The organism is Streptomyces sichuanensis (assembly GCF_020328095.1).
GTDB lineage: Bacteria > Actinomycetota > Actinomycetes > Streptomycetales > Streptomycetaceae > Streptomyces > Streptomyces cinnamoneus.
Map to the genome: position 1 here is coordinate 1 of NZ_JAIXMK010000062.1, position 57,671 is coordinate 57,671.

Here is a 57,671-nt window from a genome sequence, read left to right on the forward strand (position 1 = left end):
CGCCGCCTGCCGCGCGGCCGGCCGCCGCCGCGGGCGCCGCGGATCCGCCGGACGGGCGCGGAACGGCCGGCAGCGCGACGGCCAGGGCCAGGGCCACGAGCAGGGCGAGCACGGGGACGATCCACGATCTGGGACGCGGGCGCATGGCTTCCCCTCGGTCGGTGGGGTGGGTCCGCTACGACCTTGGACACCGTGCCGGCCGCTGTCCACACGGCATTCACGCCACACCGGGCGCACCACCGGCACCGGGGACGTCCCCGTGCGGCTGCGCTCACCGTGCCTCACAGCGCAGTCAGCCACCGGGCGTCCAGGACCCCTTCGGCCGTCACGCCCGCCGGCCCGGTGAGGAGCGCCGGCCCGTTCGGGCCGATCGTGACCGACAGCGGGCCGGAGCCGCTCTCCACGACCGCGGTGCCCCGGCGGCGCCCGGCCGCGTGCTGGACGACGGCGGCGGCCGCGCACACGGCGGTGCCGCACGAGGGCGGCTCACCCACCCGCGGCCGGTGGACGCGCACGCGCAGCCTGCCGCTGGGCAGGACGTTGACGAACGAGAGGGCCACGTCCGGGACCATGTCCCCGGGGCCGGCGGGGAACGCGGCCGCGTCCAGCTGCGGATCACACGTCAGGTCGAGGGCGCGGACGGGCAGTTCAACGGGGCAGACCAGGTGGAGGGTGCCCAGCGACACGGCCGTCCCGGCGAAGGCGTGCCCGTCCAGGGTTGCCCCGGCCGGGCCGAGGACGCGCGGGGCCGGCAGTTCCACGGTCGTCCGGCCGTCGTCGGCGACCGTGACGCAGGCGTCGCCGCCACGGGTGCCGAGCCACACCGCCCCCGGCCGGGCCAGGCCCGCCCCGGTGAGGTAGCGCGCGACGAACCCGAGGCCGGGGCCGCACCGGAGGGCGTGGGAGCCGTCGGGGTTGCGGAAGTCGGCGAACCAGTCGCCGCGCGGCCGGCCGGGCAGACGGCCGCGCGGGGTGCGCACCACGCGCAGCAGGGCGTCCCCGCCCAGCCCGGTGTGCGGGTCGCACAGGGCGCGCACGGCGTCCTCGGAGAGGTGGATACGGTCGTCGGGGTCGAGCAGGAGCAGGAAGCCGTCCCCGCAGCAGTGGCCCTTGGCGTACCGCGGACCGGGGTCGACGCAGGGGCGGGGCAGGCGGACGTCGGCTCCGGGCGATCGCTGCGCGCTGACGGCCATCTGCCACCCTTCCGGTGCGCGGTGCGGACGACGGCACCGCGGGTCCCGGGCCGGCTGGGCGGCATCCTGGGCCCGGCGGACGGCGCGGCGCAACGCGTTCCGTACCACTCTCGGGCAGACCGCCGGGCGGCTTCCGGTGGGCCGGACGGAACCGCCGGAAAACCACCGGCCGGCTGCCGCTCGCGTTTCGGGGCGGACTGCACCGATGGCCAGCAATCGCCGTGAAGTACGGCAGAAGCACAACAAGGGTGCACCAAAGGCATCTTGACGGCAGGAACAGCGGTCCTAACCTGGGGGAAACCGTCTACCCAGGGGGGAAGCAGGGTGGTTGACGGCGACCCGGTGCTGCCGTTCGGACTGCTGCTGCGCCGCAGCCGGCTCGCGGCCGGGCTGACCCAGGCGGAGCTGGCCGAGGCGTCGGGGCTGAGTGTGCGCGCCATCAGCGACATGGAGCGCGGGCGGACGGGGCGGCCGCAGCGCAGGTCCGTGGAGCTGCTGGCGGGGGCGCTCGCGGGGGGCGGGGGCGCCGCCGCCCGGGGGCTCGTGGAAGCGGCCAGGACCGCGGGGCTCACGCCGGAGCCCGTGGGGCCGGGCGATGCCGCGCCCGCCTGCGAGCTGCCCCCGGACGTCCCCGACTTCACCGCGCGCGAGCAGGCCGTGCGGCGGCTGGCCGCAGCGCTGGCCGCGGTCGGCCGGCGCGCCGCGGGAACGGCGCCGTCCGGACACGGCCTGACCCTGATCGGGGGTCACCCCGGCGCGGGCAAGACGGCCCTGGCCGTGCACGCCGCGCACCTGTCGCGCTCGCGCTTCCCGGACGGTCAGTTCTTCGTCGAACTGGCACCGGCCGGCCGCCCGGTGCACCGGCCCGACGACGTCGTCCGCAGGCTCCTGCAGTCGCTCGGGGCGGCGCCGGACGCCGGCACCGGTTCCCTGGAGGAGGCCAGCGCCCGGCTGCGCACCCTGCTGGCGCGCAAACGGGTGCTCATCGTCCTCGACGACGCCGTCTCGGAGGGGCAGATCCGCTGTGCGCGTCCGGCGGTCGGCGAGTCCGCGGTGATCGCGACCTGCCGCCGCCGGCTCTCCGCGCTGGCGGGCGCCGAGTGCATCGAGGTCCCCGTCTTCAGCCCGGAGGAGTCACTGGCCTTCCTGGCCAGGATGCTCGGGGAGGAACGGATCCGCGCGGAGCGGGCCGACGCGGCCCGGGTCGCCCGGTGGTGCGGCCATCTGCCGCTGGCCCTGCGGATCGTCGGCTGCCGGCTGCTGGCCCGTCCGCACTGGACGATGCGCACACTCGTCCACGAGGTGCTGCACGATCCGCGCACCCGGCTGCGGGAGCTCCGTTCGGGCGATCTGACGGTGGGCGCGGCCATGGCGGCGGCGTTCGGCGTGCTGGACGACCGGACGCGCTCGGCGCTGCGGCGGCTCGCGGCGGAACGGGCGCCGGGCTTCAGCCCGCGCAGCGCCGCCGTGACGCTCGGCTGCAGCGTGGCCCGGGCGCACCGGATCGTCGGCGACCTCATCGACGGGCATCTCGTGGAGGTGCTGGAGGGCCCCCGGCCCGGGGATCCGTACTGTGTCATCCCGCCCGTGGTGCGGCTCTTCGCCACCGGGAGCGCGGGGCCCGCCGGCGCCGGGCCCGTTCAGCAGGTGGTGTAGCGGCCGTCAGCGGGTGGTGTAGCCGCCGTTGACGAAGAGTGTCTGTCCGTTGAGCCACCATCCGTCGGTGAGCAGGAACTTCACGTACGGCACGATGTCCTCGATCTTGGTGAGCTCGCCGTTCATCGCCGAGGACTTGTGGTAAGCGATGGAGTCGTCGGTCTCCGCCGGATAGAAGAAGCCGGTGTCCATGGGCCCCGGTGCGATGTTGTTGACCGAGATGTTGCGGCCGAACAGCTCCTTGGACAGGGCGCGGGTGAAGTGCTCGACGGGGGCCTTGCTGCCCGCGTAGACGGAATACAGGCCGGTGTAGGCGGCGAGCAGCGAGGTCACGATGGTGATGATCTTGCCGCCGTCCTGCACGCGCCGGGCCGCCTGCTGCATCATGAAGTACGCCGCCTTGGAGTTGACGGCGAACATGCGGTCGTACTCCTCCTCGGTGACCTCGGTCATGGGCTTCTTGATCACCATGCCGGCCGTGTTCACCACGCAGTCGACCTTGTCGAAGGCGCCCTCGGCGACCTCGAAGAGCCCCTCGACCTCGGCGACCTTCGTCAGGTCCGCTTCGTGGATCACCGCTTCGCCGCCCGCGGCCCGGACGGCGTCGGCGGTCTGCTCGGCGCCCTCCTTCGAGGAGGGGCTGTTGTAGTGGACGACGACCTTGGCGCCGTCCGCCGCGACCTCGCGCGCGATGAGACCGCCGAGATTCCTCGACGCGCCACCGATGACCACGACCTTGTCCTTGAGCGTTCGGGCGGGCATGCGTCTCTCCTCGGCGGACGACTCCTGAACCACGCTCACTTTATTTGCGTATGTCCGCATTCGCACGCCGATGCCCTGAAGAGCCCGGCGACCTTCAGGCCGTCATGCTTCGTTAGGCTAGCCTTACCTTATGACTTTGTCGCACGTGGACACCGCGGCGGAAACCGTCGACGACCAGGCCGTTCCGAGACCCTCGCAGGGACGCCGGGCGCTGCTCACGGCCTCGGCCTCCCTGCTGGCCGCCGTCCTCGTGCTCGCCGCCCTCTCCCTGTCCGTCGGCGCGGGCGAAGTCGGTCCCGGCGACGTCCTGGACTACCTCCTCGGCCGCAACGGAGCACGCGACGACTCCCGTCTGTCCCTGGTCGTCGGGGACCTGCGCATCCCGCGCACCCTCACCGCGCTGCTGGTCGGCGCCGCCCTCGGCACCTCCGGCAGCCTGCTGCAGGCCGTCACCCGCAACCCCCTCGCCGAAACGGGCCTGCTCGGCGTCAACGCCGGCGCCTCGCTCGGCGTCGTCACCGGCATCGCCTTCCTCGGAGTGAGCAGCGGCTTCGGCCACCTGCTGGGGGCCTTCGGCGGCGCCGTGGTCGCCAGCGCGCTCGTCCTGCTCATCGCCGGTCGCCGGGGCGGGGGTTCGCCGATGCGGCTGGTCCTGGCCGGCTCCGCGCTGGGCGCCACCTTCGGCGGCATCACCAGCGTCATCGTCGTCAACTCGGCCGAGACCTACGACCGCTTCCGCTCCTGGGTCCTGGGCTCGCTCGCCGGCGTCGAGGGCTACGACAAGCTCACCGGCCTGCTGCCCGTGCTCGCCACCGGCTTCGTCGTGGCCCTGCTCGTGGCCCGCCCGCTCTCCGCGCTGGCGCTCGGCGACGACCTCGCCCGGGGCCTCGGCCACCGCCCCGCCACCATCCGCACCGTCGTCGCGGTGGCCGTCACCCTGCTCACCGCCTCCTCCGTCGCCCTGGTCGGCCCCGTCTCCTTCCTGGGCCTGCTCGCGGGCTTCCTGGCCCGGGCCGTCGCCGGCCCCCGGCTCACCGCACAGATCGCCCTCGCCGGACTCATCGGCGCGGGCGTCCTCACCGGCGCCGACGTGCTGGCCCGCGTCGTCTCCCGGCCCTTCGAGGCGCCGGTCTCCGTCATCATCGCCCTGATCGGCGCCCCCGTCCTCATCGGCATCGTCCGCTCCAGGCGACTGGGGGCGATGGGCATGACGGACCCGGCCACGGAGGAGAACACCGGGGCGGGCCGCGGGTTCGGTGCCCGGCTGCCGGCGGCGTGGCGGGGGCGGGCCGGCGCGAACGGGCGGACGGGCGGGACCGGGCCGGCCGACGGAAGGCCGGCCGTCGCGGCCGGGCCGGCCGGGCGCCCGGAGCGTGGCGAGAGCCTGGTCCTGCGGCACCGCACCCTGTCGGTGCTGCTGCCGCGCCGGGCCACGCTCGCCGCGCTCGCGCTGGCCGCGCTGCTCGTGGCCGCCGTCGTGCTCTCCGCGTACGCCGGGCAGAGCGAGATGAGCCTGAACCGCACCTTCCATGCCGTCCTCGGCTCCGGCGACCGCTTCGACGTCCTGCTCGTGCAGAAGTTCCGGCTCGGCCGGATCGTCGCCGGCCTCACCGCCGGCGCCGCCCTCGGCCTCGCCGGCTGCCTGACCCAGACCCTCGCCCGCAACCGCCTGGCCACGCCCGAACTGCTGGGCGTCAACGACGGCGCGACGGCTGCCGTGCTCATCTCGACGACGCTCACCGGCACCTTCGGCGCCTGGTGGGCGGGCCCGGTCGGCGCGCTCGCGGCCGTACTCGTCGTCACCACCGTCTCCGGCGGCCTCGGGCAGCGGGGCTACCGGGTGCTCGTCGTCGGGCTCGCCATGTCGGCGCTCGCCTCGGCCGTCACCCAGGTCGTGCTCTCCCGCCGCTCCCTCAACTCGGCCAGCTCCCTGTACGTGTGGACCTCCGGCAGCCTCAACGGGCGCGGCTACTCCGTGGCCGTCCCCGTCCTCCTCGGCCTGGCGGTCCTCGTGCCACTCGCCCTCGTCGTCGCCCGGCAGCTCAACGTGCTGCGGTTCGACGACTCCACGGCGTCGTCGCTGGGCGTCGCACCCGGGCGGGTGCGGCTGGTGTGCCTGCTGCTCGCGGTGGGGCTCGCCGGACTGGCGGTGGGCATCTGCGGGCCGGTGGGCTTCGTGGCGCTGGCCTCGCCGGTCATCGCGGGCCGGCTGGCGGGACCTCTGCGGGTGCCGGTGGTGGGGTCGATGCTGACGGGGGCCGTTCTGATCGTCCTTGCCGACACGGTGGGGCGGATCGTCTTCGACGGGGTCGAGGTGCCGGTGGGGATCGTGACGACCGTGCTGGGCGGACCGTTCCTGCTGCGGGTCCTGCTGGGGCGGTCGGCGGCGGCGCGGGTGTGACGCCTCCGGCGGGTTCTTCCCCACCCCGCCCCTTCCCGAACCGGGGCTCCGCCCCGGAAAAACCCAGCCCGTCCGGCGCTTGAGGACACCGCGCGCAGCGCGGTCCGGGGTCTGGGGCGCAGCCCCAGGAAACGGCGAAAGGGTGGGACCGGGGCCTTCTCCCCCGTCCCCCGGACACCTGCCACCGAAAGGAAGCCATGGAGCTGCACAGCCCGACGCTTCGCATGCTCGCCGAGGCCGTCGCCACCGAAGGAGCCGGCGCCGTCGACGACTTCTGGGCGCGCGCCCAGCGCGTCGGCACCCCCCTCGTCGAGCCCGACGCCGACCCGGCGTACCGCCTCGTCACCTTCCTCTGGCGCGACGACCCCGCCACCCCGGCGGAGGCCGTACTGGCCCTCCTCCACACCGTCACCGACAAGGACCGGCACGCCCACGACCTCACCCCCCACCTCATGCACAAGGTGCCCGGCACCGACGTGTGGGCGATCAGCCACCGGCTGCGCGCCGACCACCGCGCGTCGTATCAGTTCTCGGTGCACCACGGCTCCCGCGAAGACGCCCTCCGCACGGACCGCCGCAGCTGGCTGCGCGTCCTGGACAGCGCCCTGCCCGATCCGCTCGCCGCGGGCCCGTTGCTGCCCTCCCGCGACGGGCGCAACCCCTCCTCCGTCATGGAGCTGCCCGACGCACCGGCCCAGGACTTCGCCGCGCCACGGCACTCCGTGCCGCGCGGTGCACGCCTCGCGGCGGAGGTCGACGGCCGGCGCGTGGCCGTCCACCTGCCCGCCGGCCACCGCGCCGACGCCGGCTCCGGCACCGGCCCGTACGCCGTCGCCGTGCTGCTGGACGGCGAGATGTGGGGCCCGGTGCTGGACTTCGGCGCCACGCTCGACAATCTCCACGCCGACGGCCGCATACCGCCGACCGTGACCCTGTTCGTCGAGACCATGGGCCGCGACCGCCGCATGGCCGACCTCAGCTGCAGCGAGGAGTTCGTCGACTGGCTGGCCGACGTTCTGCTGCCGTGGGCCGCACAGGAGTACGGAGCGACGGACGACCCGGCGCGCACGGTCGTGGCCGGACAGAGCGCGGGCGGCCTGACGGCGGCCTTCGCCGCCTTCCGCAGGCCGGAGCGGTTCGGGAACGCGCTGTCCCAGTCGGGCTCCTTCTGGTGGCCGGACGGGACGGAGTTCGACGGCGGCAGCGAGTGGCTGACCCGGCAGTACGCGACGCACGAGAAGCTGCCGGTCCGCTTCCATCTGGAGGTGGGCCTGCAGGAGTGGATGCTGCTCCCGCAGAACAGGCACCTGCGCAACGTGCTCGAAGCACGCGGGTACGAGGTGGCCTACGACGAGTTCAACGGCGGCCACGACTACGCCTGCTGGCGCGGCGGGCTCGCCGTCGGACTCGTCGGACTGCTCTCGGGCGCCGGCTCAGGCCGCGGCTGACCCCTCCCGGGCCCCCGGGGCCTCAGGAGTCTCCGGGGCCTCCGGCTCCTCGTCGAGGGGCGGCGGGGCGGGGGCCTCCCGCGGCAGCCGGAGCGCCCAGAGCGTGCCGAGGGCCACGAGGCCGGCCGTGGTGAGGATGGCCGCCCGGTACGGGCCCGGGGCGGCGGAGCCGTGCGGGCCGGACTCCCCCGCCGCCGCGATGACCGCGGCGACCGCGGCGATGCCGAGCGCGCCGCCCAGGGTGCGCACGATGGTGAACAGGCCCATGGCCTGGCCCATGGCGGGCGGCGGCACGTCCGCGAAGCCGGCGATCTGGACGGTGAGCACGGCGGTGCCGAGCACGAGGCCGATGCAGAACATCAGCGCCCGTACGGCCCAGGCGTTCTCGGCCACCCCGGGCACGGCGAGCGTCGCGAAGACCGCCGTGGCCAAGGCCAGGGCGGGCGCGGCGAGCAGGCGCGGGCCCAGCTTCGGCAGGAGCCGGTCGACGACCTGTGAGGCGAGCATCAGTCCGACCGCCTCCGGGAAGACGCTGAGGCCCGCGTCCAGGGCGGAGGCCCCAAGGACCGCCTGGAAGAGCAGGGGGAACGCGAAGAGGACGCCCATCAGGCCGGCGGCGGTGAGCAGGGCGAGGACGGTCGCCGAGGCGAAGGGCCGGTCGCGGAGCAGTTCCAGCCGCAGCAACGGCGATCCCGCCCGCAGCAGATGGAGCACGGCCGCGCCGAGCAGGGCGAGGCCGAGCAGGCCGCTCACCGCGACGGCCGGTGACGTCCAGCCGTGCGCGGGGCCGAAGCCCAGCGCGTAGGTGAGCAGCCCGAGCGCCGGGGTGGCGAGCACGAAGCCCGGGGCGTCGAAGGGGCCGTCGGTGCCCTCGACCTGTTCGCGGACGCCGAAGAGGCCGAGCAGGACGGCCGCCGTGCCGATCGGCACGTTGACGAAGAACAGCCAGTGCCAGGAGAGGTGCTCGGTCAGGAAGCCGCCGAGCGGTGGCCCCAGGGCGGGCATCAGCGCCGTCGGCACGATGAGCACCTTGGACAGCTTCACCCGCTCGTGCGGGGCGAACGTGCGGAACAGCAGGGCCATGCCGACGGGCGTGAGCAGTCCCCCCGCGATGCCCTGCACGACGCGTGCGAGGACCAGCGCCGGCAGGTCCTGGGCGAGCCCGCAGGCGGCGGAGGCGGCGGTGAAGACGGCCAGTGCGCCGAGGAAGACCTTTTTCGTGCCGAAGCGGTCGCCGAGCCAGCCCGCGACGGGCAGGGCGACGGCGAGCGCGACGAGGAAAGCGACCTCGACGGTGTTGGCGGCCGACACCGGTTCGCCGAAGTCCCGGGCGATGGTGAGCAGCGCCGGGTTCACGACGGTGGAGTCGAGCCCGTTCATGCACATCGCCGCCGTGTAGACGATCACGACGGCGACGCGCGTGGGAATGCCTCTCACCGGGCGGAGGCCGGGGTGAGGTCGGTCCACTGCTCGCTGATCCGGTCGAGGGCGTCCTGACGGGCGCACGGGCCGTGCACGGTGCTCCAGCCCTCGGGAACGGCGGCGAAGCCCGGCCAGAGGCTGTGCTGCCCCTCGGAGTTGACGAGGACGAGGAAGTCCCCGTCGCCGTCGAAGGGGTTGGCGGGTGCGTCGCTCATGGGTCAGTTCTCCAGGTTCTGCAGACGGTCGGCGATCACGCTCGCGATGTGCGCGATCGGTTCGGGCAGGGTCATGTCCTTGTGCGAGCAGGCGACGTCGGTGTTGTCGATGCGCCCGGTCACGTAGGGGGTCCAGGTGTCGGGGGTGAGAGTGTCGTCGATGGTGTCGACGGTGGCGCGGAAGAAGAGCACGTCGCCCTTGTGGACGCGGTGGTCGAACTCGCGCACGAGGAAGTTGGTGTTGAGGTACGTGCGGTTGAGGGCCTCGATGGTGGCGTCGTCGAGGCTGGCCAGCGGGGAGCCCTCGCGGCGCAGCACCTCGGTGACGTGAGCGAGCTCGAAGGGCTTGCCCTCCAGGCTCTCCGGTCCGTGGCCGCCCATGGCGAGCAGGGCTTCAAGAGCCTCGGCCTGGTCGGGTACGGGCAGCTCGCGGAAGCCCTCGGCCGGGTAGGCGTCGAGGATGGCGAGCAGTCCGACCTCGGCACCGAGGTCCTGCAGGCGGGTGGCCATGGCCTGGGCGATGATGCCGCCGGTGGACCAGCCCATCAGGCAGTACGGGCCGTCCGGCTGGACCTCGCGCAGCCGGCCCACGTAGTGCGCGGCCAGTTCCTCCAGGGTGCGCGGCAGGGGCTCGGCGGCGGTCGCCGGGCCGACGCCCTGGGCCTGGAGGCCGTAGATCGGCACGTCGGCGGGCAGGTGGCGGATGAGCCCGGCGTAGCACCAGCTGAGGCCGCCGGCGGGGTGGACGCAGTACAGCGGGGCCCTGTCCCCGTCCTTGGCCGGGCGCAGCGGCAGCAGGACGTCCAGGGCGTCGGTGTGCTCCGTCGCGTCGAGGGCGTCGTGGAGGGCGGCCACGGTCGGCGCCTGGAAGACGGTGCCGATGCCGACGTCGGCGCCCAGCGCCTCCTTGACGCGCCCGGCGAGGCGCACGGCGAGCAGGGAGTGGCCGCCGAGGTCGAAGAAGTTGTCGTCGACGCCGACCCGGGGCAGTCCCAGGACGTCGGCGAAGATCGCGCAGAGCTGTTCCTCGCGGGGGCCGCGCGGGGCGCGTCCGCCGGTGACGGCGGCGGCGAGGTCGGGGGCGGGCAGGGCCTTGCGGTCGAGCTTGCCGTTGGCGGTCAGCGGCAGCCGGTCCAGGAGGACGACGGCCGACGGGACCATGTGGGCGGGCAGTTCGGTGCCGGTGTGCTCGCGCAGCAGGGCCGGGGTGGTCTCGTGCGCCGGGACGGCGTAGGCGACGAGGCGCTTGTCGCCGGGGGTGTCCTCGCGGACGACGACGGCCGCGTCGGCGACGTCGGGGTGGCCGGCGAGGACGGCCTCGATCTCGCCGGGTTCGATGCGGAAGCCGCGGATCTTCACCTGGTGGTCGGCGCGCCCGACGTATGCGAGCGTGCCGTCCGGGCGGCGGCGGGCGAGGTCGCCGGAGCGGTACATGCGGCTGCCGCGCTCGCCGAAGAGGTGCGCGAAGGGGTCGGCGACGAACCGCTCGGCGGTCAGGGCGTGCCGGCCGAGGTAGCCGCGGGCCAGGCCCTCGCCCGCGACGTACATCTCGCCGGTGACGCCGGGCGGTACGGGCTGGAGGTGCTCGTCGAGGACGTAGACGCGCAGGTCGGGGATGTTGACGCCGATGGTGCTGGAGGTGCCGGCGGCGGCGCTCGTGCGGTCGAGGGCGATGTACGAGACGTGGACGGTGGTCTCGGTGATGCCGTACATGTTGACGAGCGTGGGGGCGTCGGCCCCCTTTTCACCTACGGCGGTCCGCTCGTACCAGTCGTCGAGACGGCCTGGCTCCAGGGCCTCGCCGCCGAAGACGACGTAGCGCAGGGACAGTTCGGTGCCGGGGTTCTCCCGGTCGGCGGCGCTGAGCTGGTAGAAGGCGGACGGCGTCTGGTTGAGGACGGTCACGCGCTCGTCGGCGAGCAGCCGGAGGAAGGCCGCCGGGTCGCGGCTGACGAGGTGCGGCACGACCACGAGCCGGCCGCCGTGCAGCAGGGCGCCCCACAGCTCCCAGACGGAGAAGTCGAAGGCGTAGGAGTGGAAGAGCGTCCACACGTCGTTCTCGTCGAAGCCGAACCAGTGGTCGGTGGCGGAGAAGAGACGGGCGACGTTGTGGTGGGTGACGGGGACGCCCTTGGGGCGGCCGGTGGAACCGGAGGTGTAGATGACGTACGCGACGTCGCCGGGGCGCTGGGCCCGGGTGCGGTCGCCGTCGGTGAGGCCGGTGGGCGGGTGGGCGTCGGCGTCGGTGCCGTCGACGAGGACGACCGGCAGGTCGTGCGCGGGGATGCGGGCGGCGGTGGCGGTGGCGGTGACGACGGCGGCCGGGGTGGCGTCGGCGAGCATGTAGGCGAGCCGGTCGGCCGGGTAGTCCGGGTCCATCGGCAGGTAGGCGGCGCCGCACGTGGCGACGGCCAGCAGGCCCACGACCAGTTCGAGGGAGCGGGGCAGGGCGAGCGCGACGATGGCGCCGGGGCCGATGCCGCGCCCGGCGAGCAGCCGGGCCAGGCGGTTGGCGCGGGCGGACAGCGCGGCGTAGGTGAGGGAGGCTCCCTCGCAGGTGACGGCCGTGCGGTCGGGGTGGCGGCGGGCGGCGTCCTCGTACAGGCCGACGAGGGTGTGCGGTGCGGGTGCGGGGGTGGTCGTCCCGGTGTTCCACTCGACGAGGGAGCGGTGCAGCTCGTCGTCGTCGAGGAGGGGGAGCCGGCCGACGGGGGTGTGCGGGTCGGCGGCGGCCGCGGTGAGCAGGCGGGTCAGGTGGGTGGAGAGACGTTTCGCCGTGGCGGCGTCGAAGAGGTCCGTGCGGAATTCGAGGAAGCCGGCGATGCCGCCGCCGGGCTGTTCCCCGGCGTTGAGGGTGAGGTCGAACTTGGCGGTGCCGGAGGGTACGGCCGTCATGCGGGCGGTCAGGTCCGGGCCCATGGCGAAGGCGGCGTCGGGCATCGACTGCCAGGCGAGCATCACCTGGAAGAGCGGGTGCCGGGCGAGTGAGCGGGGCGGGTTGAGCTCCTCGACGAGCCGGTCGAAGGGCAGGTCGGCGTGTTCGTACGCCGCGATCGTCGTGGCGCGGACGCGGTCGAGGAGGGTGCGGAAGGCGGGGTCGCCGGAGGTGTCGGTGCGCAGGACGAGGGTGTTGACGAAGAAGCCGACGAGGTCGGCGGTGGTGTCGTCGTCGCGTCCGGCGACGGGGGTGCCGATCGGGATGTCGGTGCCGCAGCCGTAGCGGGTGAGCAGCGTGGCGAAGGCGGCCTGGACGGCCATGAAGACGCTGGTGCCGGTGGTGCGGGCGAGCTGTTCGAGGGCGGCGTGCGCGGCGGCGTCGAGGTGGAAGGGGACGGTGTCGCCCTCGTGGGACGCGACGGCCGGGCGCGGCCGGTCGGTGGGCAGTTCGAGCTGGTCGGGCAGGCCGGCCAGGGCCTGCTTCCAGTGGGCGAGCTGGCGTTCGGCGAGCGGGGTGGGCTCCTCGGCGGTCCCCAGGAGGCGCTGCTGCCAGGCGGTGTGGTCGGCGTACTGGACGGGCCTGTGCGGGAGTTCGGGGGTGCGGCCGGCGGCTCGGGCGGTGTAGGCGGCGGCGAGGTCGCGGGCGAGCGGGGTGGTGGACGCGCCGTCGCCGGCGATGTGGTGCAGCAGGAGGAGCAGGGTGTGCTCGTCTCCCCCGTCGCTGAACAGCGTGGCCCTCAGCGGGGGTTCGGTGGCGAGGTCGAAGCAGTGGCGGACGGCCGCGGTGCGGTCCGCGGCGAGGGGCGCGGTGTGCAGGTGCGGGGTGGCCTCGCCGGCGGTGAGGATCCGCTGGTGGGGCTCGTTGTCAGTGGCCGGGTATACGGTCCTGAGTGTCTCGTGGGCGTGCGTGAGGTCGTTCAGGGCGAGCTGCAGCGCGTCGTGGTCGAGCGGTCCGGTGAGGTTCAGGACGAGGGGGATGTTGTAGGTGGGGCTGGGTCCTTCGAGGCGGTGCATGAACCACAGCCGCTTCTGTGCAGGGGAGAGCGGCATGCGGTCCGTGCGGGGTACGGGCGTGAGCGCGGGCCGGTCCTCGCCGTAGGCCGCGGGCGCTTCGCGCAGGAGTGCGGCGAGCGCGGCGGGCGTGGGGTTGCGGAAGACGTCGGCGAGGCTGATCGCGGCGCCGAAGGTCTCGCGGACGCGGGCGGCGATACGGCCGGCGGTCAGCGAGTGGCCGCCGAGGTCGAAGAGGTCGGCGTGGGGGGCGGGAGCGGTGTCCAGGCCGAGGGCGGTGGCGAAGAGACCGCAGACGATCTCTTCGTGAGGGGTGCGGGGGCCGCTGTGGCCGGTGGCGGCGCCCGGGGTGGCGGCGGGGTCCGGGTCGGGGAGGGCGCGGACGTCGAGCTTGTCGTTGGCGGTGCGGGGCAGGGCGTCGAGGAGGAGGACGGCGGTGGGCACCATGTGATCGGGCAGTCGCCCGGCGAGGTGGGCGCGCAGCGCCCCCGGGTCGGGGGTGGCGCCTTCGGCGGGTACGGCGTAGGCGAGCAGGCGCTTGCCGGTGGCGGTGTCGCGGGCGATGACGGCGGCCTGGGCGACGTCCGGGTGTGCGGCCAGCGCGGCCTGGATCTCGCCGGGTTCGATGCGGAAGCCACGGATCTTGACCTGGTCGTCGGCGCGGCCGAGGAACTCCAGGGTGCCGTCGGGGCGGCGGCGTACGAGGTCGCCGGTGCGGTACATGCGTGCGCCGGGCTCGCCGTGCAGGGCGCCGAAGGGGTCGGCGGTGAAGCGTTCGGCGGTGAGGTCGGGGCGGCCCAGGTAGCCGGCGGCCAGGCAGGCGCCGGCGATGTAGAGCTCCCCGGTGACGCCGGGGACGGTCGGACGGAGGGAGGTGTCGAGGACGTACGCGCGTGAGCCGCGCACGGGGCGGCCGGTGACGGCACCCGGGGTGGCGCCGGGCAGCCAGGAGTAGGCGTCGACGGTGGTCTCGGTCGGGCCGTAGAGGTTGACGGGGCTGACGCCCTCGGTGCCGGCCAGGCGTCTCCACAGCGGCTCGGGCACGGTCTCGCCGCCGACGACGACGAGGGCGGGGCGGTGCCGGTCCGGGTCGAGGAGGCCCTCGGCCACCAGAGCCTCGACGTAGGAGGGGGTGGCGTCGAGGTAGTCGATGCGCTGTTCGTCGACGTAGGCGGTGAGGAGAGCGGGGTCGCGGTAGGCGGCGTCGTCCAGCAGGTGCAGCTCGTGGCCGTGGACCATCCAGATCAGGGGGTCCCAGGAGGCGTCGAAGGCGAAGGAGGCGCTGTGGGCGATCCGCAGCCGGTGGCGGCCGGTGCGCTCGACGGCGGGCGCGATGTGGTCGCTGCCGTGCCCGGCGTGGAGGTTGGTGAGGGAGGCGTGGGTGACCAGGACGCCCTTGGGGCGGCCGGTGGAGCCGGAGGTGTGGATGACGTAGGCGGGCTGACGGAGCGTCGGGGCGGGGGGAGCCGTGCCGGGCCAGGCGTCGATGCGGGCGCGGGTGGCCGCATCGTCGAGGAGCAGGGTGGGGATGCCGTGCTCCGGCAGGCCGTCGGCCGCGGGCGTGGTGGCGATGAGGCAGCCGGGCCGGGTGTCGTCCAGGACGGCGGTGATGCGCTGCGCGGGGTGGCCGAGGTCGAGCGGCTGGCAGACGCCGCCCGCCTTCAGGACGGCGAGGAGGGCGACGACGGTGTCCGCACTGCGGGGCAGGGCGAGCGCGACGGCGGTTCCGGCCCGGACCCCTGACGCCCTCAGGTCGTGGGCCAGGCGGTTGGCCGCGGCGTCGAGTGCGGCGAAGGTGAGGGCCGTGGTGCCACTGCGCACGGCCACGGCGTGCGGGGTGCGGACGGCCTGCTCGGCGAAGAGCTCGGGCAGGGTCGCCTCGGCGGCGGGCTCGGTGCGTCCGGCGGTGGCCCGGCGGATCTCGTCCGCGGTCAGCAGGTCGATGGTGCCGACGGGGCGCTGCGGGTCGTCCAGGAGGAGGGTGGTGAGGCCGTCGAGGTAGCGGCGCAGGCCGTTCTCGTGGCCGGCGAGGCCGGCGGCGTCGTAGCGGGCGGGGTGGGCGTCCAGGCCGAGCCGTAGGCCGCCGTCGGGGCCCGGGGTGACGGCCACGGCGAGGTCGTCGACGGGGCCGGCGGCGAGGTTGCGCACCGTGCCGGGCAGGCCGCCGAAGTCGAGGTCGCCCTCGAACGCCTTGATGTTCACCATCGGTCCGAACAGCGGCTGTCCGGCGGCGGTGAGGCCGAGGTCGCGGCGCAGGTCCTCCTGGCGGTAGCGCTGGTGGCGGCGGACGGCCCGCACTTCGAGGACGACGCGGCGCAGGAGTTCGGCGCCGGTGTCCTGAGGGCGGACGGCGATGCGCAGCGGCATGACGTTGACCATCATGGCCGGGGTGCGCAGGGCGGCGGGTCCGCGGCGGTTCATCAGCGGCAGGCCGAGCACGATGTCGTGGGCACCGGTCGTGCGGTGCAGATAGCCGGCGGTGGCGGCGATGAGCAGTTCGGCCCAGGTGGCCTTGGCGGCGCGGGCCGCCGACTCCAGGCGGGTCAGGGAGCCGGCGGGAAGTTCGGCCGTGTGGCGCAGGACGGAGCCGGCGGGAGCCGCCGGGCGATCGGAGAGGGAGACGGGCTCGGGCCGGTCGGCGAGGCGGTTGCGCCAGAAGTCGCGGTCGGCGGCGTGGCGTTCGCCGGCGGTGTACTCGGCCTCGTCGTCGACGAGCTCGGCCAGCGTGCCGAAGGGGTTCGGGGTGGGCCCGGCGCCGGCGGCCAGGGCGGTGTAGACCTCGGCGACCCGGCGCCCGAGGAGGGTCAGGGCGTAGGCGTCGACGGCGAAGTGGTGGACGCGCTGGTACCACCAGTGGCGGTCGTCGGCGAGGCGGATGAGGGCCTGCGTCACCAGCGGGCCCTCGGTGAGGTCCACGGGCCGGTCGAGGTCGGCGCGCATCCATGTCTCGGCCTCGTCGGCGGGGTCGGGGGCCCCGCGCAGGTCGAGCCGGTGCAACGGCCGCTCCCCGTCCGCCTCGACGCGCTGGGCGGGCGGGTCCCCGGCGGTGGCGCGCAGGGCCAGCGTCTCGGCCTCCCGCGTGGTGTGCCGCAGGGCGCGCTCGAAGAGTTCCGCGTCCAGCGGGCCGGTGATCTCCACGCAGTCACCGGTGTTGTAGACCGGGTTGTCCGGGGCGAGGGCCTGGGCGTAGAGGATTCCCGACTGTGCGCCGAGGAGCGGCAGTTCGGCAGAGGGGGTTACCTCCCAGCGGTGGCTGGGGGAAGTCTCGACCTGGTGGTGACGCATGGCGTGGGGACTCCCGGTAGAGGGCAGACGTTCGTGCGCACACCGGACCCCCGGTGGCTCAGCTTAGGTAAGCCTAAGCTATTTTTTGATCGCTTGTGAGTGTGGTCCCCGCCGGTCGGGGACAGCAGGAGAACCCCGACACAGGAGCCGGACATGACCGTGGCCGACGGCCTCAAATCCGCCATGCGCGAGCGCGTTTCAGCCCATCGCGAGGAGCTCCTGGCGCTCAGCCGTCGCCTTCACGCGCACCCCGAGACCGCCTTCGCCGAGCACCGGGCCGCCGCATGGTGCGCCGGCGCCCTGCGGGACCACGGCTTCACCGTCACCGCCCCCGCCTACGGCCTCGACACCGCCTTCTGCGCGACCGCCGGTTCGGGTCCGGTCACCGTGGCCATCGCCTGCGAGTACGATGCGCTGCCGGACCTCGGCCATGCCTGCGGCCACAACCTGATCGCCGCCGCCGGCGTGGGCGCGGCGCTCGCCCTCGCCCCCCACGCCGACGAACTGGGCCTGACGGTCCGGGTGCTGGGCACTCCCGCCGAGGAGAGCGGGGCGGGCAAGGCGCTGCTGCTGGAGGCGGGGGCCTTCGAGGGGGTGGACGCCGCGATGATGGTGCACCCCTGCCCGTTCGAGGTTGCCGAGTTCCGCTCGTTCGCGCTGGGCACCCTCTCGGTCGCGTACCGGGGGCGCTCGGCGCACCCCAGCCTCAATGCGCACGAGGGACGCAACGCCGCCGACGCCCTGACGGTTGCTCAGGTTGCTCTGGGGCTGCTGCGTCAGCAGTTGCCTCCGCAGTGGAAGGTGCACGGGGTGACCACCGGCGCGGGCACGCGGCCGAACCTCATCCCCGACCGGGCCACCGCGGAGTACGAGATCCGCGCGTCGGCCGCCGAGGACCTGCGGGAGCTGCGCGAGCGGGTGGAGGCGTGCTTCCGGGCGGGGGCGGTCGCCACGGGCTGCGAGGTGACGCTCACCCGCCCGGAGCCGGACTACCTGGACTTCCGCACCGACCCGGAGCTGATCGGCCTGTGGCAGGCCAACGCCCGGGCGCTGGGCCGGCCGGAGCCGCAGGAGCGGGAGGCGTTCGCGTGCACGGACATGGGGAACGTCTCGCACGTGGTGCCGTCGATCCACCCGGTGCTGGACATCACGGGCGGGGCGTGCGGGCCGCACGAGCCGGAGTTCGTGGCGGCGGCCGTGTCCCCGGCGGCGGAACGGGCCGTCGTGGACGGCGCGGTGGGGATGGCGTGGACGGCAGCGGACTTCGCGGCCGCCCGCCGCGCGTAGGTTCCCCCACCCCGCCCTTTCAACCGGTTCCCGGGGCTCCGCCCCGAACCCCGGACGGGCCGGATCGTCCGGCCCGTCCGGGTCACGCTACTTCTTCAGCGCCTTCGTGATGTCGTCCACGACGACCAGGCTGGCCAGCGGGCCACCCCGCGTCGACCACACCGAACCGCTGACGGTCACGGCGTGGTTCTTCTTCACCGCGTTCAGGTCCTTGTACGCCGGCTTCTCCTGGACGTCCTTCAGGGCCTTCTCGCCGTCCGAGGTGAGGGTGGACAGGAAGAGCCAGTCGCCGTCGATCTCGTTGATCTTCTCCAGGCTCAGCGCCGGGGTGTGGGCGTTGCCGTCCTTGTCCTGGGCCTTGGGCCGCTTGAGCCCCATGTCCAGGGCGACGCCGGAGGCGAACTGCTTCTTCTCCATCCAGCTCGGGCCGTCCGGGTTCCAGCGGACGATGCTGACCTCGGCGCCCTTGCTCTCGCCGAGCTCCTCGCCGGCCTTCTTGGCCCTGGCCTCGTAGTCGGCGATGACCTTGTTCGCCTTGTCCAGGCCGTTGACCGCGTTGGCAACCCCCCGGAAGGAGAGCTTCCAGTCATCGGTGGGGGCCATGGTGACCAGGGTGGCCGGGGTGATCTCGCGGAGCTGCTTGAGGACCTGCTGGTCCTGCATGTCGCCGGCGAGGATGAGGTCGGGCTTGGCGGCGAGGACCTTGTCCATCACCGGCTGCAGCAGGTTGCCGACGACGTTGACGCCCTTGACCTTGTCCTCAAGGTAGGCCGGGGGCTTGTTCAGGCCCTGACCGTTGGTGATGCCGACCGGCTTGATGCCGAGGGCGAGCACCGCGTCGAGGTCCTCCTGCGTGAGGGTCACGATGCGCCGGGGGTTGGCGGGGACCTTGACCGCCGTGCCGGTGGCGTCCTTGACCGTGCGCGTCCCGCCGCCGTCGGACGTCGACTCGTTCTTCGTGGCGTCGGAGCCGGAGTCGGAGCCCCCGCCGCAACCCGTCAGCAGCAAGGCGGCGGCACCCACGGCGGCGAGAGCCTGGGCCGCACGGCGCGGCACGGACGGGAGGAGGCGGTCGGGCGAGGTCATCGAAGGCTCCGGACGTTGAAACGGGCTCAAAAAGAACAGGGGGCGCCATCGGTGCGGGATCACCCCACACCGGACGCCATGAATATTAGGTTAGCCTTACCTAAAAGTCACTCCACCGGAGCCTCCGGCCTGCCGCCGCCCGGGCCGGCCCGCCGGCAGGCGGACCCGGGCGACGACTCCCGGACATGACGCCCCGCCAGGGGCGTTACCGGCGACGGAGGAGCAACAACCTGGCCAGCACGCCGGGCCGGCGGAAGCCGGACCGGCCGGCGGGCTCCTCGGCCACCGGCGCGTCGGGGCGCTCCTCCACGATGACGGGCGCGGGCTCGGGGTCGGGGTCGGGGCGGTGGATGCGGTAAGCCTCGGCGCGCACATAGGCGCCGAGCGCACGCGCGGGATCGATGCGCATGACGTATCTCCTGCTGTCGTACCTGCTGGCATGCCGGGAAAACACCGACGCCCCGCCCTCACACGGAGGACGGGACGTGGTTCCGGTCAGCAGCGCAGGACGGAATGGTGCGCGCGGTCGTCGGCGGCGATGACGCCGCCCGGCCGGGACGGCGCCTGCCGGCCGGAGAGCCCCCCGGCTGCTCCGGCGGCAGACGCCAGGGCCGGCGGACAGGCGCGCCTGCCCGTCGGCCGCCCCACCCTCCCCGGACGTGGAACCCGCTGCTCGGCCGTGCACGCGGTGCACTCGTCGGAGGAGCCGTCCGCCAGGGGGGCGGACGCGGGAATCTCCTCCCTGACGGAGACGCTCTCCATTCCCTCGGCCACCGCGCCGGAGAGCACGAGCAGCGCAGAGGCCAGCACGGCGAGAACAGCCCGCACCGCGGGCTGCAGCACTCCCGTACGACCCCAGATCGTCACAAACCAAGCGTAGTTGTTCGGTTACCTCGGGTGCATTCCGTCGAACGAGTGAGATTGCAGGGAATAGACCGATCTTCCGGACTGATCCCCGAACGCCGGTCCTGTCGGATGAAACGACTGGCTGGATTCCGTACACCCTCCCGAAGTCCGCTCAACGCCACGGCGGTTGACGCGGTCCTGGCAGGTGCACAGGTCCCCTCCCACGAGAGAGAGGCAGCAGACGATGAGCGCACGCACCTTACGGACGGCCGTGGTCGCGGTCGTGACGGCCGCCCTGGCCGCCACGACCGTACAGACCGCGGCAGCGGCCGGCACGGAACGGAGCACCGCCCCGCACGCCGCCACCCGGGCCATCATGGAGGCCGAGGTGAAGGCCGGGACGCCGGGCGTCCTGGGGCGGGTTCAGGACGAACACGGCACGTGGAACGGCTCCGCCGGCGTCGCCGACCTGACCACCCACCGGCCGCGCCTGGCCCAGGACCGCTTCCGCATCGGCAGCATCAGCAAGGCGTTCGTCTCCGTCGTCCTCCTGCAGCTGGAGGCCGAGGGCAGACTCGACCTCGACGACACGGTCGAGCGCCGGCTGCCCGGCGTGGTGCGCGGCAACGGCCACGACGGCAGCCGGATCACCGTCCGCCAGCTGCTCAACCACTCCAGCGGCATCTTCAACTACACCGACGACCCCGGCTTCGTCGAGCGGATCACCACCGGCTTTCTCGAACACCGCTACGACACCTACACACCCCGGCAGCTCGTCGCGACCGCCGTGCAGCACCGGCCCTACTTCGAGCCGGGCAAGGGCTGGCACTACTCCAACACCAACTACATCCTCGCCGGAATGATCGTCGAGAAGGTCACCGGCCGTTCGTACGCCGCGGAGATCGAAAAGCGCGTCATCGGCAAGGCGGGCCTGCGCTCCACGACGCTGCCCGGCACCTCGCCCCGCATGCCCGCGCCGCACGGACGGGCGTACAGCACGCTCTCGTTCACCGGGCCGGGCCCGAAGGTGTACGACGTCACCGAGCTCAACCCCTCCTGGGGCGGCGCGGCCGGCGAGATCATCTCCACCACCGGCGACCTCAACCGCTTCTACCGCGCGCTGCTCCGCGGCGAGCTGCTGCCCGAACGCCAGCAGCGGGAACTGCTCACCACCGTGCCGATGGGCGGTGAAGGGGGCCGGTACGGCCTCGGCGTCTCCGCCGCCACCCTCTCCTGCGGGAAGACCGTGTGGCTGCACAGCGGCGGAATCCACGGCTCCTCCTCCCTGGCCACCTCCGACGCGGACGGCCGCCACACCACCGCGTTCAACTACAACGACGACTGGAGGGAAGCCGACTTCACCGGGCTGATCGAGGCGGAGTACTGCGGCACGAAGCCCGCCTCCGGCACCGCGGCGCACCGCGCCCTCACCACCCTCACGGCCCTGCGCTGACCCCCGCAACGCCACCCCTTCGGCGGTGCGCCGACACGCCGTGCCCGAAGGAACCACCGGGACGTGAGGTGTAAGACGGGCCGCTCGTGACCAGAATCCCTGGGCCAGAGGGTTTTCGACGGTGAGGAGCGGACCGTGCAGGAACGGGAGCGGGCGGAGTCCGCGGCGCGGCAGGCCGCGGCGCAGCTCACCGCGCAGGACATCCATGGCGTCCTCCTGACCTGGGTGGACAACGCCGGCATCTCCCGCCTCAAGGCCGTCCCCACGAACCGGCTCGCGCACACCGCCCGCCGGGGCGTGGGGGCGTCGCCCTGCTTCGACGTGTACCTCGTCGACGACTCCAGCGTCACCAGCCGCCACATCGGCGGCCCGGACGGGGATCTGCGGCTCTTCCCCGACCTGGAGCGGCTGACGGTGCTGGCCGCACAGCCCGGCTGGGCCTGGGCGCCCGTCGACCGCTTCGAGCAGCAGGGCACCCCCTACGTGGGGTGTCAGCGCGGGTTCGCGCGCCGGATGGCGGACGCGGCGGCGGCCCGGGGGCTGCGGCTGCGCATGGGGTTCGAGACCGAATGGGTCGTCACCCACGCCAACGGACACGAGCCCCCGCGCTACGCCTGCTCCGGCCCGGCCTACGGCATGACCCGGGTGGTCGAGCTGTCGGACTACCTCCGCGACGTCCTGGACGCGCTCATCGCCCAGCGCATCGAGGTCCTGCAGATCCACCCCGAATACTCCCCCGGGCAGTTCGAGGTGTCGGTCGCCCCGTCGGATCCCGTCGGCGCGGCCGACCTGTCCGTACTGGTCCGCGAGACGATCCGCGCGGTGTCCCTGCGCAACGGCCTCGACGCCTCCTTCGCCCCCGTCGTGGAGCCGGGCGGCGTGGGCAACGGCGCGCACCTGCACCTGAGCCTGTGGCGGGACGAGCGGAACCTGTGCCGCGGCGGCGACGGCCCGTACGGCATGACCGCCGAGTGCGAGGCGTTCCTGGCCGGGGTGCTGCGGGAGCTGCCCGCCCTGCTGGCCCTCGGCGCGCCCACGCCCGCCAGCTACCTGCGGCTCGAACCCTCGCGCTGGGCGGGTGTCTACCAGTGCTGGGGCCTGGAGACCCGGGAGACCGCCCTGCGCTTCATCACCGGCGCGCCGGACGACACCGACGGCGCCAACGCCGAGGTCAAGTGCTTCGACGCGGCCGCCAATCCGTACCTGGTGACAGGCGCGGTCATCGCCGCCGGGCTGGCCGGGCTCGACGAGGGGCTGACCCTGCCGCCGCCGACGGCCGGCGACCCGGCCCGCACCGGCGGACAGCAGCGGCTGCCCACCTCGCTCGCCGGGGCGCTGGAGCACTTCGAGCGCTCCGACCTGCTGCGCACCGCCCTCGGCGAGCCGCTGTTCGAGGCGATCGCCGCGGTCCGCGCGGGCGAGGTGAAGCTGTTCGAGGGCCTCGCGCCGAAGGACGTCGCGGCCGCGACCCGCCGGCGGTACTGACATGACCGGTCTCCCGGTGCCCCCGCTGGTGGACCACCACTGCCACGGCGTGGAGCGCTCCGCCCTGTCGCCCGCCTCCTTCGCGTCCTACCTCACCGAATCCGACGCCCCCGCCGCACCCGGCACCTCCTTCTTCGACACCCAGCTCGGCCTGGCCGTGCGCCGCTGGTGCGCTCCCCTGCTGGACCTCCCCCCGCACTGCCCGCCGCAGGAGTACCTGCGGCGGCGCGCCGAGCTGGGTCCGGCCGAGGCCACGCGGCGGCTGCTGAGCGCCTGCGGCATCGCCGCCTTCCTGGTGGACACGGGGATCCCGGGCGACCTGACGACCCCCGCGGAGCTGGCGGCCGCCGCGGGCGGCGGTGCCGTCTGCCACGAGGTCGTCCGCCTGGAGAGCCTGGCGGAGCGCGTCGCCGACCGCGCCGGCGGCCGCAAGGAGTTCCTCGACGGCCTCGCCGACGCCGTGCGGCAGGGCGCCCGCGACGCCGTGGCCTTCAAGTCGGTGGCCGCCTACCGCTACGGCCTGGACTTCGAGCCCGGCCCGCCGGACCCCGCCGAGGTGCGGGCCGCCGCCGGCCGCTGGCTCGTGGCCCGGGCGGCGGGCGGACGGCTGGCCGACCCCGTACTGCTGCGCCATCTGCTGTGGTCCGCCGCGGAGACCGGCAGGCCGGTCCAGCTGCACACCGGCTTCGGCGACCCGGACCTCCGGCTGCACCGCTGCGACCCGCTGCTGCTCACCGACTTCGTACGGGAGGTCCGCCCCACCGGCTGCACCCTGGTGCTGCTGCACGGCTACCCCTACCACCGCAACGCCGGCTTCCTCGCCCACTCCTACCCGCACGTCTACGCCGACATGGGGCTCTCCCTGACGCACACGGGCGCACGGGCGCAGGCGGTGCTGGCCGAGATGCTGGAGCTGACCCCGTTCGGGAAGCTGCTCTTCTCCACCGACGCCTACGGGCTGCCGGAGCTGTACGCGGTGGGGGCCGCCCTCTTCCGGCAGGCGCTGGAGGAACTGCTGACGGGCTGGGTGGCCCGGGGCGCGTGGTCGGCGGCGGACGCGGAAAGGGTGGCAGCGCTGGTCGCGGCGGACAACGCCCGCCGGGTCTACGGTCTGGACGTGCCGGGAGCCACCGCGCCCGGGCGGTCTTCTCCGTACGGGTGAAGCCGGCCGCCAACCGGCCCTGCGTCCCGGTGGCGTCGACGAGCATGGCGCACTGTGCGACATCCGCTCCGCGTGCTCGGCTCCCTGGCGCTCGCCGCGCTCGTCACCCTCACCGCCCCGCCGCCGGCCGCCCGGGCGACCACCGGCACGTTCGTCTACCACACCCGGCCGGGCACCGTGCGGCACGGACTGCCGGATCCCGTCGAGGGCCGGTGCTACGCCGTCGGCTACGCCCAGGGCGTCACCGGCAACGAAACAGACCTCAACGCCTATCTGTTCGACACACCCGACTGCCGGGGCGCGGCGGCGTACTTCCCCGCCGGTTTCTACGGTGTGCAGGCGTTCCAGAGCGTCGTCTTCCTGCACTGAACGCCGCGGTGGGCAACGGCGGTCCGGTGGCACGGAACAGCCCCTCGGGTTCCTCTGATACGGCGAGGACAATTTCGCTACTCTGGGCGGTCGAGCCGCCGACGCGGGGAGGACCCATGAGCACCGGCCCGGTGTGGAGCATCGAACGTATTCGCGACGCTCTCGGCAGTCCCGACCTGTCCCGGCGCTTCGCCGACGAGATCGGCAGTGCCCCGGCGCACACGGTCCCGGCCGTGTTCGCCAAGTGGCAGGGCATCGCCGAACGCACGCTCGCCGCCGTCGAACGCGGACGGCAGGCGGCCGCCGCGGAGGCCGCGGGGGGCGAGGTCCCGGGCGAGTGGATCGACATCACCCAGAAGGTGCAGGAGGACGCTGCCCTGGTTCGCGCCCACGGAGGGGCGTGAGCTGACACGCTGAGGCCGTGTACGCGCTCAAATACGATGCGACGATAGCGGCCGTCTGGGACTCCCTCCCGGCGCCGGTGAGCGGACAGCTCAGCGACGTCCTCGCCGCGGCCTGCGCGGACCCCCTGTCGGTGACCGTGCCGTACGGCGAGGACGACGGCATCATGCGGATGCTCGTGCTCGACGACGTCTTCGTCGTCATCTACCTGGGGCACCAGACGAAGACGCTGCACATCTACCAGATCGACTACCTGGGCTGACCCGTCCGGGCGAGGCCGGCCAGGGCGGCCACCGCCCGGTCGAGCTCGTCCTCGGTGTTGTAGTAGTGCGGGGAGAGCCGTACCAGCGGGTGAACGCCGCGGTCCTCGGTGTCGAACTGCGACTGGCCGGGCCAGGTGATGCTCACGTTGATCCCCTCGCGGGCCAGCGCGGCCTTGACCTCGTCCGCGGGCACGCCGTCGACCTTGGCGGTCACGATGGCGCACCGCTCGCGTCCCAGGTCGTACGTGGCCACTCCCGGCAGCGCGTCGAGCCGTTCGCGCAGGGCGGCCCCCAGGGCGATCGCGCGCTCGCCGGTGGCCGCGACGCCCAGTTCCAGGGCCTGCCGCACGGCGCTGCCCAGGCCGAGCACGCCGGCCCAGCCCATCTCCCAGGTGGCGAAGCGCCGTGCACCCGGCTGCCAGGTGAATCCGCGCTTGCCGTCCCAGACCGCGGACGCGGCCTCGCTGACGTGCGGGTCGAGGCGGTCGAGGATGCCGGGGCCCACCCACAGGAAGCCGGTGCCGCGCGGGCCCCGGAGGAACTTGCGGCCGGTGGCCGCGAGCAGGTCGCAGCCGATCTCCTGGACGTCCACGGGGAACTGGCCGACCGACTGCGTGGCGTCGAGGAGGAACGGCACCCCGGCCCGGCGGGTGATGCGGCCGATCTCAGCGACCGGGTTGACCAGGCCGCCGCTGGTGGGCACGTGGCTGATGCCGACGAGCCGGGTGCGCTCGTCGATGAGGGCGGCCAGGGCCGCGGTGTCGAGCCGGCCGTGGACGTCGTTGGGCACCACGACGACCTCGGCCCCGGTGCGCTGGGCCACCTGCAGGTAGGCCAGGATGTTGCTGCCGTACTCGGCGCGGCCGGTCAGGATCCGGTCGCCCGGCCCGAAAGCGAGGGAGTAGAAGGCGGCCTGCCACGCGTGCGTGGCGTTGTCGAACAGCACCACCTCCTCGGGGCGGCCGCCGACGAGTTCGGCGAGGGCGGCGTAGACGTCCTCGACGGCCTCTTCCCGCTCGGTCGCGGCCTCGTAGCCGCCGATGCGGGCTTCGAGTTCGAGGTGGGCGGTCATCGTGTCGAGGGTCCGGCGGGAGACCAGCCCGGCGCCGGCGTTGTTGAGGTGCACGCGGTGGGCGCAGCCGGGGGTGTCCCGGCGCAGTGCTGCGATGTCCATGGAGCGTTCCTCCTGATGGGGAGAGTGCCCTTGCCGGTCGACTTCACCATGGAACCCCCGCCGGTCGACAGTCCCCTTTCCGGCCCGGGGGTGGCACCAGCACCACCCCGGGGTCGGATACTGGCGGGATCGATCCGGTACGTGCCGGGCGGCAGCATCGACTGCGCAACCGCAACCGCGCAGGAGGATCGATGTTCACGTTCGGGAAGTCGCGGCGGATGAGGTCCGCCCTGTCGGGCGCCGTGGTGACGGCGATAGCCGCCGCCGTCCTTCCGGCATCCGTCGCCCAGGCCCGGCAGGCCGTGCCCGCCCGCTACGCCCAGCAGCACCTGGACTGGCAACGGTGCGGGAAGGACTCGCCGCTGGAGTGCGCGACGATGGCGGTGCCGCGCGACTGGCACGACCCCGGCGCGGGGCCCGACCTCACCGTCGCGGTCTCCCGGCACCGCGCGGGCGACCCGGCGAAGCGGCGCGGGGTGCTGATGATGGCGGCGGGCGGCCCGGGCGGTTCGGGCCTGCAGCGGCCCCGGTGGCTCGCCGGGGGCTCGGCCGCGATCGACGCCGCGTACGACGTGGTGAGCTTCGACCAGCGCGGCGTCGGGAACAGCACGCGGGCGGTGTGCGAGAGCGACGCGGAGTTCGCGGACTTCACCGCGGGCGACTTCCGCGACCGCTCCCCCGCCGCGGTGCAGCGGGTGGTGGACCGTTCCCGCGCGTTCGTGGAGCACTGCACGAGCCGCAGCGGGGACCTCCTGCCCTACCTCACCACCGAGCAGACCGTCCGTGACATGGATCTGTTCCGGTCGCTGCTCGGGGAGAAGAAGATCTCCTACTACGGCGCCTCCTACGCCACGATGGTCGGCGCCTACTACGCGACGCTCTTCCCGCAGCGCGTCGAGCGCGCGGTGCTCGACAGCAACATCGCGTTCGACGGCTCCTGGGAGAGCTTCACGACGGGGCAGCCCATGAGCTTCCAGCGCCGCTTCGAGCAGGACTTCCTGCCCTGGCTGGCGCGGTACGACGGCGTCTACCACTACGGGCGGACCGCCGCCGAGGCGAAGGCGACGTGGGAGCGGCAGCGCAGTGCCCTGCGCGCGCACCCGGTCACGGCCGGCGACACGGTGATCGGCCCCAACCAGCTGGACAACGGCACGCTGCAAGCCATATACAACGCGGGCCAGGGCTTCCAGCCGCTCGCGGGAGCGCTGGCCGCGCTCGACCACTGGGACACCGCCGGCACGCAGGAGAAGGCCCTCGTCACTCAGGTCTTCGGCTCGTACTCGGGTCCCGGCTTCTTCGCCGAGTACTTCTCCGTCACCTGCAACGACACGCGGTGGGACCGGAACATCGACCGCTGGATCGAGCGCAGCGGCAAGGACACCGCGGAGCTGCCGCTGGTCGGCGCCCGCGAGCTCGCCTTCGCGGCGGTCTGCGCGGCCTGGCCGGCGTCGAAGGCGCCCCGGGTGAAGGTCACCGGCGCCGGCCTGCCGACGACACTCCTGGTCAACTCGGTCCACGACCCGGCCACTTACTACGAGGCGGCGGTGCGGGCCCACCGGGCGCTGCGCGGCTCGCGCCTGGTCACCGTCACCGACGACGGCGACCACGGCCAGTTCGAGAACGGCAACGCGTGCGTGGACGGCGTCGTGAACGCGTACCTCGTCGGGGGAACGGCGCCGGAGCGGGATCTGACCTGTGCGGGCAAGCCGCTGCCGGTCCCGGCGGGGGCGTCCCCGGCGGCGAAGTAGAGCGCGTGCCGTATCCGGGCCGGGTGCCCCCTCGTTGATGCGACAGGGCAGCAGGAAGGCCGGGGACATGCGCATCCAGATCATCACAGCAGGCACGATGGGCTCCGTCGCTCCGTACACGGGCCTCGGTCACCGGCTGTTCGCCGAGGGCCATGACGTGGAGATCGCCGCCCATGCGAGGTTCACGGAGGTGGTGGCCTGCTGCGGTCTGCGCATGCGCGCACTGGAGGCGGATCCCTTCGAGGAGCTGCTGGGCGCGCACAACCGCTTCCGGCGCGCGGTGCGTTCGCCGCGGTCGGTCGTCCGCCTGGTGCGGGCCACCGAGCAGGCGGCGCTCTCCCTCGTCGACGGGATCCTGGCCGCCGTCGACCCCAAGGCCGACCTGGTGCTGCTGTCGGCGCTCGCCGCGCCGGTCGGCAGGGTCGTGGCGCAGTACCACCGGATTCCCAGCATGGGGGTGTTCCTGCAACCCGACGCCCCCACGGCGGCGTTCTCGCCCTGCACGATGCCCTGGAAGCCGCCCGGCTACGCCAACCTGCTGCGCAGCCACGCCGCGAACGCCGTGCTGGACGCGCTCCACGCCACCGCCCAGCGCAGCCTGCACGCCCGGCTGGGGCTGGTGTACCGCAGCGCTCACCGGCTGCGCCGGGAGCGGGAGCGCAGCGGCTGGCCCATCTGGCACGGCTACAGCCCCACGGTGGTGCCCCTCCCCGCGGACTGGCGGCCGGGCCTGGAGGTGGCCGGGTACTGGTGGCCGCACGAGTGTGCGGACTGGCAGCCGCCCGCGCTGGTCACCGACTTCCTGGCGGCCGGGCCGCCACCGGTGTTCGTGGGCTTCGGCAGCATGATGCCCGGCGACCCGGAGCGGCTCGCCGAGATCACGGCGCGGGCCCTGCGCCTGGCCGAGGTGCGGGGCATCGTCCAGTCGGGGTGGGCGGGGCTGTCCGTGATGAACGACGACGTCATCACGGTCGGCCCGCTGCCGCACGGCTGGCTCATGCCGCGCACGGCCGCCGTCGTGCACCACGCCGGGGCCGGGACGACCGCGGCCGGGCTGCGGGCCGGGGTGCCGGCGGTTCCGGTGCCCGTCCTCACCGACCAGCCGTGGTGGGCCGAGCGGCTGGTGCGGCTGGGGGTGAGCCCGGAGGTGCTGCCGCACGCGCGGCTGACCGCCGACCGGCTGGCCGCGGCGCTGCGACGGGCCGGCGAGCCCCGGTTCGCCCGGCGGGCCACGCAGCTCGCCGCCCGGCTGGGCCTGGAGGACGGGGCCGGGGCGGTCGCCCGGGCCGTGGCGGACACGGCCCGCTGAGGAAGGCGCCGGGGGCCCGGCCCCGGCACGCCCGTAGAACCGCGTGAGACCAGGACGTAAGGACACCGCGTGACACCGCATCCGTCGCTGCCCGAACTCGCCTCCTCCGCCCCCGCAGTGGAGCGGCCTGCCCTCAGGCCGATGCCGCCGCTGGACGCCTGGCTGCACCGGCACCAGAGCAGTGGTGCGGTCTGCATGACCGCCGGGGTCCTCGCCCGGTTCGAGGGCCCCGCCCCTGCGCTGCCGCACCTGCGCGACCTCGCGCTCCGCACGTGGGGGGCTCACGAACGGCTGCGCCTGACGCCCGCCGCCGCGGGCGGGCCCGGGGCGTGGCCGCAGTGGGCGCCGGGGCCGGTGTTCGATCCCGGCGCGCACGTTCCCGAGTCGCCCTCTCCCGCGCCGCTGGCCGCCCGTACCGCACAGTTGCTGGCCCATCCCCTCGGTGCGGGCCGGCCGCCGTGGCAGCTGCATCTGCTGCCGGACGGCGAGGACTTCGCGCTGCTGCTGCGAGCCCATCACGCCCTGCTGGACGGCGTCTCGCTCGTCGCCCTGCTGCGGTCCCTGCTCGGTGCCCCGGCACACGTGCCCGGACAGCGCGCCCTGCCGGGCGCGGGGCCGGCGGCCGCCCTCCCCCGCCTCGCGCGGGTACGCGCCCTGGCGGATCTGCTGCCCCGGGCCCGGCCCCTGCCCTTCCACGGGCCGGTGGACCCACGGCGTGCGGTGTCCTGGAGCCGGGTGCCGGCGGCGGAGCTGGCAGCGGCCCGTGACGCCCTGGCCTCCGGCCGGGCCTCCGCCAATGCGGTCTTCCTCGCCGCGGCCGCCGGTGCGCTGCGGGGCGCGGGCGTGACGGGGCGGCTGCCGGGGGTCTGCGCGATGGTGCCCGTCGACGTCCGCGGCGACGACGAGGCGGCGGTGCTGGGCAACCGCTACGCCACCGTGCGGGTGCCGCTGCCCACGGCCGCGGGGGCCCGGCGGCGGCTGGCCGCGGTGGACGGCTTCACGCGGCGGGCGGCGCTCAAGCAGCGGGCGCGGGCGCAGGCGGTGTTCGTCGCGTCGCGGCCGCTGCGGTACGGGCCGGTGTCCGACGCCCTGGGGCGGTACGCGGACTCCCCGTTCCACTCCTCCCTGTTGTGCAGCAGCCTGGCGACGCACACGGGGCCGCTCGCGCTGGGTCCGGCGCGGCTGACCGGCCTGTCCGCGCTGCCGCCGCTCAGCCCGGGGCACCCGGTCGCGATGACGATGGCCGTGCACGACGCGGGCGCGACGGTGACGGTGGTGACCGACCACGGCCACCGCGACCTGGGGGCCCGGCTGGCCGCTCTGGTGCGGGAGGAGATCCGCACGTTCCCGGGGTGAGGGGCGCTCCCCGTCGCGCGGGCCGTGGGCCGCGGCGGCAGTAACGTCCCGCCGCGGTTCTCGTTCCCCCTGGTGAAGTCCCCCCACGAACGGAGACCGGCCGTGCCGACTCGTTCCGCCCTCTTGGAAGAGGTCATCCCGCTCACTCTCGACGGTTACGCGTACAGCGGCCGGGTCGTGCACCAGCCGAACGCGAGACTGGCACCCGTCGTCCTGGTGGGCGGTGCGTTCCAGCGCCAGAACGCGTGGGGCCGGCTGGAGCAGGGGTTCCTGGAGTCGGCGAGCGTCATCACGGTGGACCTTCCGGGCTGGGGCGGCGCGGACCGGCTGCCGGCCCGGTACGGCTTCGACTTCCTCGCCAGAGCGCTCGACCAACTGCTGTCGAAGGTGGCCCCGTCCCCGGTCAACGTGCTCGGCGGGTCCTACGGCAGTGCCGTGGTCCACCAGTGGGTGCGCGACCACCCCGGGCGGGCGGAGCGGATGGGCCTCGTCGGCACCATGTCCCATCTGGCGGACCACGTACGGGCCCGCGTGGAGGACACGCTCCGCATGGCGGAGAAGGGCCGGCACGACGAGTTCGTCGAGTGCGTCGTCGAGACCATGGTGTGCACGTCCCCGCGGGTGACGGTCACGCGCCGGCCGACGATCGTCCGGTGCCTGAGCCGCGCCCTGCACGACATGACGGCGGACGACCTCGCCAAGTACGAGGACAACTCCCTGCGGCTGCTCGCCAGTCCCCGGCTCCCCGCCGGTCCCGCCGTGCGCGTCCCGGCGCTGGTGACGACCGGCGAGCACGACCCGCTGAGCACGCCCGCGCTGAGCCGGGAGGCGGCCTCGCGGCTCGCGGACGCCCGGTTCACCACGGTCAAGGACGCCGACCACCTCGTCCATCTGGAGCGGCCCGCCGAGGTGGTCGACCTGATGACGCGGTTCTTCTCCGGAGAGCCGCTCGTGGGCCTGGACTACTGCCACGCCGTCGAGCACGTCCGGCCCCGGGCGAGGAACACCCTGCCCTCGCCCCGCCCCTCCAACGAGCCCTGAGGCGGCCCGGCCCCCGGCGGGAGCCGGGCCACCGTGCCGCAGGTCAGTCCTCGTGGGCGCCCATGGGCAGTTGGCGCAGCTTCAGTGAAGTGCGCTCCCCGTAGGCGTAGTCGAGCATCTTCGCGGCGTCCGGGTAGCGTCCGGTGCGGTCGTCGAGCACGACGCCGACGACCGTTCGGCCGCTGCGCCGGGCGGCGAACACGAGGCAGGGGCCCGCGGCCCGCGTCGAGCCCGTCTTGATCCCGAGGACCCCCTGGTAGGAACCGAGCAGCTTGTTGGTGTTGTACCAGGTGTACAGGCGGTTGACGTTGGCCGCCTTCTGCTGCGTGGTCAGCGACTTCATGACGGTCAGCAGCGTGCGGTCACCCATCGCGTGCCGGGCGAGCTTCGCCAGGTCGCGCGGGGTGGAGTAGTTGCCGCCACCGGAGGAGATGCCGTCGAAGGAGTCGTAGTGGGTGTTGCTCATCCCCAGGGCGCGCGCCTTCTCGTTCATCCCGGCGATGAAGGACGCTGTGCGCTCCTGCTCCGTCGCGCCGTCGCCGAGGGCGTCGGCCAGTGCGTACGCCGCGTCGCACCCGGAGGGGAGCATCATCCCGTAGAGCAGCTGCCGTACGGTCAGTTCGTCGCCGGTGCGCAGGTCGGCGGTGCTGGCCTGGTTGCGCTGCACCCAGTCGCGGTAGGACTGCTTGATCTTCACGCGCCGGTTCAGCTCCCCGGCGTGGTCGTCGACGACCACGACGGCGGTCATGATCTTGGTGGTGCTGGCCATCTGCCGTCGGGTGTCGGCCGCCTTGCCCCACAGGGAGCGGTTGGCGTCGCTGTCGAGCAGGAAGGCACCCTTGGCCGCGATTCCCGGCGGCCCGGCGGCCGCCTCGGCGTTCGCGCCCGGGAGGGCGACCGCGATGGCCGCGGCCGACGCGGTCAGCGCCGCTCCCCAGCGACGGACCGCACTTCCCCCACATGGCTCCATTGAGTCTCCAGATTTCCTCGCTGGTCGGTTCGGGGCCAGCGCATGGTTGCATCCGGAGCGAGGCGGAATGAAATCCGTTCACTATGGAGTGAAGACGATCGGATCATTCGCCGATATTCGAACGTAGTTATATGAACGAACGGGGGAATGCCCGTACCCATGAGGTACGGGCATTCCCCCGTGGCGCGTCCCGGATGCGTCCGGGCGCTCAGCGGTTTCAGAGCGAGCAGACGCCCCGCGCGTGGTCGACCGTCGCGGTCTCCTGCGAGAACTTCCACTCGGGGTCGAGGAGCTTGGCCTCCAGCTGCCGGGCGGCCTCCGGGCTCTCCACGATGTAGCCGAAGTCCTGCAGCCACGAGGGGTAGAGGTTCTTGGAGCCGATGTAGAAGGCGGAGCTGTCGACCGCCACCAGCTTGTGGTGCAGGGCGTAGGGGTGCCCGTCGGCCCACGTGGCGCTCGCGGAGCTGCGGAAGGTCCCCAGCTGCAGGGTGGAGCACATGGCCGCCTTGGCCTTCTGCTGGTCGCCGCCCTTGAGCAGGGCGAGGCGGTTGCGGAGCGTGTCGCTGATCTCGGCCAGGGACTTGATCTGCGAGTAGCCGCCGCTGCCGACCGCGCCGCGGTTGGCGGGGTCGCTGACGACGATGCGCACCTTCACGCCGGCCGCCATCTTGGCGGCGAGGATGTCGTAGAGGCGGACGTCGTAGCGGGCGATGGGCGGGCAGGTGGCGTTCAGGTCCTGCTGGGAGATCACGATCTGGCGGTCGGCGCTGGCCAGCAGGGCCCGCAGGGCGCTCTCCTCGGGGTTGACCGTGTCGTAGTCACGGTCGGCGTTGGTCTTGTCGGGCAGGCCGACGACGCACTTGGTGTCCGGGGCGGAGGGCAGCTGCGGGCGGAACGCGGAGGCGGGGTCGGAGTCCTTGATGCCGACGCCGAGGCCACCGACGGCGATCACGGGGACGTTGCCCGTGGGACCGGCGGCCTTGGGGCCCGCGTCCTTCTCCATCGTGGGCATGCAGTCGCCGCCCGAGGACGCGAACCACACGCTGGCGATGTTGCTCTTGTTCTGGCACGTCCACGTCCAGAGCGTGTCCAGGTAGCGGCCGGCGGAGCTCGCGGCGGGGCCGGTCAGCGCCAGGTCCACGTCGGTCACCGGGTGCTGGGTGTCGACGTAGTCGTCCTTCCAGCTGTTGATGCCACCGGTGACGGCCGACTCGCCGTCCACGACGAGGAGCTTGGAGTGGTTCCAGGAGAAGCTGGTCTTCGACGTCGTCATCGACGCGACGTTCAGCGTGATGTCGTCGGCGGCCTTGCCCAGCCGGGCCTTGAGGTCGTCCCGGTACTTCGAGGGCAGCACGTTCATGTGGTAGACCGGCGCGGCGCCGACCAGGACGCGGACCTTCGGCTTGTTGCCGTTCGCGACCGACGCCTTGAGACCGGCGGCTATCGCGTCCTGGAACGCGCCGTTCGGGAAGGGCGCGAGCGTGGAGATGTCCACCGTGCGCCTGGCCTTGGAGATGTTCTCCGTCACCTTGGCCAGGAGGCGCTGGGTGCCGGGACGCTCCTTGCACGCGGCGTCGCCCCAGCAGCCGGGGGTCTGCAGCAGCCAGTCGGAGGGGTCCGCGGCGGAGGCGTCCAGCTTGTTGCCGTCGGTGCGCTGCCAGACGTCACCCTCCAGTCCCGGCGAGACCTCGCGCAGCGCCTTCTCGACGGCGTCGAGGTGCGGGGCGGGCGAGGTGCCGCTCGCGAAGGCCGGGGCCGCGGGCAGGGCGGCCAGGACGACGGCCGAGACCGCCGCACTGCGGGTCAGACGGTGTAAACGGCGGAGCCGGTGGCGGAGCAATGTGCATCCTTAAACGAAGTAACGATTCCGCGAACGGAAGATCAACTCGGAGAAGCTATCAGCTCGCAGGAGTCGTACATCTCACGGATGACACGGTCTTCGGCCACCCGTCCTCAGAGGTACGGACGGCCGCCTCCGAGAGGGATTTCAGCGGATAGGTCCGGGCCATAGCTTCGTGATCACCGGCAGGGCACCCCGGGCGGGCGGCGCGCGCCCGCCTCCCGCCCGCCGGTCCGTCACGAAGAGAGGCAGACATGTACGGCAAGGCATTCGCCCCCGAGTACCGCGGGGCGCTCGGCGAGCTGTCCGTCAACTCCTCCTTGGAGGAGGTGCTGGCCAAGGCCGTCGAGCAGCAGCGACAGGCCCAACTGCGCGGCGCCGCCGTGGAATCGGCGCACGCGGCGCTCGCCGTCGCGGAGGCCAGCCGCAGGCTGGGCCTGGTCGCCGAGGCCGAACGCGCGTGGAGGGCGAGCTACCGCGCGGCACGGCAGGCCGGTGACGAGGGCGCCATGGCCTGGGCCGTGTGGAGCGGCGGCACCCTGGCCCGGCAGCGCGGCGCGCTCGCACTGGCCCGGCGGTTGCTCGCCCTGGCCGCCGGCCTGGCCGAGCGCGGCGGGGACGTCGTGGCCCGCGGCTACTCCCTGGCCGGACTGGCCGAGACCGGCCGCATCCAGGGCGACTACGAGGCCGTCGGCGAGCTGCACGAACAGCTGCTGGCGGAGGCCAGACGGCGGGGCGAGGCCCGGCACACCGTATGGGCGCTGGAGGGCATCGCGCAGATGCACCGCAACACCGGCTCCTACGACACCGCCCTGGCCATGTTCGAGGAGGCGGCGGAGATAGCCGGTGACGCCGACGACGCCCGCGGCCGGGCCTGGGCCCTGCGCGGCATAGCCGACGTGCTCTCGCTGCGGGGCGAGACCGCCCGCGCGCTGGAGCTGCTGACCGGGGCCGAGACCACCTGCCGTCGGATGCGGCTGGTCAGCGCGCTGGCCTACAACCACAAGATGCGCGGCAACGTCCTCTTCCGCGCCGGCCGGTTCGAGGAGGCACGGGCCACCTACGGCGGGGCGCTGGAGGAGTTCCGGGCGATGGACGAGCCGCGGGGCGCCGCTCTGGCCACGCTCGGCCTGGTCAAAGCCCGGGCCCGGCTGGGCCGGGCGGCGGCGGAGACAGCCGCCGACCTGGACGCGCTGCGTCACACGCTCGGCGGGCTGGGGCTGCTGCACGCCAGGGACATGGTCGACGCGGCGCGGGCCGAGCTGGGGCTCGCGGACGTCCCGACGGCACCGGTCCGCTGACGTGCCGGCCACGGAGACCCCGTACACCGACGCATCCGCCCCCGGACGAGAGAGACCCGCCATGACGTCACAGACCGGCCTGCAGGCGGCCCGGGTCTCCCCGCAGCACGTTCTCGGCCGCTGCCGGGAGCTGACCGAACCGGCCCTGAGGGCCGCGGTGCAGGGCCTGCACCCGTGGCCGCGGCGGATGGCCTCGTACGCGCTGGGGTGGTGCGACGCCGACGGCACGCCGCAGGCGGCCGACGGCGGCAAGGGGGTCCGCAGGGCCCTGGCCGTCCTGGGGGCCGAGGCGGTGGGCGCGCCCGCGACGGCCGGCGTCGCGGCGGCGGTCGCGGTCGAGCTGGTGCACGCCTTCTCGCTGGTGCACGACGACATCATGGACGGTGACGAACGGCGGCGGCACCGGCAGAGCACGTGGAAGGCGTTCGGTACCGGCCCTGCGGTGCTCGCCGGGGACGCGCTGTTCGCGCTCGCGGTCGAGACGCTGGCCTGCGCGGAGGGCACCCACGGTGCGGCGGCCGTCCGGCGGCTGGCCGGCGTGCTCCGGGAGCTGATGGCCGGTCAGGCGGACGACCTCCTCTTCGAGACCCGCCCGTGGAGCGGCCCGGATGCGGTGGGGAGGTCCGAGTACGAGGTCATGGCGGCCGGCAAGACCGGTTCCCTGATCGGCTGTGCGCTGACTCTGGGGCCGGTGCTCGCCGGGGCGCCGGGCGGGGTGGTCGACGCGCTCGCCGGGGCGGGGCGGCATCTGGGGGCGGCGTTCCAGGCGGTGGACGACCTGCTGGGGATCTGGGGCGACCCGGGCCTCACCGGAAAGCCGGTCCATGCCGACCTGTTGCGCGGGAAGAAGACCCTGCCGGTGCTCGCGGCCCTGGCCACGGACACCCCGGCCGCCCGCCGGCTCGCCGGGCTGCTGGCCCCGGGGACTCCGCTCGGTCCCGCCGCGGCCCGCCGGGCGGCCCGGCTCGTCGAGGAGGCAGGGGGCCGGGACGCCGTTCTGGCCGAGGCCCGCCGCCGTGCGGCCGCCGCGCGCGCGTGCCTGTACGGGGCACCGCTGGGGACGGCCGCGACGGACGAACTCGTCGCGCTCTCCGCGTTCCTGGTGGACCGGAGACTGTGACGGCCGCGGGTCCCGCTCAGCGAGAGGCGGTCACGTCCGGTTGACGACCACGCTGCTGACCGCCTTGTCGTGGAAGCACTGGCGGTACGGCTTGTCCCAGCAGCAGGACAGGGCGTTGATCGGGCCGGCGAGCGGAATGAATCCGATCAGCAGGTAGACGGCCCAGCGCCCGAACGCGGCGCCGAAGGAGAGGTTCTGGCCGTCGGAGAGCCGGGCGACGCGCAGGCCGCAGATGCGCTTTCCGAAGGTGCCGCCGTGCTGCGAGACCATGTAGGGCTCGTAGAAGAGGAACACACCCGCCATGCCGACGATGTTGATCGCGAGGCCGACGCCCGCGGCCGCGCCGCCGGCCTGGCCGAGGACCGCGCCGATCACGGCGACGACCATCACGGCCAGGAAGATGAAGAGCACGTCGAGCAGTCGGGCGCCGAGGCGGGCGCCCTGGTTGGCGAGGGCCTGCTCGGGCGGCCCGGACGGGCCGCCCATCGGGGGCATGCCGGGCTGGTAGTACTGCGGCGGCGGGGCGGGGTAGCCGTAAGGGGACGGACCACCGGGCTGCGGGCCACCGGGCTGTTGCTGGTAATAACTCACACAACTGATCCAATAGGAGACGCCGCCGATCACACAAATCGGTTTCGCCTCCCCTTGGGGATCGATTGCAAACGGTTATGCAGGATGACCGTCCGAAGCCCGGGGCCGGCTCGGTGAGCATTCACTCCATTACTGATGACACGTCAGGCATTTATTCCGCTACGGACTGCGGAGCGGGACGTTTCCGGGGATTTCCGGCGGGAACAGACTCGGCGTGCGGTCGCCCGTCTGCGGCCACTCCGCCCATGTCCTTCCATTCCGACCGGAGGGCGGCCAGATTGGTCGTGCAGAAGTAGGCCACCGCGCCCACGAGGAGCACCGGCGTCAGGCCGGCCGACGCCACGGCCGCTCCCGCGAGCAGCCCGCCGAGCGGGATGCCGGCCCAGGCGACGGAGTCGCCCAGCGCACGGACCCGGCCCAGGAGGTGCCGGGGGACGCGTTCGAAGGAAATCGCGCCCAGGATCGGGTTGAGGAAGCCGCCGCCGAAACCGGAGACGGCGAAGACCGCCGCCACGGCCCACGTTGGGGCGCCGGAGGCGAGGATCAGCCAGCGTGGCGCTCCGGCCAGCAGGAACCCGGCGAAGAACACGAGCCGGCGCGGCAGCCGGTGGGCCACCGCGGCGGCTATGAGGCTGCCGCAGACGGAGGCGATGCCGGCGACGCTGCCCGTCAGGCCGATCGCGGCCGGGCCGCCGCCGCTCTCCTGCGCCCAGACCGGTACCAGGACGGCCGCGAAGGCGGCGTCGAGGAGGTTGGTGACGCAGACCATGACGACGATGGTGAGCAGCAGGGGGTCGCCGCGCAGGAAGGCGAAGCCCTCGCCCAGCCGGCGCCAGTAGCCGCCGGGCGCGGCTTCGTGTCCGGTGTGGTCCGTGACGGGCCTGCCCATGCCGGGCGGCAGGGCCAGCGCGATGATCAGCGAACCGAGCGCGAATCCGGCGGCATTGACGACGAGACCGGCCAGCGGGCCGGTCAGGGCGACCAGGGCCCCGCCGACCGCGGGGCCGACGGTGGCGGCGAGCCGCTCGGTGACGCCCGCCAGTCCCGTCGCCCGCTCCAGCGGCACCCGGCTGAGATCGGCCGCCTCCGGAACCATGATCTCCTTGGCCAGGTCGCCGGGCCCGCGCACCGCCCCGACCACGGCGACCAGGGTCAGCAACAGCCAGAAGGGCAGCATGTCGAGGCTGTGCGCCAGGGGGACGAGCAGGACGGCCAGTGCGCTGACCGAGTCCGTGACCCAGGAGACGGCCCGTGGTCCCACGCGATCGACCAGTGGGCCCGAAAGGGCCTTGACCAGGACATAGGGGGTCATTTCACAGAAGGCGACCAAGCCGGTCAGGGTTGCGCTGCCCGTGGTGACGAGGACGAACCACGGCAGGGCGATCGCCGAGACGCGCGTACCGGTCAGGGAGACGGCGGTGGCGGCCAGGACGCCGGCCAGCGGGCGGAGGCTGCGTCTGCCGGAGACGGTGGTCACCACGGTCACCGCTCTTCCGCTGCAGGGGCGTTCACGGCGGGTCTTTGCTCATCGGGGTCGGTCATGGCCGTCACGGTAGATCGCGGAACGATCTTCGCCTACGGCTTTTCCGGGCGTGCGGCGTGGGCGGTTCGCGGCTGGCGGGCGTCCGCCCGGCTGCCGAGGGTGATGGCGGCGAAGGAGCGCAGGGACGCGGTGCCGGGCGCGAAGTAGTCGCTGTGGCCGTGCGATCCGTCGGAGGGGACGGTCCGGGCGCCGAACCCGGCCGAGGTGGGGTCGGTGCCGTGACCGAGGCCGAAGAGGCGGACGTGGGGCACCTTGCCGATCCAGTCCGCGCCGTTGCGACGCGTCGCCCATATCCGGGCGCCGGTGTGCAGGTCGGCGGCGGAGTCGGCGCGCAGGCCGGGGCTGCCGAGGACGACGAGGTCGGCGACCTCGCTGCCGTCCAGGCCGTGGACCGCCAGGCCGCACAGGACCGAGCCGTAGCTGTGGCAGAAGAGGGCGGGCGGGGCCGCCGGGGCGAGTGCGGCAAGGCCCGCCAGGAAGCGGTCCAGCTGCCCGGCGCCGGCTTCCGCGAGGCGTCCGGTGGCGGCGTCGAGGCCGACCCCCACGGGGGTGGTGTAACCCGCCCACGCGATCACGGCCGTCGGGGTGTCCGGGGACTGCCGGGCCGTCTCGGCGAGCAGGGAACGGGCCATCCCGGCGGGGGTGCCGTAGCGGTCCTTCGTCCGGTCGAAGGAGTCCAGGTCGACGTCCGAGCCGGGCACGACGACCGCGGTGCGCCGGGCCGCCGCCAGGTCCCCGTGGACCTCGGCGAGCCGGCCCCGCCCGCGGGGGTCGAAGGCGAGGACCTGCCGGCCCGGCGCCAGCAGCCGCGCGCAGCGTCCGGCGCGTTCGCCGGCCCGTTCCCGCTCGTGGGCGGGGAGGGCGGAGTCGGCCGCCCTGGCCCGCTGCCGGTCGCGCTCGGCACCGAGGGCACGCCGGTTGGCCGCGTAGCGCAACGACAGGGGGGCGCCGTCGAGGTTGCCCACGATCAGCGGGTGACGGGCCGCCAGTTCCTGTCGTTGACGGTCGGTGAGGGTGGCGAAGAAACGGGCCACCTCGGCCGGCGACGCGGTGGCCGGATCCGGGAGCGGTCGGTGGAGGGAGCCGTCCGCGCGCCAGGCGGCGGCACCGGCCGGCGGGCCGGTCACCACCGTCTGCTCGTCTCCGACAGCCCAGCCGGCCGTGCCTGCCATCACGGTCGTGGCGAGCGCGACGGCGGCCAGGGTGCGCTTGAAGCGACGCATGGACGGTTCCCCTCGTGGTGGTGCGGTGACGAGGGGGAACGTAGGGACGGAATGGTTGACGGTACGTCACCCCACGGAGCCAACCACGACGTCATACCGGGGTATGACGGGTACCGACCGGCCGGGCCGGAGGCCGGTGTTCATCTGCGTGCGCAACCCCTGAGCCTGCTGGGACGGGAGGGCTAGGGTGGGGAGATGTTCACTGCTTTTCGCTCCTATGTCATTGCTCCGGGTTTTCTCCTGCGCCCGGCGACACCGGACGACGCGGACGGCCTCGCCGTGGCCTACCGGCGCAACCGGGAACATCTGCGGCCGTGGGAGCCGTTCCGGGACGAGGCGTTCTTCACGGCGGACGGACAGGCGGACCGGCTCCGCAACCTGGCCGGGCTGCGGCGGACCGGGCGGGCGATGCCCTGGTTGCTGGTGGCCGACGAGGGGCAGGGCGACGTGGTGGGCGTGGTGAACCTGTCCAACGTCGTGCAAGGACCGTTCCTCAACGCCACTCTCGGCTACTGGATCGCGGCCGCCCACACGGGCAAGGGGCTGGCCCCTTCCGCCGTGACGGCGGTGTGCCGGGACGCCGACGAGCAGCTGGGGCTGCACCGGATCGAGGCGGGGACCGTCACCTCCAACACCGCCTCGCAGCGGGTGCTGGCCAAGTGCGGATTCGAGCTGATCGGCAAGGCCCCGAACTACCTCCACATCCACGGGGCGTGGCGGGACCACTTCCTCTTCCAGAAGATCCTCAACGATCGCCCCGCCTGAGGCCCCCGGCCCCGGAGTCCGCGGCCACCACGAGCGTCACGCCCAGCACCACCAGCACGGCGTTCGCATATATCTCGTAACCGTGCAGAAAGCCTGCGTACCGCACGAGCGCCCAGTAGCGGAACCAGCCGGTGGCCCAGTGGAGAATGCCGGCGAGCCCCTGCAGGACGAGAAGGCCACCGAGACCTTCGAGAAGTTTCTTCATGCGAGCCATCGTCGTCCGCCGCCCCCGGCCCGGGCATCGGCCGGAGGACTGCACGATGCCGCCGGAAGGAGAGGAAAAACCGGGCGCCCCAATCCCAAAGTCCCGACGTCGGCAACTTTGGTAGCAAGCACCGGCCCGACGGGCCGGCGGCGGTGTTCCGGTCAGTAGATTTGCGGCGTGACCAGGAACCGCAGCGGCAAGGCAGCCGCCCACGGCACCGGCCTCGCGGGCCGGACCCCGCGCACGGTGCGCGACTGGGCCGTCGACGTCCTCTGCCTCGCCGCGGCCGCGCTGGTGGGGCTGCTGGCCGCGGCGGCGCTGCGCACGGATCCGCACACCTCCGGGGCCGTCCTCCTCACCGATCAGATCGTCGGTGCCACCGCGTGCGCGGCGCTGTGGGTGCGCCGGCGATGGCCGGTGGGGCTGGCCGTGACGCTGGTCGCGGTGAGCACGGTCACACCGCCGTCCGCGGGCGCCATGCTGGTGGCGCTGTTCACCGTGGCGGTGCACCGGCCCTTCGCGGTGACCGCCTGGGTGGGCGGGGCCGCGCTGCTGTCCGCCGTGGTCTCCGCCGCCGTGCGTCCCGACCCCGACCTGACGGTCGCGGTCTCGGCGATCACGGGGGTGCTGATGGCGCTGACCGCGATCGGGTGGGGCGTGTTCGTCCGCTCCCGGCGCCAGTTGCTGCTGTCGTTGCGCGAGCGGGCCCAGCGGGCCGAGGCCGAGGCGGGGCTGCGCGCCGAGCGTGCGCAGCGGCTGGCCCGGGAGCGGATCGCCCGGGAGATGCACGACGTGCTGGCGCACCGGCTGTCGTTGCTCTGTGTGCACGCGGGGGCCCTGGAGTTCCGGGCCGACGCCTCCCCGGTGGAAGTGGCCCGGACGGCCGGGGTCATCCGCTCCAGCGCCCATCAGGCGTTGCAGGAGCTGCGGGAGGTGATCGGCGTGCTGCGCGCCCCCACGGTGGCCGACGCCGGGGAGCCGGGCCGCCCGCAGCCGACGCTCGCGGCGCTGGAGGGGCTGGTGGAGGAGTCCCGTCAGGCGGGCGCGGCGGTCGTCCTCGCCCAGCGGGTCGCCGACCCCGCGGCGGTGCCCGACGTCGCGGGCCGCACGGTCTACCGCATCGTCCAGGAAGGTCTGACCAACGCCCGTAAGCACGCGCCCGGTTCGGAGGTCACGGTTGTCGTCGAAGGTTCCCCGGAACGGGGGCTGACGGTCGAGGTGAGGAACCCCGCAAGCGTGGCGGTGGCGGACGGCCCGACGCCGGTGCCGGGAGCGGGGCAGGGCCTGATCGGCCTTGCCGAGCGCGCCGCGCTGGCGGGTGGCCGCCTGGAGCACGGCCCGGACCCCGGCGGAGGTTTCCGCCTCCGCGGCTGGATACCGTGGCGGCCATGAACGCGCCACCCCCGCCACCGCCTCCCGCCGGCCTCCGGGACGCGCAGGAGCCGCAGTCCCCGCCGATCCGGGTGCTCCTCGTCGACGACGATCCGCTCGTCCGGGCCGGGTTGTCGTTCATGCTGGGCGGGCTGCCGGACATCCGGATCGTGGGCGAGGCGGCGGACGGCTCGGAGGTGGCCGCGCTCGTCGACCGGCACGCCCCCGACGTGGTGCTGATGGACATCCGCATGCCGTCGCTGGACGGGCTGGCCGCCACCGAGCGGCTGCGCGGGCGCGAGCGGGCGCCGGAGGTGATCGTCCTGACCACGTTCCACGCGGACGATCAGGTGCTGCGGGCGCTGCGCGCCGGGGCCGCGGGCTTCGTGCTCAAGGACACCCCGCCCGCGGAGATCGTGGAGGCCGTGCGCCGGGTGGCGGCGGGCGCCCCCGTGCTCTCCCCCGGTGTGACCCGGCAGCTGATCGCCCGGGTCACGGACCGGGCGCAGGACGAGCGGGGCGGCCGGGCACGCGAGCGGCTGGCGCTGCTCAACGACCGGGAGCGGGAGGTCGCAGTGGCCGTGGGGCGCGGGCAGTCCAATGCGGACATCGCCGCCTCCCTCTATCTGAGCGTGGCGACGGTCAAGGCGCACGTCTCGCGCATCCTGACCAAGCTCGGTCTGAACAACCGGGTGCAGATCGCCCTGCTCGTCCACGACGCCGGGGAGCTCCCGGACGACCTCTGAGGTCCCTGCCCCGGGGCCGGACGGCGCCCGCGGTGACCCACCGTAGTGCCCCGGGCGCGCCCGGCAGCGCGTTGCCTGATCGCCTCGGAATCTATGTCTCGCCGTGGCATGGCTGTTACACGACCGCAGGGAAACGGGGGGTTGCGGATCATAAGATCGGAGTCTTGATCAGCGGGGCGATCGATGGTAGTCGCCCCCGTTTCGTGCACTACCGCGCTCACTTGGCGCAGGGGATGGGGGAAACGCCTGTGCCAGGGCGAATATCGCGTCGGCGCGTGCTCCAGGTGGCGGGCGGCGGCTTGGTCGCCGGAACGGGCGCGGTGGGTGCCTGGCAGTGGCTGGCCCCGGGGGCGAAGGACGACGGCAGCTCCGGACGGTTCACGGCGAGCCCGGCGCGGGCCGCGGTGTCCGAGTCGTACGTCCACATCATGGCGCACGCCGACGACTCCCTGTACTTCATGAACCCGGAGCTGGAGCAGGCCATACGCAGTGGCGCACCGGCCGTCACGGTGTGCATGACCGGCGGCGAGTCCGACGGCCGCAACGCCCTCAGCCGCAGCCCCGGTTACGCGCAGTTGCCGGAGAAGCGCCCGGAGTTCGTGCGCGCCCGGATCAACGGCCTGCGGGAGGCGACCGCCCACATGGCCACCGGCGACTGGCTCAGCCCGTGGACGGTGGAGAAGACGTCGCTCGTGCCCGGTCTGGAGGTCGAGCTGCAGACGCTCAAGGCCGCCCCCCAGGTCCAGTTGATCTTCATGGAGCTGGTCGAGGCGCGGGTCATGCGCGCGCCGCGCAAGGACAGCCTGCGCGGACTGTGGCTCGGTGCGACCCCGAGCCTCACCACGCTCGTGCCGGCCGCCAGCCCCGTCGAGCGCACCTTCCAGTACAGCCGGCAGCAGGTCGTCGACTCGCTCACCGCCGTGCTGGAGCGCTACCAGCCGACGGTCGTGCGGACCCTCGACCCGAACCCGACGCACCTGCCGAAGCAGCCACAGTACGCCGGCACCCCGTCCGTCCTGGAGGGCATAGCCCGGCACGACCACCAGGACCACACGGCCTCCGCCCACTTCGCGCAGGCCGCCCTGGCCCAGTACTGGGGCCGCAAGCACGCGCGCCCCACGGCCGTGGACAGCTACGTCGGCTACGAGGTGGCCACGCTGCCCAACAGTCTCGACAAGGCCACCACCGCCCACAAGATCGAGATCCTCGACATCTACGGCTGGGCCGACGGCAGGGACTGCGGCGACCCGGCCGGCTGCGGCGACCGCAAGGTCGGCAACCGCTCGAAGGACACCCGCTGGTCCGACAACCTCCGCCACCGGGCCACCGGCACCCAGCGGTGGGTGCAGCCGCTTCCGGACGGCCGGCTGGCGGCCTTCGCGATCCTGGACGGCCGGGCGCAGTGCTGGGTCGAGACCAGGGCCGGCAGCGGCGTGTGGTCCAAGCCGGTCCCGGCCGGCGGCTCCATGCTGGAGGGCCAGCTGCAGGCGCTGCGCCACGCCGACGGCACTCTGCAGTTGTTCTCGGTGCGGACGGTTCTGCCGGCGCCCGGCACGGCGCACCGGCGCGAGGTCGTCACGGCGTCGCAGACCGGACGGCTGCCCGGTGGCGCACCGACGTTCGGGTCCTGGGAGTCCCTCGGCTCGCCCGAGGAGGAGCCGGAGCGGTCCATGGAGGTGGGCTATCCCGTCGCGGTCGCCGGCCAGGACGGGACCGTGCACGTCTTCGTCAAGAACTGGGCGGGCGGCGTGAGTTGCCGCTCCCGCTCGGGCGGCGGGGACTGGACGGAGTGGGAGGAACTGGGCACGGAGCCGGACCGGCCCGTGCGGGTCGAGGACGGTCTGGACGCCGCGCTGGACGGCAAGGGCCGCGTGCACGTCGTCGCGGCCGACACCAGGACGGTCCACCACTGGATGTCGGCGGGGCCGGGCACGGTGCCCGAGCCGGCTGCCGCGACCCGGTTGCCGGCCGCCACGGGCCCGCTGTCGCTGGCGGCGCTGCCCGGCGGTGGCATGCGCCTGGCCATGCGCCGGCCGACGTCGTCGCAGGTGGTCGTCGCGGACCGGCAGGCCGAGGGCGGCTGGCGCGTGACGTCCCAGGGCGAGTCCATCGGCGGCTACGGCCGGGTGGCGCTGGCCCAGGCCGGCGGCACCACGGTGCTGGCCGCCCGGGACGACAAGGGCCGGATGCGGCTGTCCGCGGGCGCCGGCCGGCCGGGCCCCTGGCAGGAGGAGGGCGTGCCGCACCGTGGAACGGCGGGCATCGCCCAGGACGCCAAGGGCCGCCCGGTGGTCGTCGTCCTCGGCATGGACGGCCGGCTCAGCAGTGCCCGGGGCAGGGGCACCGGCCGGTCGGCCTTCACCGACTGGATCGCGCACGACGGCAGCGCCCTCAGCGAGCTGCAGGACTCCTAGCCGAAGGCGCGCGGGGATTCCGCCGCCCCGCCCGGGTCCACCCGGGCGGGGCGGCCGGTTTCACTTCGCGGAGATGTCCTGCTGGATGACGCGCTCCATGTTCCGCTCGGCCAGTGCCGTGATGGTCACGAAGGGGTTCACGCCGATGGAGCCGGGAATCAGGGAACCGTCGGTCACATAGAGGTTCTTGTATCCGGAGACCCGGCCGTAGAGGTCCGTGGCCTTGCCCAGGACGCAGCCGCCGAGCGGGTGGTAGCAGAAGTCGTCGGCGAAATTCTTGAGCTTGCTGCCGAAGAGGTCGTAGCGGTACATCGTGGTGTTGGCCTTGTTGATGCGGTCGAAGAGCGACTTCGCGGCATTGACGGCCGGGGTGTTCTGGTCCCGGGTCCAGCGCAGCGTCGCCCGGTCGGTGGCCTTGTCGTAGACGAAGGTGCCGCGCTCGGGGTTCTTGGTGATCGCCAGGTAGAGGCTGACCCAGGTCTCCAGGCCGGCCGGCATGGGGGCGATCTCCGCGAAGACGGGGGCGGCCGGATTGTCCCAGTCGTCGATGCCGAGCGCGGGGATGGACGACTGCTTGGCGCCCGTGGGGTTCCACACGTGGTTGGCGCGGGCGGTCATGATGTTGCCGTTCGGGCCCCAGCCGGCGCCGACCTCACCGCTGAGGTCGGGCAGCGCACCGGTGTCGCGGGCACGCAGCAGCAGTTCGGTGGAGCCGAGGCTGCCGGCGCCGAGGAAGAGGTACGTGCAGGTGATCTCCTTGGTGGCGATCCGCTTGCCGTAGGCGTCGGTCTCCTCGATGGTCAGGACGTACGAGCCGTCCTTCTGCCGGCCGATGGTCTTGACCTTGTGCATCGTGCGGATGGTGACCTTGCCGGTGCCGAGGGCGGCGGCCAGGTAGGTCTTGTCCAGGCTCATCTTGCCGTGGTTGTTGCCGTAGATGACCTCGGTGGCCAGCGCGGACTTGGGGACCTCACCGGCCGCCTCGCGCCGCATGTAGTCCCAGTCGTAGACGTTGGGGACGAACGTGGTGCCCAGGCCCGCCTTGCCGGCCTGCTCGCGCGAGACGCGGGCGAACTTGTACCACTCGGTGTCCTCGAACCACTTCTTGTCGATGTGGTTGACGCGCAGGACGGAATTGGCGCGCGGGAAGTACCGGTCGTACATCTCCGCGGCGTCGACCCGCGGGAGGACCTCCTCGAAGTAGGAGCGCTTGGGCACCACGGCCATGCCGCCGTTGACCAGGGAGCCGCCGCCGACGCCGCGGCCGACGTAGACGGACATCTGGTCGAAGTTCACGCGGTCCAGGACACCGGCGTAGGGGGTGATGTCCTTGTTGACCACATCGAGCCAGAGGAACGAGCCGAGGGGGGCCTCGGTGCGGCTCTTGAACCAGGTGGAGCGCTCGTCCGGCTTGAGCATGTTGGGGAAGATGTTGCCGTCGGCCCCCGGCTTGTCCCACTGCTGTCCCATTTCGAGCATCAGCGTCTGGACGCCCGCCTCGCCGAGCCGCAGCGCGGCGACGGCCGCGCCGTAGCCGGTGCCGATGACCACGGCGGGCACGAATGAGCCGTTGTCGCCCTGGCCGGCGGCGTGCGCGCGGGGTGCCGCGGAGATGGTCGTCGCTCCGCTGAGGGCGGCGGCGCCGAGGGCCGCGAGGCCGAGCAGCCGGCGGCGCGACAGGTGCTGGTTCTCTACCACGGTGGTGTACCTGACCTTTCGGATACTGCTGGGGGGCCGCTGTGACGTGCGGCGTGACGAACCGGAGTGGTCTGAAGGGGGTCGTGTGGGGCGGGCGTTGCCGCTACCAGGCGACCGGCAGCCGGTGGACGCCGTGCACCGGGGCGTCCTGCCGGAGGGGTATCTCCGCGGCGGGCACGGCCAGGCGCAGTCCGGGGAGGCGGTCCAGGAGCGCGGTGAGGCCGGTGTCCAGGGTGATGCGGGCCAGGGGGCCGCCGAGGCACTGGTGGGCCCCGTGGCCGAAGGCGAGGTGGCCGGTGGTGTCGCGGGTGAGGTCGAGCAGGTCGGGGGCGGGGAACCGGCGCGGGTCGCGGTTGGCGGCGGCGAGGGAGACCACGACCACCTCGCCGGCCCGGACGGTGGTGCCGCCGACCTGCACGTCCTCGCGGGCGGCCCTGGTCGGGCCGTGGTCGACGACGCTGAGGTAGCGCAGCAGTTCCTCGACGGCGTGGTCGGTCCGCCGTCGGCCCGTGCGCAGCGCGGTGAGCAGGCCGGGCCGGTCGAGGAGGGCGAGGACGCCGAGGCCGAGCTGGTGGGCGGTGGTCTCGTGGGCGGCCGGCAGCAGCAGGAAGGCCATGGCGGCCAGTTCGTCGTCGGTGAGGGCGGGGTCGGCGTCGATCAGGCCGCTCAGGAGGTCGTCGGCAGGGTGGGTGCGGCGGAGCCGGACGAGCCGGTGCAGGCAGGCGGTGAGGGAGGCGCAGGCGCCGGTGATGTCCTCGGCGGAGGTGCCGGAGCCGCTCCACACGGCGGCGTCCCGCCGGAACCGTTCCCGTTCGCCGTCGGGCACGCCGAGGAGTTCGCAGAGCAGCAGGGCGGGCAGGGGCAGGGCGTAGTGCTCCATCAGGTCGGCCGGGGAGCCCGTGCGCTCCATCGCGTCGAGGAGCCGGCCGGTGATCTCCTCGGCCCGCTCGGTGAGGCGGCGCATGCGGTGCTCGGTGAACTGGGCGGCGAGCAGCCTGCGGTAGCGCCGGTACGCGGGAGCCGTGGACGCGCCCGGTGTCCCGGGCCGGGCGGGCGGGTGTTCCGGCAGGGTGGCGGCGCGCGGCACGGCCGGGTGCGCCGCGTCCGCCCGGGCGGTGAAGCGTGCGTCGGCCAGTACGGTGCGGGCGGTGGAGTGTGCGGTGGCCAGCCAGCCGGAACGGCCGTCGGGAAAACGCACCGGGGTGAGTGCCTCTTTCCCGTACAAGGAGTGCAGCCCGGCCGGCGGGTCGAAAAGGCTGTCGCGAGCAGGGGGGAAGGCCACCGGCACGCCCTGGGTCATGTCCCGCCTTTCGGGGTGACGCCGCCCGCGACGTCATGGTCGGGGCGGCGCGTCTCGCCTACGCACAAGCCGTTCACGGTGGGCCGGACAACGATGTCGGCACCCGTGAAACGACGGTATGGAGACCCCGGGAAGGCTGTCAACGGAACCGGTTACCCGTGGCCCTAACCCTGGGGGGTACGGCCCCTGAGGTTCGGTTACCTGCGGTAAGTCGAGGGCTTCGGTTCGGTTCGGTCCGGCAGCAGGTGCGCCAGTGCGGAGAGCTGGGAGCGGCCGGCGACGTTCAGCTTCCGGTAAGCGTGGGTGAGGTGTTTCTCCACCGCGCGGGAACTCACCTCCAGCCACTCGGCGATGTCCTTGTTGGAGGCCCCGTGCGCTGCGAGCCCGGCCACCCGGCGCTCGCTGGGGGTCAGCAGGGCGACGGCGGCCGAGGCCGTGGAACTGGCGAAGTTCTGCAGCTCCCGCCCGGCCCCTTCGGCGAGCCAGGACGCGCCGCAGTCGAGGGCCTGGGCGAGGGCCAGGCGCAGTTGCGGCTCGGCCTCGGCCAGCCCGGCCCGCAGCAGCCGCCGGCCGAGCAGCAGGGAGGTCCTGGCCCGCTCCACGCCGTTGGGTGACTTCTCCAGCGTGGCCGCGGACTCGCGCAGCAGCACGAGGCCCTCCGCGCCGCCCGTCAGCGCTCCCTTGACGCGCTGGGCGCGGCCGATGGCGACGGGGGTGCCCCAGGCCACGGCCCGGGCGTACTCCTCCTCGATCAGGTCGTGGGCCCGGTCCGTGTCGCCCATGCGGTAGTGCAGCCCGGCGGCCCAGGCGCGCCAGGGGAAGACGGCGGGGTTGCGCCAGTCGGCCCGCTCGGCGGAGCGGCCCCAGTCGAGGAAGTACTCCAGCGCGGTGGGCAGGTCGCCGCGCTGCGCGGCCGAGGAGCCGCGGATGAGCTGCAGGGAGGAGGGCCGGTAGCCGTGGTCGGCGCCCTCGCGGCGGAAGGCCAGCAGGCGCCGGGACAGTTCGGCGTCGCGGCTCTCGATGGCGAGCAGGACGAGGGCGGTCATCCCCTGGAGGGTGGCCCAGTCGGCCGCCCCCAGCCGCAGCGCCTCGTCGGCGGCGGCCCGGGCCTCGGCGATGCGGCCCTGGGCGAGCATCACATGGGTGAGTTCGACGGCCACCACGGCCTGCGGAACGGTGCTGTTGTCGCGGCGGGCCCGGTCGCGGGCGGTCGTCAGCCAGGGGCCCAGCGCCTCCAGGGAGTCCGCGGCGATGAGGGTGTTGGTCAGCAGCGGAAGGGCGGTGTGGGTGTGTTCGGGGGACGCGGGTTCGTGCTGCAGGACCCGGTTGGCCAGCGATGCGACCTCCGCGGCGGACATGGTCTGCGACATGGTGACGCCGTGCAGCAGGACGGTGATCAGCTCCCGCTCGGCGGCGGTGGTCAGCGACGGTGCAGGGCCCAGAGAGCGCAGGCGGTCGGCGCACAGGGGCAGTTGGCCGGGTCCGGTGACGGCGACGTGGCGCAGTCTGGCCTCCAGGCGCAGGGCCAGTTCCCGGTCGTCGCCGGTGAGCCGCCCGGGGTCGCCGAGTTCGGCGGCGAGCCCGGTGACCGCTTCGACGGTGGGCCGCGGGCAGCTGCCGAGCAGGGACGGCGGGATGCGGACGGCGGCCTTGGCCCGCTGGACGGCGGAGGGGAGCAGCAGCAGGGCCTGGGAGACGTGCCGGATCGCGGCGGGCGGGTCGAAGGCCCGCTCGATGGTGGCCAGGTCGACGAGCAGGGCGGCCCGTTCGGTGCCGGAAGGGGCGCTGCCGAGCAGGGCCCGGCGCAGGTAGCGGGCCGCGTCCTCGGGGGCGCCGCGCCGCAGGGCGGCGCTCGCGGCGGCCCGCAGGACCTGTATCGCCCAGCCGTCCTGGCAGGAGGGCGCGGCGAGCAGCTGGGCGGCGGCCCGTTCGGCCGGGTGGCCTCCGCTGTGCAGCAGGAGGGCGGCGTAGACGTGGATGTCCTCCTGTTCCGCGGGCGTCATCAGCTCCTCGACGGCGTCGCGGACGGCCGGGTGGGCGAAGCGGAGCTCCGGGCCGCCGGCGAGCAGCCCGAGCCGGTGCAGGCCCCGGGCGGCCTCTTCGCGGCCGGTGTCGTCCAGGCCGGCGAGGCGGCCGACGAGTTCGGGGTCGCGGCCGTCGTCGAGGACGGCCAGGGCCTTGGCGAGGTCCTGGACCGGAGCGGGCTGGGAGCGCAGTGCCACGGTGAGGCGGTCGCGCAGGGCGGGCAGGGGGGCGGCGCGGACGGTGTGCGCCTGGGCCACGACGGGTTCGCCGTCGGCGGCGAGCGCGGTCAGGGTCGCGGTGAGGAACATCGGGTGGCCGCCGGTGGCCTCGTGGCAGGCGGCGGCGTATTCGGGGTCGGCCGGGCGGCCGAACGCGTCGGCGACGAGGGCGGCCGTGCCGGCGGGGGTGAGCGGGCCGGGGCGCAGGACGTGGGCGGCGCGGTCGGTGATGTCGTGGATGCGGGGCTCCTCGGCACCCGGTTCGCCCTCCCGGACGGCCACGACGACGGTGACGCGCAGCCCGGTCAGCCGCTTGGCGAGGTGGCCGAGCCAGCGCAGGGAGGGCCCGTCGGCCCATTGGAGGTCGTCGACCACCATGAGCAGCGGTTTGTGGGCGCTGCGGTCGGCGACGAGCGTGAGGAGCTCGCCGTACGGGTCGTGGCCGGGCGGGTCCAGGAGGGCGCCGGGCCGCAGGGGGTCCAGGAGCTGGCCGGCCACGCCGTAGGCGAAGTCCCGTTCGAGGACGGCGCCGCTGCCGGTCAGGGCCTGGGTGCCGCGGCGTTCGGCGAGGGCGGGCAGGGCGCGCAGCAGGGCGCTCTTGCCGGTGCCCATGCCGCCGGTGACGGCCAGCAGGGAACCCGCGCCGGCGTCGGCGGCCTCCAGGGCCGCCGTGACCAGGTCCAGCTCGCGTCGCCGGTCGAGCAGGGGTGTCATGACTTCTCCCTCGGTGCGCGCCCCAGCGCGTCGGCCAGCTCCGGGCGTCCTTGGATGCCCAATTTGCGGTAGACCTTCGTCAGATGCAGTTCGACGGTGCGCGGCGTCACCGACAGCTCGGCCGCGATGGTGCGGTTGGCGAGCCCCTGGACGGCCAGGTTCGCCACGCGCAGCTCGGCGCCGGTGAGCCCGCCACGGGGTGCGGGGCCGCGGTCGGTGGCGGGAGCGTCCCCGGTGGCGGGCCGCTCGGGCCGGCCGGGGCCGGCCGGTCCGTCGGCCGCCGGGGCCCGGCTCCGCAGCAGCGGTGCGACGGTGTCCGTGCTGGAGAGCGGTGCCGTGGCCAGGGCGGTGAGCGCCTGCCGGTACTGCCAGCCGGCCGGTGCGGCGGGGTCGGCCGGGGCGCCCGGGTCGCCGGTGGCGAGGAGGGTGCGGGCGACCGCGTAGGGCGCGCCCCAGGCGAGCGCGAGGCGGCGTTCCTCGGCCATGAGGAAGGCGGCGGAGGGGTCGTTCGGGTCGTTGCCGCGGGCCTGGGCGGCGGCCGAGCGCCAGGGCAGCAGGGCGGGGTTGGCGACCTGGCGGGTGAGCAGGAGGCGGCCGCATTCGAGCAGGTCCGCCAGGGCCCGGTCGCGGTGGCCGGTGGCCAGGTGGGTGCGGCCGCGGGCGAAGAGCAGGTACGCCCAGCCGATGCTTCCCTCGGCGCAGCCCTCGCGGGCCAGTCCGATGGACCGCTCGGCGTGGTCGAGGTCGCCCTTCTGCAGGAAGATCAGGGTTTTCAGGGCGACGAGCAGGGAGGTCGTGCTGGGGTGCCAGCAGTGCGGCGGCATCAGTTCCTGGGCCCGGTCCAGGGCCGTGGACGCCTCGGCGGGCCGTCCTTCGTGCAGCCGGGCGAGGGCCGTGGTGACGAGCGTGGCGCCGGCCACGGCACGGGCGTCGGCGTGTTCGGCGCGCAGGAGCACGGTGTCCAGGCCCGCGTGGGCCTCGGCGAAGTCGCCGGTGAGGACGAGGGCGTGGCAGGCGGTGGCCTGCGCGGCCAGCGGGGTGGTGTCCGCCGCGGCCGGGGCGAGGGCGGCGCGGGCCAGTTCGCGGGTGCGGGTGATGTCGTGGCCGCTCAGCGCGGCGCGCCAGGCGGCGACGGCGGCCTCGGCGGGGTGGGCGGGGCGGTCGGCGAGCGCGGGTACGGGGGGCCGGTCGAGGGGGTGGGTGGTGTCGGGCTGGACGTGTTCGGAGAGCCAGTACAGGGCGCGCAGCGCCCCGTGTTCGGGGTCGCGGAGCCGGTTGCGGGTGGCGAGGTGGGCGATGAGGGGCTGGGCGGCGGCGACGTCGCCGCGGGCCACGAGCAGGTCGGCGGCGCGGACCCAGGCGGGGCCGGCGGTGGCGTCGGCGGGGGTGAGCAGGGCCTGGCGCAGGTGCCGGTCGGCGGCCTCGGGTGCGGAGGGGAGGACGGCGGCGGCGAGTTCGGTGAGGGTGCGCACGCGCAGCTGCGGTGCCATGGGTTCGCGCAGGGCGCGCTGGAGCAGGCGGGCCGCTTCGGCGGGGCGGCGGGTGGCGCGGTGGCGGGCGGCCTCGCGGCGCAGGACGTCCACCGCCCATGCGGCTCCGAGGACGCGGGCGCCCAGCAGCATGCCGGCCAGGGTGGCGTCGGGGAGGGCGGCGCGGTGGGCGTGTTCGGCGGCGCGGGCGTAGAGCTCCTCGCGGCGGTCGGAGCTCATCCGCGCCAGGACGGCGTCGGCCGCCCGGGGATCGCGGAAGGCGGGGCGGTCGCCGCCGGTCAGCAGGCCGGTGCCGGACAGGAGTTCCAGGGCGCGCCGGGTGCCGACGGTCCGGGGGGCGGCCACGGCGCCGAGCATGTCGCAGGTGGCTTCCCGGCCGCAGACGGCGACGGCGCGCAGGACGTCGAGCAGTTCTTTGGGGAGCGTGGTGAGCGTTCTGGCGGCGCGTTCCCTGATGGCTTCGACGGTGCTGTCGTCGAGCCGGGGAAGGTGGTCCGCGCGCGGTGTCCAGCCGTGGCGTGCGAAGCGGCCGGCCACCGCGTGCAGCACGGCGGGGTTTCCGTCGGTGGCGCGGGCGGCGGCGTCCCGGAAGGCGGGGTCGGCCGGTGTGCCGAGCGTGGCGGTGAGCACGGCGTCCACACCGTCGGCGGACAGCGGAGCGAGGCGGAGGGTGTGCCGGGTGACGGCGGTTCCGTCGTCCACGGCACGCGGGCGGAGGTGGTCGTCGGGTCCGGCGGGGGTGGCTCCGCTGCGTGCGGTCAGCAGCATCAGCGGGGTGCCGGGCAGTCTGCGGGCCAGGGCGCGCAGCCAGCGCAGGGAGTGCGGGTCGGCCCATTGGACGTCGTCGATGACGACCATCAGGGGGTGGGTGCGGGCGGCGGTGAGGAAGGCGTGGCAGAGGGTGGCCGTGTGGTCGGCGTCGTCCTGTCCGGGTGCGAGGGGCAGGCCGATGCCGGTGGGGGCGATCGCGGTGGTCAGCTGGGCGGCGACGCCGTAGCGCAGCCGGGTCTCCTCCCAGGACGCCTGGGCGGCGGCGACGCGTACGCCGGCGTCGCGGGCGAGTTCGGCGGCCCGCTCCAGCAGGGCGCTGCGACCCGTGCCGGGGGCGCCGTGGACCTCGGCGAGTGCCGGGCGTCCGGCGTGCAGCGAGGTCAGCAGGGTGGTCAGGAGCCGCTGTTCCGCGTCGCGTTCGACGAGCGGTGCGGCGGTGGGCGGGGCCGGGGGGCGGCGGGGCGGGCGTTCGTCCGTCACCTGTGGTGTCACCCGGCCCTCCGTACGGCCCGGCCGCCGTGTGCGGGGGCGGCGGGTGTGCGGCGGGGGCCGGGGGCGGCCAGCTGGCGGGGGAGGTCTGCCCGGCCGCGCACATCGAGCTTGCGGTAGACGTTGGTCAGGTGCATCTCGACGGTGCGGGGGGTGATGAACAGGGCTTCGGCGATCTCTCTGTTGCTGATGCCGCCCCTGGCGAGGGTGGCGATGCGGCGTTCGCTGTCGGTGAGCGAGTCGAGCGGGCTGACGGCGATCTGGGACATGCGGCCGCCGGCGGTCAGCAGCTGGGTGCGGGCGACGGCGCTGAGCGCGTGGTAGCCGCAGCGGGTGGCCAGTTCGATGGACTGCCGCAGGTGGCGCCGGGCCGCCCGGGCGTCGCCGCGGGCGAGCAGTTCGTGGCCGAGCTGGTAGGTGGCCTTGGCGTGTTCGAGGCGGGCGGGTGAGTCGGCGAGGACGTCCACGGCCTCGGCGAGCCGGTCCACCCGTACCCTTCCCTCGGCGACGACGGCGGCGGCTATCAGGCCGATGCCGTGGGCGCGGGGGGTGCCCCAGCGCCGGATGTGCGGTTCGACGCTCTCGACGACGGCGGTGGCGTCGCCGGTGCGCCCCATCCGCACGAGGGTGGTGGTGGCGGGCAGCCACCAGGGGGCGAGGACGGGGTTGGTGACGCCGGCCTCGTCCAGGCTCCGCCCGCAGCGCAGCCACAGGTCCAGGGCGCCGTCGAGGTCGCCGAGTTCCCGCCGGATGCGGCCCTGGACGTAGAGGTAGTGGTGCCACTCCCAGATGTGCCGGTCGGCGCCCCCGCGGCCGACGTGGTCGAGGATGCCGGCCGCTTCCCGGGCCTTGCCCTGGGAGAGCAGGACGGTGGCCAGGGCGATCTGCGGCATGGGGGAGCCCGCGGTGCGTTCGCTGTGTTCCGCGGTGTCGACGGCGGCGCGGGCGTCGGCGGCGGCGCCGGGCACGTCGCCGGTGCCGTAGAGGAGGAGGGAGCGGCCTGCCAGTGCGGCGACGTGCGTGTGCGGCTCGTAGTGGGTGCGGCTGCCGGAGAGCGCCCGTTCCAGGCCGGCCAGCGACTCGTCCACCTCGTCGGCGAGGCCGAGGACGACGGAGGCGCCCAGCACCCACCAGCTGGAGGGCGCGGTCTCCTCGACGCGCAGGGAGCGGCGGGCCAGCGCGGCCGCCTCGTGGGCGGGTCTGCCGTCCAGCGCCGCGTAGGTGCTCATGGCGGCCAGCAGCCGGCGTTCGGCGGGGCTGTCGCCGTGCGGTACGGGCCAGGAGCGGGCCCGCTCGCGGGCCGTGGCCATGACCGCCTTCTCGTTGACGGCGGTGACCAGGAACGCGGATGCGACGCCGGTGCGCAGCTCGTGTTCGGCGGGGGCGGGGTCGGCACCCAGTGCGGTGTGGAGGCCGTCGAGGACGCGCCCGAGGGCGCGGACGGCCTCGGGGGCGCGGCCGGTGTGGAGGGCGGCCAGGCCGTACTCGACGGCGATGGGGGCCCGGTCGAGGGGGCCGGTGGCGGCGTCGAGGGCTTCGCGCAGGTGCCACAGGGCCATGGCGGGGGCGATGCGGGCGCAGGCCCGGGCGAGTTCGACGCGGATGTCCCGGCGCTGGGCCTCGGTGCCGGCGGCCAGGGCGCGTTGCAGGTAGCGGACCGCGGCCTCGGCGGCGGCGCGGCCGGGGGCCTCCGTGGCGGCGTCGCGCAGCACGTCGAGCATCCAGGGCTCGTCGAGCTCGGCCAGCAGCACGAGTTGTTCGGCGACCTCGGCGGCGGGCCGTCCGGTGTCGTTGAGGATGCGGGCGGCGCGGGCGCGCAGCTCCTCCAGCTCGGGCGCGGGCAGGTCGGCGAGGACGGCCGTCCGCACGGGGTCGCACATGGTCTCGGGCTCGCCGGGGACGATGATGTCGTTGCGGCGCAGGGCGTCCATGGCGGCCGTCATCCGGGTGCCGGTGACTCCGGAGAGCGCGGTGAGCAGGTCGGTGTCGACGCGGCCGAGGACGGCCAGGGCCCGGGCCACCCGGCGCACCGGGCGGGGCTGGCCGGCCAGGTGGGCGGGGACGGCGTGGGCGGCGACGGCCTCGCCGGCGGCGGCGATCCGGTGCACTCCCGAGGCGTCGGGGCGGACCCCGGCCTCGCGCAGTCCGTCGAGGAGCCGGTGCAGCAGCCGGGGGTTGCCGCCGGTGACCTCGGCGCAGCGGCCGACGAACCGCTCGTCGGGCGTGTCGCCGAGGACGTGGGCGATCAGGCGGGCGATGGCGCCGTCGCCGATCGGCCCGATGTCCAGGAGGGTGCAGCGGTCCTGGGCGAGCATCTCGGCGAGCACGGGGGTGCCGGGCCCGTCGCAGTCGGTGCGCTGGGACATGAGCAGGAGCAGCGGCCGGGCGGCGGCCCTGCGCAGGACGAAGTCCAGGCACTTCAGGGAGGTTTCGTCGCACCACTGGGCGTCGTCGACCACGAGCGCGAGGGGGCCTTCGGCCATGAGGTCCAGGGCCTGTGCGTGGACGCGGCGGTGGGCGGCGTAGCCGTCGAGGGCGCTGGCGGCGGGGGTGTCGGCCGGGGTGCTGAGGGCGACGGCTCCCGGCCCTAACAGGGCGCGTATGCCGCGGCCTTCGCCGGTGGCGCGGTCACCGGGACGGCCGGCGTGGTGACGGACGGTGAAGCCCGCCGGGTGCAGGCGGTCGCCGACGGCGCTCAGCAGGGCGCTCCTGCCGATGCCCGCGGGACCGCGCAGGAGGACCGCGTGAGCGGTCCCCTCGCGGGCGCGCGCAGCGAGCCGCATCAGGCCGCTCAGCTCGACGGAACGGCCGGCCAGGCGTTGGGGACCGCCCTGACCTGCATCGAAGGTGACCGCCACGGCGTTCCTCTTTCATGAAGCCACACTCGACCTCTGACGACCGACGTGCTGACGGACGGCCCGGGGAGAGGCCGACTTGCACGATCAAGATCGGAAACGACGGTAACAGTACCCCTAATAGGGACCCATCACGATTGAGCCAGAATGGCGAACACCTGCGGCCAGGGGAGAACGCCGGGTAACCGAGCTCCCGACAGGACCCCCCGTCCGACTGTCTTTGTCGATGTAATTGCGATTCTTGACAGACAGAGCCCGAAAATGCACGTCTCCCCGGGGCTTGATATCCGATGGACATATGACTCATGTACGCTGCGGCGTTCTGCCCGTCCGCCACCGAACGACCCGGAGCGACCTGTGCAGCTACACCTCGACCCCGCCGGCGGCCTCCGTCCGGACCACGGCTTCGACGCCCCCTGGCCACAGACTCTGCCCGCACCGGCCGTGGGCACACTGGACCTCTGGCTGCTGCACACCCCGGAGCCCTGGCTCCGGGCCGCATCCCCCGACCGTTCCCCGCTCGACGAGCAGGAACGCGCGCGGGCGGCCTCCTTCGTCCGCCCCCTCGACGCCGCCCGGTACGTCGCGGCCCATCTGATGCTGCGCCGGGTCCTCGGCGCCTACCTGGACCTGCCGCCGGGCGAGGTGGACTTCGTCCGCGAGGAGTGCCCCTGCTGCGGCGAGCCGCACGGCAGGCCCGCCGTGTCCGCT

At 74.1% G+C, this 57,671-nt stretch carries 41 protein-coding genes (1 of these 41 running past the window's edge); 21 read left to right on the forward strand and 20 right to left on the reverse strand.

The genetic code is table 11. The features are described from left to right. Positions 1-281: 281 nt before the first annotated feature. Positions 282-1,193, reverse strand: coding sequence for a diaminopimelate epimerase (locus LE181_RS18810; protein ID WP_225662473.1), 912 nt, complete (start codon positions 1,191-1,193; stop codon positions 282-284). 324 nt (positions 1,194-1,517) lie between these two features. Here LE181_RS18810 and LE181_RS18815 point away from each other — a divergent pair, with 324 nt between their 5' ends. Further along, entirely contained in the window at positions 1,518-2,849 is a 1,332-nt protein-coding gene (locus tag LE181_RS18815) for a helix-turn-helix domain-containing protein (protein ID WP_225662474.1), read from the forward strand. A gap of 6 nt (positions 2,850-2,855) precedes the next feature. Here the strand turns inward: LE181_RS18815 and LE181_RS18820 are convergent, their stop codons facing one another. Further along, positions 2,856-3,611, reverse strand: a complete 756-nt coding sequence (locus LE181_RS18820) for an SDR family oxidoreductase (RefSeq protein ID WP_225662475.1) — start codon at positions 3,609-3,611, stop codon at positions 2,856-2,858. 130 nt (positions 3,612-3,741) lie between these two features. On the opposite strand from LE181_RS18820, the gene fhuB reads away from it, so the two are divergent. Both fhuB and fes read left to right on the forward strand, forming a co-directional pair. Next, positions 3,742-6,012 (forward strand): Fe(3+)-hydroxamate ABC transporter permease FhuB, encoded by a 2,271-nt coding sequence (gene fhuB, locus LE181_RS18825; protein WP_225662476.1) that lies wholly within the window; start codon positions 3,742-3,744, stop codon positions 6,010-6,012. A gap of 197 nt (positions 6,013-6,209) precedes the next feature. After that, the gene (fes, locus tag LE181_RS18830; RefSeq protein ID WP_372458410.1) at positions 6,210-7,460 is read left to right on the forward strand and encodes an enterochelin esterase; all 1,251 of its coding nucleotides are present in this window, start codon (positions 6,210-6,212) and stop codon (positions 7,458-7,460) included. On the opposite strand, the gene LE181_RS18835 is transcribed toward fes, so the two are convergent. Genes LE181_RS18835 through LE181_RS18845 form a run of 3 tightly spaced genes read right to left on the reverse strand, consistent with a single transcriptional unit; the run spans position 7,446 to position 16,330 of the window. Further along, on the reverse strand, positions 7,446-8,897 hold the full coding sequence (locus tag LE181_RS18835) for a DHA2 family efflux MFS transporter permease subunit (protein WP_225662477.1): 1,452 nt from the start codon (positions 8,895-8,897) through the stop codon (positions 7,446-7,448). The two genes, fes and LE181_RS18835, sit on opposite strands and share 15 nt — an antisense overlap. Continuing rightward, positions 8,894-9,097: an MbtH family protein gene (locus LE181_RS18840; RefSeq protein ID WP_225662478.1), complete on the reverse strand. Its 204-nt coding sequence runs from the start codon at positions 9,095-9,097 to the stop codon at positions 8,894-8,896. The genes LE181_RS18835 and LE181_RS18840 overlap by 4 nt, the downstream gene beginning before the upstream one ends. A 3-nt stretch (positions 9,098-9,100) precedes the next feature. Beyond that, a complete protein-coding gene (locus tag LE181_RS18845; RefSeq protein ID WP_225662479.1) occupies positions 9,101-16,330 on the reverse strand; it encodes a non-ribosomal peptide synthetase in 7,230 nt (2,409 codons plus the stop codon). Positions 16,331-16,483: 153 nt separating this feature from the next. On the opposite strand from LE181_RS18845, the gene LE181_RS18850 reads away from it, so the two are divergent. After that, on the forward strand, positions 16,484-17,617 hold the full coding sequence (locus LE181_RS18850; protein ID WP_225662480.1) for a M20 family metallopeptidase: 1,134 nt from the start codon (positions 16,484-16,486) through the stop codon (positions 17,615-17,617). Positions 17,618-17,704: 87 nt separating this feature from the next. Here LE181_RS18850 and LE181_RS18855 read toward each other — a convergent pair whose 3' ends face one another. From LE181_RS18855 to LE181_RS18865, 3 genes are all read right to left on the reverse strand, one after another. Beyond that, positions 17,705-18,703: an ABC transporter substrate-binding protein gene (locus tag LE181_RS18855; protein ID WP_225662481.1), complete on the reverse strand. Its 999-nt coding sequence runs from the start codon at positions 18,701-18,703 to the stop codon at positions 17,705-17,707. 205 nt (positions 18,704-18,908) lie between these two features. Continuing rightward, positions 18,909-19,112 carry a hypothetical protein gene (locus LE181_RS18860; protein ID WP_225662482.1) on the reverse strand — a complete coding sequence of 68 codons (204 nt, stop codon included), beginning with the start codon at positions 19,110-19,112 and terminating at the stop codon, positions 18,909-18,911. Positions 19,113-19,198: 86 nt separating this feature from the next. Beyond that, a complete protein-coding gene (locus tag LE181_RS18865) occupies positions 19,199-19,570 on the reverse strand; it encodes a hypothetical protein (protein WP_225662483.1) in 372 nt (123 codons plus the stop codon). Positions 19,571-19,793: 223 nt separating this feature from the next. Between LE181_RS18865 and LE181_RS18870 the strand changes: the two genes are divergently transcribed. The 6 genes from LE181_RS18870 (at position 19,794) to LE181_RS18895 (ending at position 24,682) form a co-directional block, all read left to right on the forward strand. Continuing rightward, positions 19,794-21,002, forward strand: coding sequence for a serine hydrolase domain-containing protein (locus LE181_RS18870; protein ID WP_225662484.1), 1,209 nt, complete (start codon positions 19,794-19,796; stop codon positions 21,000-21,002). A gap of 135 nt (positions 21,003-21,137) precedes the next feature. Further along, positions 21,138-22,487 carry a type I glutamate--ammonia ligase gene (locus LE181_RS18875; RefSeq protein ID WP_225662485.1) on the forward strand — a complete coding sequence of 450 codons (1,350 nt, stop codon included), beginning with the start codon at positions 21,138-21,140 and terminating at the stop codon, positions 22,485-22,487. Between the two features lies 1 nt (position 22,488). After that, a complete protein-coding gene (locus tag LE181_RS18880) occupies positions 22,489-23,649 on the forward strand; it encodes an amidohydrolase family protein (RefSeq protein WP_225662486.1) in 1,161 nt (386 codons plus the stop codon). 54 nt (positions 23,650-23,703) lie between these two features. Beyond that, positions 23,704-24,018, forward strand: a complete 315-nt coding sequence (locus tag LE181_RS18885) for a hypothetical protein (protein ID WP_225662487.1) — start codon at positions 23,704-23,706, stop codon at positions 24,016-24,018. Positions 24,019-24,134: 116 nt separating this feature from the next. Beyond that, on the forward strand, positions 24,135-24,422 hold the full coding sequence (locus LE181_RS18890) for a hypothetical protein (protein ID WP_225662488.1): 288 nt from the start codon (positions 24,135-24,137) through the stop codon (positions 24,420-24,422). Positions 24,423-24,439: 17 nt separating this feature from the next. Further along, positions 24,440-24,682 carry a hypothetical protein gene (locus LE181_RS18895; RefSeq protein ID WP_190107786.1) on the forward strand — a complete coding sequence of 81 codons (243 nt, stop codon included), beginning with the start codon at positions 24,440-24,442 and terminating at the stop codon, positions 24,680-24,682. Here LE181_RS18895 and LE181_RS18900 read toward each other — a convergent pair. Then, the gene (locus LE181_RS18900) at positions 24,670-25,857 is read right to left on the reverse strand and encodes an aminotransferase class V-fold PLP-dependent enzyme (protein WP_225662489.1); all 1,188 of its coding nucleotides are present in this window, start codon (positions 25,855-25,857) and stop codon (positions 24,670-24,672) included. The genes LE181_RS18895 and LE181_RS18900 overlap by 13 nt on opposite strands. 191 nt (positions 25,858-26,048) lie before the next feature. On the opposite strand from LE181_RS18900, the gene LE181_RS18905 reads away from it, so the two are divergent. The 4 genes from LE181_RS18905 to LE181_RS18920 all read left to right on the forward strand — a co-directional run bounded on the left by LE181_RS18905 (position 26,049) and on the right by LE181_RS18920 (position 31,311). Beyond that, entirely contained in the window at positions 26,049-27,605 is a 1,557-nt protein-coding gene (locus LE181_RS18905) for an alpha/beta hydrolase (protein WP_225662490.1), read from the forward strand. A 67-nt stretch (positions 27,606-27,672) separates the two neighbouring features. After that, positions 27,673-28,914 carry a glycosyltransferase gene (locus tag LE181_RS18910; protein ID WP_225662491.1) on the forward strand — a complete coding sequence of 414 codons (1,242 nt, stop codon included), beginning with the start codon at positions 27,673-27,675 and terminating at the stop codon, positions 28,912-28,914. Positions 28,915-28,983: 69 nt separating this feature from the next. After that, entirely contained in the window at positions 28,984-30,270 is a 1,287-nt protein-coding gene (locus LE181_RS18915) for a wax ester/triacylglycerol synthase domain-containing protein (RefSeq protein ID WP_225662492.1), read from the forward strand. Positions 30,271-30,372: 102 nt separating this feature from the next. Then, positions 30,373-31,311 carry an alpha/beta fold hydrolase gene (locus tag LE181_RS18920; protein ID WP_225662493.1) on the forward strand — a complete coding sequence of 313 codons (939 nt, stop codon included), beginning with the start codon at positions 30,373-30,375 and terminating at the stop codon, positions 31,309-31,311. A gap of 43 nt (positions 31,312-31,354) precedes the next feature. On the opposite strand, the gene LE181_RS18925 is transcribed toward LE181_RS18920, so the two are convergent. Further along, complete coding sequence (locus LE181_RS18925; RefSeq protein WP_225662494.1) at positions 31,355-32,281, reverse strand: D-alanyl-D-alanine carboxypeptidase family protein; 927 nt, start codon at positions 32,279-32,281, stop codon at positions 31,355-31,357. A 217-nt stretch (positions 32,282-32,498) separates the two neighbouring features. Beyond that, positions 32,499-34,121 carry a phospholipase D-like domain-containing protein gene (locus LE181_RS18930; RefSeq protein ID WP_225662495.1) on the reverse strand — a complete coding sequence of 541 codons (1,623 nt, stop codon included), beginning with the start codon at positions 34,119-34,121 and terminating at the stop codon, positions 32,499-32,501. 254 nt (positions 34,122-34,375) lie between these two features. Between LE181_RS18930 and LE181_RS18935 the strand changes: the two genes are divergently transcribed. After that, positions 34,376-35,422 (forward strand): tetratricopeptide repeat protein, encoded by a 1,047-nt coding sequence (locus LE181_RS18935; RefSeq protein ID WP_225662496.1) that lies wholly within the window; start codon positions 34,376-34,378, stop codon positions 35,420-35,422. 61 nt (positions 35,423-35,483) lie between these two features. Then, complete coding sequence (locus tag LE181_RS18940; protein WP_225662497.1) at positions 35,484-36,542, forward strand: polyprenyl synthetase family protein; 1,059 nt, start codon at positions 35,484-35,486, stop codon at positions 36,540-36,542. A 30-nt stretch (positions 36,543-36,572) separates the two neighbouring features. Here LE181_RS18940 and LE181_RS18945 read toward each other — a convergent pair whose 3' ends face one another. From LE181_RS18945 to LE181_RS18955, 3 genes are all read right to left on the reverse strand, one after another. After that, complete coding sequence (locus tag LE181_RS18945) at positions 36,573-37,133, reverse strand: RDD family protein (protein ID WP_225662498.1); 561 nt, start codon at positions 37,131-37,133, stop codon at positions 36,573-36,575. A gap of 151 nt (positions 37,134-37,284) precedes the next feature. Further along, entirely contained in the window at positions 37,285-38,619 is a 1,335-nt protein-coding gene (locus LE181_RS18950; RefSeq protein ID WP_225662499.1) for an MFS transporter, read from the reverse strand. 89 nt (positions 38,620-38,708) lie between these two features. Next, on the reverse strand, positions 38,709-39,899 hold the full coding sequence (locus LE181_RS18955; protein WP_225662500.1) for an alpha/beta hydrolase: 1,191 nt from the start codon (positions 39,897-39,899) through the stop codon (positions 38,709-38,711). A gap of 195 nt (positions 39,900-40,094) precedes the next feature. Between LE181_RS18955 and LE181_RS18960 the strand changes: the two genes are divergently transcribed. Beyond that, on the forward strand, positions 40,095-40,664 hold the full coding sequence (locus LE181_RS18960; RefSeq protein ID WP_225662501.1) for a GNAT family N-acetyltransferase: 570 nt from the start codon (positions 40,095-40,097) through the stop codon (positions 40,662-40,664). On the opposite strand, the gene LE181_RS18965 is transcribed toward LE181_RS18960, so the two are convergent. After that, positions 40,645-40,869, reverse strand: coding sequence for a hypothetical protein (locus LE181_RS18965; protein WP_225662502.1), 225 nt, complete (start codon positions 40,867-40,869; stop codon positions 40,645-40,647). The two genes, LE181_RS18960 and LE181_RS18965, sit on opposite strands and share 20 nt — an antisense overlap. A gap of 177 nt (positions 40,870-41,046) precedes the next feature. Between LE181_RS18965 and LE181_RS18970 the strand changes: the two genes are divergently transcribed. The 3 genes from LE181_RS18970 to LE181_RS18980 all read left to right on the forward strand — a co-directional run bounded on the left by LE181_RS18970 (position 41,047) and on the right by LE181_RS18980 (position 45,400). Beyond that, on the forward strand, positions 41,047-42,261 hold the full coding sequence (locus tag LE181_RS18970) for a sensor histidine kinase (RefSeq protein ID WP_225662503.1): 1,215 nt from the start codon (positions 41,047-41,049) through the stop codon (positions 42,259-42,261). Beyond that, on the forward strand, positions 42,258-42,986 hold the full coding sequence (locus tag LE181_RS18975) for a response regulator (protein WP_225662504.1): 729 nt from the start codon (positions 42,258-42,260) through the stop codon (positions 42,984-42,986). Before LE181_RS18970 ends, LE181_RS18975 begins: the two co-directional genes overlap by 4 nt. Before the next feature lie 275 nt (positions 42,987-43,261). Next, on the forward strand, positions 43,262-45,400 hold the full coding sequence (locus tag LE181_RS18980; RefSeq protein ID WP_225662505.1) for a PIG-L family deacetylase: 2,139 nt from the start codon (positions 43,262-43,264) through the stop codon (positions 45,398-45,400). Positions 45,401-45,460: 60 nt separating this feature from the next. Here the strand turns inward: LE181_RS18980 and LE181_RS18985 are convergent, their stop codons facing one another. From LE181_RS18985 to LE181_RS32250, 5 genes are all read right to left on the reverse strand, one after another. Next, a complete protein-coding gene (locus LE181_RS18985) occupies positions 45,461-47,098 on the reverse strand; it encodes a GMC oxidoreductase (RefSeq protein WP_225662506.1) in 1,638 nt (545 codons plus the stop codon). Between the two features lie 103 nt (positions 47,099-47,201). Further along, complete coding sequence (locus LE181_RS18990; RefSeq protein WP_225662507.1) at positions 47,202-48,398, reverse strand: cytochrome P450; 1,197 nt, start codon at positions 48,396-48,398, stop codon at positions 47,202-47,204. Between the two features lie 197 nt (positions 48,399-48,595). Further along, complete coding sequence (locus tag LE181_RS18995; RefSeq protein WP_225662508.1) at positions 48,596-51,355, reverse strand: AAA family ATPase; 2,760 nt, start codon at positions 51,353-51,355, stop codon at positions 48,596-48,598. Then, positions 51,352-54,108 (reverse strand): AAA family ATPase, encoded by a 2,757-nt coding sequence (locus LE181_RS32475; RefSeq protein ID WP_225662509.1) that lies wholly within the window; start codon positions 54,106-54,108, stop codon positions 51,352-51,354. The genes LE181_RS18995 and LE181_RS32475 overlap by 4 nt, the downstream gene beginning before the upstream one ends. Next, on the reverse strand, positions 54,105-56,963 hold the full coding sequence (locus LE181_RS32250; protein ID WP_308103156.1) for an AAA family ATPase: 2,859 nt from the start codon (positions 56,961-56,963) through the stop codon (positions 54,105-54,107). Before LE181_RS32250 ends, LE181_RS32475 begins: the two co-directional genes overlap by 4 nt. A gap of 354 nt (positions 56,964-57,317) precedes the next feature. On the opposite strand from LE181_RS32250, the gene LE181_RS32480 reads away from it, so the two are divergent. After that, a protein-coding gene (locus tag LE181_RS32480; protein WP_225662510.1) for a 4'-phosphopantetheinyl transferase family protein crosses the window boundary here: on the forward strand, positions 57,318-57,671 show its beginning. It continues 426 nt past the right edge of the window; only the first 354 of its 780 coding nucleotides appear in the window; its start codon is at positions 57,318-57,320; the stop codon falls past the right edge of the window.

Excerpts from the sequence above, each read along its gene's own strand:
- LE181_RS18940 (WP_225662497.1), top strand. The coding sequence starts at position 35,484 with ATGACGTCACAGACCGGCCTGCAGGCGGCCCGGGTCTCCCCGCAGCAC.
- LE181_RS18870 (WP_225662484.1), top strand. The coding sequence starts at position 19,794 with ATGAGCGCACGCACCTTACGGACGGCCGTGGTCGCGGTCGTGACGGCC.
- LE181_RS18960 (WP_225662501.1), top strand. The coding sequence starts at position 40,095 with ATGTTCACTGCTTTTCGCTCCTATGTCATTGCTCCGGGTTTTCTCCTG.
- LE181_RS18925 (WP_225662494.1), bottom strand. The coding sequence starts at position 32,281 with ATGGAGCCATGTGGGGGAAGTGCGGTCCGTCGCTGGGGAGCGGCGCTG.
- LE181_RS18890 (WP_225662488.1), top strand. The coding sequence starts at position 24,135 with ATGAGCACCGGCCCGGTGTGGAGCATCGAACGTATTCGCGACGCTCTC.
- LE181_RS18820 (WP_225662475.1), bottom strand. The coding sequence starts at position 3,611 with ATGCCCGCCCGAACGCTCAAGGACAAGGTCGTGGTCATCGGTGGCGCG.
- LE181_RS18995 (WP_225662508.1), bottom strand. The coding sequence starts at position 51,355 with ATGACACCCCTGCTCGACCGGCGACGCGAGCTGGACCTGGTCACGGCG.
- LE181_RS18880 (WP_225662486.1), top strand. The coding sequence starts at position 22,489 with ATGACCGGTCTCCCGGTGCCCCCGCTGGTGGACCACCACTGCCACGGC.
- LE181_RS18900 (WP_225662489.1), bottom strand. The coding sequence starts at position 25,857 with ATGGACATCGCAGCACTGCGCCGGGACACCCCCGGCTGCGCCCACCGC.
- LE181_RS18845 (WP_225662479.1), bottom strand. The coding sequence starts at position 16,330 with ATGCGTCACCACCAGGTCGAGACTTCCCCCAGCCACCGCTGGGAGGTA.
- LE181_RS18975 (WP_225662504.1), top strand. The coding sequence starts at position 42,258 with ATGAACGCGCCACCCCCGCCACCGCCTCCCGCCGGCCTCCGGGACGCG.
- LE181_RS18955 (WP_225662500.1), bottom strand. The coding sequence starts at position 39,899 with ATGCGTCGCTTCAAGCGCACCCTGGCCGCCGTCGCGCTCGCCACGACC.
- LE181_RS18990 (WP_225662507.1), bottom strand. The coding sequence starts at position 48,398 with ATGACCCAGGGCGTGCCGGTGGCCTTCCCCCCTGCTCGCGACAGCCTT.
- LE181_RS18810 (WP_225662473.1), bottom strand. The coding sequence starts at position 1,193 with ATGGCCGTCAGCGCGCAGCGATCGCCCGGAGCCGACGTCCGCCTGCCC.
- LE181_RS18965 (WP_225662502.1), bottom strand. The coding sequence starts at position 40,869 with ATGAAGAAACTTCTCGAAGGTCTCGGTGGCCTTCTCGTCCTGCAGGGG.
- LE181_RS18840 (WP_225662478.1), bottom strand. The coding sequence starts at position 9,097 with ATGAGCGACGCACCCGCCAACCCCTTCGACGGCGACGGGGACTTCCTC.
- LE181_RS18910 (WP_225662491.1), top strand. The coding sequence starts at position 27,673 with ATGCGCATCCAGATCATCACAGCAGGCACGATGGGCTCCGTCGCTCCG.
- fhuB (WP_225662476.1), top strand. The coding sequence starts at position 3,742 with ATGACTTTGTCGCACGTGGACACCGCGGCGGAAACCGTCGACGACCAG.
- LE181_RS18905 (WP_225662490.1), top strand. The coding sequence starts at position 26,049 with ATGTTCACGTTCGGGAAGTCGCGGCGGATGAGGTCCGCCCTGTCGGGC.
- fes (WP_372458410.1), top strand. The coding sequence starts at position 6,210 with ATGGAGCTGCACAGCCCGACGCTTCGCATGCTCGCCGAGGCCGTCGCC.
- LE181_RS18860 (WP_225662482.1), bottom strand. The coding sequence starts at position 19,112 with ATGCGCATCGATCCCGCGCGTGCGCTCGGCGCCTATGTGCGCGCCGAG.
- LE181_RS18935 (WP_225662496.1), top strand. The coding sequence starts at position 34,376 with ATGTACGGCAAGGCATTCGCCCCCGAGTACCGCGGGGCGCTCGGCGAG.
- LE181_RS18855 (WP_225662481.1), bottom strand. The coding sequence starts at position 18,703 with ATGACCTCGCCCGACCGCCTCCTCCCGTCCGTGCCGCGCCGTGCGGCC.
- LE181_RS18850 (WP_225662480.1), top strand. The coding sequence starts at position 16,484 with ATGACCGTGGCCGACGGCCTCAAATCCGCCATGCGCGAGCGCGTTTCA.